The 55881-nt window shown below is 68.1% G+C and carries 53 protein-coding genes and 1 tRNA gene (1 of these 54 running past the window's edge); 33 read left to right on the plus strand and 21 right to left on the minus strand.

The annotated features are described in order from the left end of the window. Window positions 1-161: 161 nt before the first annotated feature. Genes ACFWMR_RS08225 through ACFWMR_RS08245 form a run of 5 tightly spaced genes read left to right on the plus strand, consistent with a single transcriptional unit; the run spans window position 162 to window position 5818 of the window. Window positions 162-1088: an ABC transporter permease gene (locus ACFWMR_RS08225; RefSeq protein ID WP_093937854.1), complete on the plus strand. Its 927-nt coding sequence runs from the start codon at window positions 162-164 to the stop codon at window positions 1086-1088. Beyond that, window positions 1081-2034 (plus strand): ABC transporter permease, encoded by a 954-nt coding sequence (locus ACFWMR_RS08230; RefSeq protein ID WP_005155786.1) that lies wholly within the window; start codon window positions 1081-1083, stop codon window positions 2032-2034. The genes ACFWMR_RS08225 and ACFWMR_RS08230 overlap by 8 nt, the downstream gene beginning before the upstream one ends. A 6-nt stretch (window positions 2035-2040) precedes the next feature. Continuing rightward, entirely contained in the window at window positions 2041-3033 is a 993-nt protein-coding gene (locus ACFWMR_RS08235; RefSeq protein WP_378377890.1) for an ABC transporter ATP-binding protein, read from the plus strand. Further along, window positions 3026-4024, plus strand: a complete 999-nt coding sequence (locus ACFWMR_RS08240) for an ABC transporter ATP-binding protein (RefSeq protein ID WP_378377891.1) — start codon at window positions 3026-3028, stop codon at window positions 4022-4024. The genes ACFWMR_RS08235 and ACFWMR_RS08240 overlap by 8 nt, the downstream gene beginning before the upstream one ends. 48 nt (window positions 4025-4072) lie before the next feature. Next, window positions 4073-5818: a S8 family peptidase gene (locus ACFWMR_RS08245; RefSeq protein ID WP_378377892.1), complete on the plus strand. Its 1746-nt coding sequence runs from the start codon at window positions 4073-4075 to the stop codon at window positions 5816-5818. A gap of 83 nt (window positions 5819-5901) precedes the next feature. On the opposite strand, the gene ACFWMR_RS08250 is transcribed toward ACFWMR_RS08245, so the two are convergent. Then, the gene (locus ACFWMR_RS08250) at window positions 5902-6654 is read right to left on the minus strand and encodes a hypothetical protein (protein ID WP_378377893.1); all 753 of its coding nucleotides are present in this window, start codon (window positions 6652-6654) and stop codon (window positions 5902-5904) included. Between the two features lie 340 nt (window positions 6655-6994). Further along, window positions 6995-8500, minus strand: coding sequence for a S10 family peptidase (locus tag ACFWMR_RS08255; protein WP_378377894.1), 1506 nt, complete (start codon window positions 8498-8500; stop codon window positions 6995-6997). A 28-nt stretch (window positions 8501-8528) separates the two neighbouring features. On the opposite strand from ACFWMR_RS08255, the gene nfi reads away from it, so the two are divergent. The 7 genes from nfi to ACFWMR_RS08295 all read left to right on the plus strand — a co-directional run bounded on the left by nfi (window position 8529) and on the right by ACFWMR_RS08295 (window position 13838). Further along, window positions 8529-9209 carry a deoxyribonuclease V gene (gene nfi / locus ACFWMR_RS08260; RefSeq protein WP_378377895.1) on the plus strand — a complete coding sequence of 227 codons (681 nt, stop codon included), beginning with the start codon at window positions 8529-8531 and terminating at the stop codon, window positions 9207-9209. Next, entirely contained in the window at window positions 9206-9898 is a 693-nt protein-coding gene (locus ACFWMR_RS08265; protein WP_378279739.1) for a uracil-DNA glycosylase, read from the plus strand. Before nfi ends, ACFWMR_RS08265 begins: the two co-directional genes overlap by 4 nt. A gap of 84 nt (window positions 9899-9982) precedes the next feature. Beyond that, window positions 9983-11311, plus strand: coding sequence for an NAD(P)/FAD-dependent oxidoreductase (locus ACFWMR_RS08270; RefSeq protein WP_005155795.1), 1329 nt, complete (start codon window positions 9983-9985; stop codon window positions 11309-11311). Between the two features lie 77 nt (window positions 11312-11388). After that, entirely contained in the window at window positions 11389-11889 is a 501-nt protein-coding gene (locus tag ACFWMR_RS08275) for an SLATT domain-containing protein (protein WP_378377896.1), read from the plus strand. A gap of 38 nt (window positions 11890-11927) precedes the next feature. Continuing rightward, window positions 11928-12004, plus strand: a tRNA-Leu gene (locus ACFWMR_RS08280). A 60-nt stretch (window positions 12005-12064) separates the two neighbouring features. Then, complete coding sequence (locus ACFWMR_RS08290; protein WP_449224317.1) at window positions 12065-13312, plus strand: sulfite oxidase; 1248 nt, start codon at window positions 12065-12067, stop codon at window positions 13310-13312. A 1-nt stretch (window position 13313) separates the two neighbouring features. Beyond that, window positions 13314-13838 (plus strand): winged helix-turn-helix domain-containing protein, encoded by a 525-nt coding sequence (locus tag ACFWMR_RS08295; protein ID WP_378377898.1) that lies wholly within the window; start codon window positions 13314-13316, stop codon window positions 13836-13838. On the opposite strand, the gene ACFWMR_RS08300 is transcribed toward ACFWMR_RS08295, so the two are convergent. Beyond that, window positions 13825-15018: a type I restriction endonuclease gene (locus tag ACFWMR_RS08300; protein ID WP_378377899.1), complete on the minus strand. Its 1194-nt coding sequence runs from the start codon at window positions 15016-15018 to the stop codon at window positions 13825-13827. The genes ACFWMR_RS08295 and ACFWMR_RS08300 overlap by 14 nt on opposite strands. 262 nt (window positions 15019-15280) lie before the next feature. Here ACFWMR_RS08300 and ACFWMR_RS08305 point away from each other — a divergent pair, with 262 nt between their 5' ends. Next, window positions 15281-16117 carry an alpha/beta fold hydrolase gene (locus ACFWMR_RS08305; protein WP_378274277.1) on the plus strand — a complete coding sequence of 279 codons (837 nt, stop codon included), beginning with the start codon at window positions 15281-15283 and terminating at the stop codon, window positions 16115-16117. A 45-nt stretch (window positions 16118-16162) separates the two neighbouring features. Then, on the plus strand, window positions 16163-16747 hold the full coding sequence (locus ACFWMR_RS08310; protein ID WP_378377900.1) for a DUF7010 family protein: 585 nt from the start codon (window positions 16163-16165) through the stop codon (window positions 16745-16747). Here ACFWMR_RS08310 and ACFWMR_RS08315 read toward each other — a convergent pair. Together ACFWMR_RS08315 and ACFWMR_RS08320 are read right to left on the minus strand one after the other, a co-directional pair. Further along, window positions 16720-17367 carry a response regulator gene (locus tag ACFWMR_RS08315; protein ID WP_378377935.1) on the minus strand — a complete coding sequence of 216 codons (648 nt, stop codon included), beginning with the start codon at window positions 17365-17367 and terminating at the stop codon, window positions 16720-16722. The genes ACFWMR_RS08310 and ACFWMR_RS08315 overlap by 28 nt on opposite strands. A 30-nt stretch (window positions 17368-17397) precedes the next feature. Further along, window positions 17398-18597, minus strand: coding sequence for a sensor histidine kinase (locus ACFWMR_RS08320; protein ID WP_208636085.1), 1200 nt, complete (start codon window positions 18595-18597; stop codon window positions 17398-17400). A 221-nt stretch (window positions 18598-18818) separates the two neighbouring features. Between ACFWMR_RS08320 and ACFWMR_RS08325 the strand changes: the two genes are divergently transcribed. Continuing rightward, entirely contained in the window at window positions 18819-19370 is a 552-nt protein-coding gene (locus ACFWMR_RS08325) for a DUF4190 domain-containing protein (RefSeq protein WP_378377936.1), read from the plus strand. 133 nt (window positions 19371-19503) lie between these two features. Here the strand turns inward: ACFWMR_RS08325 and ACFWMR_RS08330 are convergent, their stop codons facing one another. Further along, window positions 19504-19944: a heavy metal-responsive transcriptional regulator gene (locus ACFWMR_RS08330; RefSeq protein WP_378274279.1), complete on the minus strand. Its 441-nt coding sequence runs from the start codon at window positions 19942-19944 to the stop codon at window positions 19504-19506. Window positions 19945-20072: 128 nt separating this feature from the next. Between ACFWMR_RS08330 and ACFWMR_RS08335 the strand changes: the two genes are divergently transcribed. Together ACFWMR_RS08335 and ACFWMR_RS08340 are read left to right on the plus strand one after the other, a co-directional pair. After that, the gene (locus ACFWMR_RS08335) at window positions 20073-20870 is read left to right on the plus strand and encodes a TIGR03084 family metal-binding protein (protein WP_378377901.1); all 798 of its coding nucleotides are present in this window, start codon (window positions 20073-20075) and stop codon (window positions 20868-20870) included. A gap of 99 nt (window positions 20871-20969) precedes the next feature. Beyond that, on the plus strand, window positions 20970-21611 hold the full coding sequence (locus ACFWMR_RS08340; protein WP_378377902.1) for a histidine phosphatase family protein: 642 nt from the start codon (window positions 20970-20972) through the stop codon (window positions 21609-21611). On the opposite strand, the gene ACFWMR_RS08345 is transcribed toward ACFWMR_RS08340, so the two are convergent. The 4 genes from ACFWMR_RS08345 to ACFWMR_RS08360 all read right to left on the minus strand — a co-directional run bounded on the left by ACFWMR_RS08345 (window position 21608) and on the right by ACFWMR_RS08360 (window position 25994). Further along, on the minus strand, window positions 21608-22813 hold the full coding sequence (locus tag ACFWMR_RS08345) for a cytochrome P450 (protein WP_378377903.1): 1206 nt from the start codon (window positions 22811-22813) through the stop codon (window positions 21608-21610). The two genes, ACFWMR_RS08340 and ACFWMR_RS08345, sit on opposite strands and share 4 nt — an antisense overlap. Before the next feature lie 37 nt (window positions 22814-22850). Then, a complete protein-coding gene (locus ACFWMR_RS08350; RefSeq protein ID WP_378377904.1) occupies window positions 22851-23555 on the minus strand; it encodes a TetR/AcrR family transcriptional regulator in 705 nt (234 codons plus the stop codon). Between the two features lie 108 nt (window positions 23556-23663). Next, a complete protein-coding gene (locus ACFWMR_RS08355) occupies window positions 23664-24602 on the minus strand; it encodes an alpha/beta hydrolase family esterase (protein WP_378377905.1) in 939 nt (312 codons plus the stop codon). Between the two features lie 150 nt (window positions 24603-24752). Continuing rightward, complete coding sequence (locus tag ACFWMR_RS08360; RefSeq protein WP_378377906.1) at window positions 24753-25994, minus strand: glycoside hydrolase family 3 N-terminal domain-containing protein; 1242 nt, start codon at window positions 25992-25994, stop codon at window positions 24753-24755. A gap of 243 nt (window positions 25995-26237) precedes the next feature. On the opposite strand from ACFWMR_RS08360, the gene ACFWMR_RS08365 reads away from it, so the two are divergent. From ACFWMR_RS08365 to ACFWMR_RS08375, 3 genes are read left to right on the plus strand one after another with little or no spacing between them, the layout of a single operon-like run. After that, window positions 26238-26588, plus strand: a complete 351-nt coding sequence (locus tag ACFWMR_RS08365; protein ID WP_093937875.1) for an ArsR/SmtB family transcription factor — start codon at window positions 26238-26240, stop codon at window positions 26586-26588. Window positions 26589-26617: 29 nt separating this feature from the next. Then, complete coding sequence (locus tag ACFWMR_RS08370) at window positions 26618-27103, plus strand: SRPBCC family protein (RefSeq protein WP_378377907.1); 486 nt, start codon at window positions 26618-26620, stop codon at window positions 27101-27103. A gap of 5 nt (window positions 27104-27108) precedes the next feature. Beyond that, a complete protein-coding gene (locus tag ACFWMR_RS08375; RefSeq protein ID WP_378377908.1) occupies window positions 27109-27684 on the plus strand; it encodes a TIGR03086 family metal-binding protein in 576 nt (191 codons plus the stop codon). 6 nt (window positions 27685-27690) lie between these two features. On the opposite strand, the gene ACFWMR_RS08380 is transcribed toward ACFWMR_RS08375, so the two are convergent. Next, on the minus strand, window positions 27691-28173 hold the full coding sequence (locus tag ACFWMR_RS08380; RefSeq protein ID WP_378377909.1) for a MerR family transcriptional regulator: 483 nt from the start codon (window positions 28171-28173) through the stop codon (window positions 27691-27693). Here ACFWMR_RS08380 and ACFWMR_RS08385 point away from each other — a divergent pair. Then, the gene (locus tag ACFWMR_RS08385) at window positions 28172-29266 is read left to right on the plus strand and encodes an alkene reductase (protein ID WP_378377910.1); all 1095 of its coding nucleotides are present in this window, start codon (window positions 28172-28174) and stop codon (window positions 29264-29266) included. The two genes, ACFWMR_RS08380 and ACFWMR_RS08385, sit on opposite strands and share 2 nt — an antisense overlap. Before the next feature lie 28 nt (window positions 29267-29294). Beyond that, the gene (locus tag ACFWMR_RS08390; RefSeq protein WP_378377911.1) at window positions 29295-30620 is read left to right on the plus strand and encodes an amidase; all 1326 of its coding nucleotides are present in this window, start codon (window positions 29295-29297) and stop codon (window positions 30618-30620) included. Between the two features lie 85 nt (window positions 30621-30705). On the opposite strand, the gene ACFWMR_RS08395 is transcribed toward ACFWMR_RS08390, so the two are convergent. From ACFWMR_RS08395 to ACFWMR_RS08410, 4 genes are all read right to left on the minus strand, one after another. Then, the gene (locus ACFWMR_RS08395; RefSeq protein WP_093937880.1) at window positions 30706-31845 is read right to left on the minus strand and encodes a cell division protein DivIVA; all 1140 of its coding nucleotides are present in this window, start codon (window positions 31843-31845) and stop codon (window positions 30706-30708) included. A gap of 118 nt (window positions 31846-31963) precedes the next feature. Further along, on the minus strand, window positions 31964-33955 hold the full coding sequence (locus ACFWMR_RS08400; protein WP_378377912.1) for an SDR family oxidoreductase: 1992 nt from the start codon (window positions 33953-33955) through the stop codon (window positions 31964-31966). 100 nt (window positions 33956-34055) lie between these two features. Continuing rightward, window positions 34056-34739, minus strand: a complete 684-nt coding sequence (locus ACFWMR_RS08405; protein WP_378377913.1) for a class F sortase — start codon at window positions 34737-34739, stop codon at window positions 34056-34058. Window positions 34740-34752: 13 nt separating this feature from the next. Beyond that, entirely contained in the window at window positions 34753-36222 is a 1470-nt protein-coding gene (locus tag ACFWMR_RS08410) for a SpaA isopeptide-forming pilin-related protein (RefSeq protein ID WP_378377914.1), read from the minus strand. Between the two features lie 313 nt (window positions 36223-36535). Between ACFWMR_RS08410 and ACFWMR_RS08415 the strand changes: the two genes are divergently transcribed. The 5 genes from ACFWMR_RS08415 (at window position 36536) to ACFWMR_RS08435 (ending at window position 41930) form a co-directional block, all read left to right on the plus strand. Further along, on the plus strand, window positions 36536-37372 hold the full coding sequence (locus ACFWMR_RS08415; RefSeq protein ID WP_378377915.1) for a Bax inhibitor-1/YccA family protein: 837 nt from the start codon (window positions 36536-36538) through the stop codon (window positions 37370-37372). Between the two features lie 73 nt (window positions 37373-37445). Then, complete coding sequence (locus ACFWMR_RS08420; RefSeq protein ID WP_378377916.1) at window positions 37446-37979, plus strand: LppU/SCO3897 family protein; 534 nt, start codon at window positions 37446-37448, stop codon at window positions 37977-37979. Between the two features lie 144 nt (window positions 37980-38123). Continuing rightward, window positions 38124-38684, plus strand: a complete 561-nt coding sequence (locus tag ACFWMR_RS08425; RefSeq protein ID WP_378377917.1) for an LppU/SCO3897 family protein — start codon at window positions 38124-38126, stop codon at window positions 38682-38684. A 221-nt stretch (window positions 38685-38905) separates the two neighbouring features. Next, on the plus strand, window positions 38906-40174 hold the full coding sequence (locus tag ACFWMR_RS08430; RefSeq protein ID WP_093937913.1) for a YeeE/YedE family protein: 1269 nt from the start codon (window positions 38906-38908) through the stop codon (window positions 40172-40174). A 223-nt stretch (window positions 40175-40397) separates the two neighbouring features. Beyond that, entirely contained in the window at window positions 40398-41930 is a 1533-nt protein-coding gene (locus tag ACFWMR_RS08435) for a DHA2 family efflux MFS transporter permease subunit (RefSeq protein WP_093937887.1), read from the plus strand. A gap of 95 nt (window positions 41931-42025) precedes the next feature. On the opposite strand, the gene ACFWMR_RS08440 is transcribed toward ACFWMR_RS08435, so the two are convergent. Beyond that, window positions 42026-43246, minus strand: a complete 1221-nt coding sequence (locus ACFWMR_RS08440; RefSeq protein ID WP_093937888.1) for an acetyl-CoA C-acetyltransferase — start codon at window positions 43244-43246, stop codon at window positions 42026-42028. A gap of 181 nt (window positions 43247-43427) precedes the next feature. On the opposite strand from ACFWMR_RS08440, the gene ACFWMR_RS08445 reads away from it, so the two are divergent. The 6 genes from ACFWMR_RS08445 (at window position 43428) to ACFWMR_RS08470 (ending at window position 49499) form a co-directional block, all read left to right on the plus strand. After that, window positions 43428-44798 (plus strand): cystathionine beta-synthase, encoded by a 1371-nt coding sequence (locus tag ACFWMR_RS08445; protein ID WP_378377918.1) that lies wholly within the window; start codon window positions 43428-43430, stop codon window positions 44796-44798. 233 nt (window positions 44799-45031) lie between these two features. Continuing rightward, window positions 45032-46423, plus strand: a complete 1392-nt coding sequence (locus ACFWMR_RS08450; RefSeq protein ID WP_378377919.1) for a hypothetical protein — start codon at window positions 45032-45034, stop codon at window positions 46421-46423. 152 nt (window positions 46424-46575) lie between these two features. Beyond that, entirely contained in the window at window positions 46576-47133 is a 558-nt protein-coding gene (locus tag ACFWMR_RS08455) for a hypothetical protein (protein ID WP_093937891.1), read from the plus strand. Window positions 47134-47168: 35 nt separating this feature from the next. Further along, on the plus strand, window positions 47169-47639 hold the full coding sequence (locus ACFWMR_RS08460; RefSeq protein WP_167406357.1) for a hypothetical protein: 471 nt from the start codon (window positions 47169-47171) through the stop codon (window positions 47637-47639). 42 nt (window positions 47640-47681) lie between these two features. After that, window positions 47682-48290, plus strand: a complete 609-nt coding sequence (locus ACFWMR_RS08465) for a hypothetical protein (RefSeq protein WP_378377920.1) — start codon at window positions 47682-47684, stop codon at window positions 48288-48290. Window positions 48291-48341: 51 nt separating this feature from the next. Beyond that, the gene (locus ACFWMR_RS08470; protein ID WP_093937894.1) at window positions 48342-49499 is read left to right on the plus strand and encodes a cystathionine gamma-synthase; all 1158 of its coding nucleotides are present in this window, start codon (window positions 48342-48344) and stop codon (window positions 49497-49499) included. Window positions 49500-49628: 129 nt separating this feature from the next. Here the strand turns inward: ACFWMR_RS08470 and ACFWMR_RS08475 are convergent, their stop codons facing one another. The 5 genes from ACFWMR_RS08475 to ACFWMR_RS08495 all read right to left on the minus strand — a co-directional run. After that, window positions 49629-49907: a hypothetical protein gene (locus tag ACFWMR_RS08475; RefSeq protein WP_378277044.1), complete on the minus strand. Its 279-nt coding sequence runs from the start codon at window positions 49905-49907 to the stop codon at window positions 49629-49631. 130 nt (window positions 49908-50037) lie between these two features. After that, entirely contained in the window at window positions 50038-50904 is an 867-nt protein-coding gene (locus ACFWMR_RS08480; protein ID WP_378377921.1) for a ferredoxin, read from the minus strand. 20 nt (window positions 50905-50924) lie between these two features. After that, window positions 50925-51368: a hypothetical protein gene (locus tag ACFWMR_RS08485; RefSeq protein WP_378377922.1), complete on the minus strand. Its 444-nt coding sequence runs from the start codon at window positions 51366-51368 to the stop codon at window positions 50925-50927. Continuing rightward, window positions 51368-51814 carry a hypothetical protein gene (locus ACFWMR_RS08490; RefSeq protein WP_244199941.1) on the minus strand — a complete coding sequence of 149 codons (447 nt, stop codon included), beginning with the start codon at window positions 51812-51814 and terminating at the stop codon, window positions 51368-51370. The genes ACFWMR_RS08485 and ACFWMR_RS08490 overlap by 1 nt, the downstream gene beginning before the upstream one ends. Next, window positions 51798-55881: the 3' portion of a hypothetical protein gene (locus tag ACFWMR_RS08495; protein WP_378377923.1), read on the minus strand. 881 nt of this gene lie beyond the right edge of the window; the window shows 4084 of its 4965 coding nt (coding positions 882-4965); its start codon lies beyond the right edge, outside the window — the gene reads right to left on this strand; its stop codon occupies window positions 51798-51800. Before ACFWMR_RS08495 ends, ACFWMR_RS08490 begins: the two co-directional genes overlap by 17 nt.

Here is a 55881-nt window from a genome sequence, read left to right on the forward strand (position 1 = left end):
TTTTTTTTTCCTCATCTTATTCTCTCTTGGGTTTTTTTTGTACTATTTCTTTCTTGGGTGGGGGGCTTTTTTTACGGGGGGGGGCGGGCGGGCGGGGGGCCCCCCCCCCCCCCCCGGCCGGACCCCGGCTCCCACCACGCGATCCCCAGGACGGCACGCCCATGCCCCAGTACATCCTCCGACGCCTACTTCAACTCATCCCGGTCTTCTTCGGCACCACGTTCCTCATCTACGCCCTCGTGTGGGCGGTGCCCGGTGACCCGTTCGCCGGCAAATGCGGTCAGGTCGCCTGTCCGCCCGCCTACATCGAGATGATGACCGACAAGTTCAACCTCGACGATTCGATCTTCGTCCAGTACTTCAAGTACCTCGGCAACCTGTTCACCGGCGACTGGGGCGAGACCTTCAACGGTGTCTCGGTCGGCGAGCTGATCGGGAACGCCTATCCCGTGACCGTCCGGCTCGCCCTCATCGCGGTGGCCATCGAAGCGATCATCGGCCTGTCCGCGGGCATCCTGACCGGCCTGCGCGGCAAGGGTTTCCTCGACAACCTCGTGCTGATGTCCACCACGTTCCTGATCTCGATCCCGGTGTTCGTCACCGCGATCGTGCTCCAGATCGTCCTCGGTTCGGAACTGGGACTCATCGACGCGAGCGTCTCCGAGGACGCCACGATCGGCGAACTGATCGTGCCCGGCATCGCGCTCGGCAGTCTGTCCATGGCCTACATCGCCCGGTTGACCAGAACGAGCATCGCCGAGAACCGGCACGCCGACTACGTCCGCACGGCCGTCGCGAAAGGACAACCGCGCAGCCGGGTCGTCGGGGTGCACCTGCTCCGGAACTCGGTGATCCCGGTGCTGACCTTCATCGGCACCGACATCGGCGCGCTCATGGGCGGGGCCATCGTCACCGAAGGCGTGTTCAACATCAACGGCATCGGCGGGCTCATCTTCCGCGGTATCCAGAACCGGGAGGGCGCCACCGTCACCGGCGTCGTCGTCCTGCTGGTGATGGTCTACCTGCTGGTGAGTCTCATCGTCGACCTGCTCTATGCCGTTCTCGACCCGAGGATCCGTTATGACTGACCCCAACGTGGCAGGCGGCGTGTCCTCCGTGGACGTCGCGAGCGCCGGAGTCGCCGACGATTCCGCGGTGGCGCACAAACCGCGCAGTCTCGGCGGCGACGCCTGGCGGATGCTGCGCAAGCGGCCGTCGTTCATCATCTCCGCCGTCATCATCGCGCTCGTCGTGCTCATCGCGATCGCGCCCGACCTGTTCAGTTCCCGGCCCGCCGGGTTCAGCGATCTGCTCCACGCCAACGAAGGACCGTCCGCGGACGCCTGGTTCGGTTACGACAACCAGGGTTACGACGTCTACGCGCGGACCATCCACGGCGCACGGGCGTCGTTGCTGGTCGGTGTCTTCGCGACGGTGCTGACGATCCTGATCGGCTCGGTGGTCGGGATCGTCGCCGGGTACTACGGCCGTCTCGTCGACAGCCTGTTCTCGCGGGTGGGCGACATCTTCGCGGCGCTGCCGTTCGTGCTCGGCGCGATCGTCATCCTGACCACGTTCAACGCCCCCGGCTCGAACCCCGGCGCGGTCACGATCATCGTGCAGGTGGTCGTCTCGATCGCGGCGCTGAGCTGGCCGGTGGCGATGCGCATCATGCGGTCGGCGACGTTGGTGGCCAAGCAACTCGACTATGTCAAGGCCGCGCGCGGACTCGGCGCGAGCACGCCGCGCATCGTGTTCCGGCACCTGTTGCCCAACACGGTCGCGCCGGTGCTGGTCTACGGCACCATCGCGCTCGGCGCGTTCATCGGCGCGGAGGCGACGCTGGCGTACCTCGGCGTCGGCGTGCGTCCGCCGGTCGTCTCGTGGGGAGTGATGATCAGCGACGCGCGGGACTACTTCCGGGTGAACCCGCACATGCTGTTGTTCCCGGCCGGTTTCGTCACCATCACCGTGCTCGCGTTCGTCATGCTCGGTGACGGGATCCGCGACGCGCTCGACCCGAAGGCCCGGTGAGCGGCTGTGTCCGACGAATTGCTGCTAGAGGTGGAAGACCTCCACGTCGAATTCCGGACCCCGGACGGTGTCGCGACCGTGCTGAACGGGGTCGACTACTCCGTGCACGCCGGGGAAACCCTCGCTGTGCTGGGAGAATCGGGTTCGGGCAAGAGCGTGACCGCGCAGACGGTGATGGGCATCCTCGACAGCCCGCCCGCCGTCGTCACCGGCGGCGCCGTCCGCTACCGCGGCGAGGATCTGCTCACCGCCACCGAAGAACGGCGTCGTGAGGTGCGGGGCGGGGAGATCGCGATGATCTTCCAGGACGCGCTTTCCGCGCTGAACCCCGTTTTCACCGTGGGCTTCCAGATCGAAGAGCAGTTGCGGGTCCGGCTCGGGATGTCCAAAAAGGACGCTCGCAAGCGGGCGATCGAACTGCTCGACATCGTGCGCATCCCCGCTGCCGCCCGCCGGGTCCGCGAGTACCCGCACCAGTTCTCGGGCGGGATGCGGCAGCGCGCGATGATCGCCATGTCGCTCGCGCTCGACCCCGATCTGCTGATCGCGGACGAGCCGACGACGGCGCTCGACGTCACGGTGCAGGCCCAGATCATGGACCTGCTGGCGGAGATCCAGGCCGAACGGCGGATGGGCCTGATCCTGATCACCCACGACCTGGCGGTGGTCGCCGAGGTCGCCGACCGGATCGCCGTGATGTACGCGGGCCGGATCGTCGAACAGGCCGACGTCGCCGAGTTGTTCCGCTCGCCGGGGCATCCCTACACCGAGGCGCTGATGGCCTCGCTGCCGCGGCTCGACCTCAAAGGACAGACGCTGGAGACCATCAAAGGCCTGCCGCCGAGCCTGCTGAACGTTCCGCCCGGTTGCCCGTTCCATCCGCGGTGCCCGCGGGCGGAAAGCCGGTGCGAGACCGAACGGCCCGCTCTGCACACCCTCGGTTTCGGCCGGGTCAGCGCCTGCCACTTCGCCGACGAGGTGGTGAGCGGCCGTGTCTGAGCCCATCCTGCGGGTCGAGAACCTGGTGAAGTACTTCCCGGTGCGGGCAGGGGTCCTGTTCAAGCGCACGATCGGTCACGTGAAGGCCGTCGACGGCGTTTCCTTCGATCTCATGCCGGGGGAAACCCTCGGCGTGGTGGGGGAATCCGGCTGCGGCAAGTCCACGCTGGCCCAGGTGCTGATGCGCCTGGAGGAACCCACGGGCGGGCTCGCGACCTTCGAAGGCCGTGATATCTTCGCCTTGCGGGGAGCCGAACTCAGGAAGCTGCGGCGCGAGATCCAGATCGTGCTGCAGGATCCGTACACCTCGCTGAACCCGAGGATGACGGTCGGCGACATCATCGGCGAGCCGTTCGAGATCCACACCGAGGTGGCGCCGAAGGGATCGCGGGCGGCGAAGGTGCGGGAGCTGCTCGACGTCGTCGGGCTGAATCCCGAGCACATCAACCGCTATCCGCACCAGTTCTCCGGCGGGCAGCGTCAGCGCATCGGGATCGCGCGGGCGCTGGCGTTGCGGCCGAAGGTCATCATCTGCGACGAGCCGGTTTCCGCGCTGGACGTTTCGATCCAGGCGCAGGTGATGAACCTGCTCGGCGAACTGCAAAAGGAATTCGGTCTTTCCTACGTTTTCATCGCACACGACCTGTCCGTTGTCCGTCACCTTTCCACGCGGGTCGCGGTGATGTATCTCGGCAAGATCGTGGAAATGGGGACGGAAGAGGAGATCTACGAACACCCGTCGCATCCGTACACGCAGGCGCTGCTCTCCGCGGTTCCGGTCGCTGATCCGGCGTTGCGCGGGCAGCGGCAGGTGATCCGCCTGGAAGGCGACGTGCCCAGCCCGCTGGATCCTCCGTCCGGCTGCCGGTTCCGCACCCGGTGCTGGAAGGCGCAGGACATCTGCGCTGATCAGGAACCCGAATTGATCACCCGATCCGGCGGGCATTTGTCCGCCTGTCATTTCGCGGAGGAGAAAACGGTCGTCCCCTGACTTTCGTAGGGACTTCGTTGATAAGCGGAGAACGCTGACGTAGCTTTCATGAATCGTTTCTTCAGGAGGCAGGAAGTGAAAAGACCCAGATCTCTCGTGATCGCGCTCGCGGTACCGCTGTTCGGTGCGATCGTCGCTACTCCGGTCGCGTCCGCGCAGCCGGCGCTTTCCGGCGCGGCGACCGAATTCTCGGTTCTGGCCCGTGAAGGGCAAAGCGTCGCGTCGGTGGAACGGGCGATCCGCGCCGCCGGTGGCACCGTCGTGACCAGCAACGCCGCGGTCGGCCTGATCACCGCGACCGCGCCGGCCAACGGTTTCGCCGAGCGGGTCTCCGCGGACCGCTCGGTCTTCGGTGCGGCCAAGGCGAAGCCGATCGGCACCGCGCCGAAGGAAGGCAAGGCGAAGGTCAAGCCGAACGTCGTCGAGAAGGAGAGCCGCGGCGCCGCGTCGGCCAAGAAGCCGGCGCAGCCGAAGGCCGTCGGCATGGACCCGCTCGACGATCAGCTCTGGGGCCTCCAGTCCGTCCGTTCGGACCTTTCGCGCACCAAGCAGCCGGGCGACAAGCGGGTGAAGGTCGGCATCATCGACACGGGTGTCGACGCGAGCCATCCGGACATCGCGCCGAACTTCGATCTCGCCGCGTCGCGGAACTTCACGAAGGACATCGTCTCCGACGTCAACGGCGCCGTCGTCGACGGGCCGTGTGAATTCCGCGGCTGCAAGGACCCGGCGGACCACGACGACAACGGGCACGGCACGCACGTCGCCGGAACCATCGGCGCCGCCGCGAACGGCTTCGGCGTCTCGGGCGTCGCGCCGAACGTGACCCTGGTGAACATCCGCGCCGGGCAGGACTCGGGCTTCTTCTTCCTGCAGCCGACGGTGGACGCGATCACCTACGCGGGTGACGCCGGTGTCGACGTCGTCAACATGTCCTTCTTCACGGACCCGTGGCTGTACAACTGCGCCGCGAACCCCGCGGACACCCCGGCGCAGCAGGCGGAACAGCGCACCATCATCGAGGCGACCACCCGCGCGCTGAACTACGCGCACCGCAAGGGCGTCACGCAGGTCGTCTCGCTGGGCAACCAGCACAGCGACCTCGCCGCCCCGCAGCCGGACGCGTCGAGCCCGGGCTACCCGTCGAACAGCACCCACCCGCGGCAGATCGACAACAGCTGCCTCTCGCTGCCCATCGAAGGCCCGCACACGATCGGCGTCTCGTCCTTCGGTCCTTCGCAGGCGAAGGCGGACTACTCGAACTACGGCGTCGAGCAGATCTCGGTCTCCGCACCCGGCGGATACTTCCGTGACTACTTCGGCACCCCGTGGTACCGCACGGTCGAGAACCAGATCCTCTCGACCTACCCGCGCAACGTCGGTGTCGCGGAAGGCAACATCGACGCGGCCGGGAACATCACGCCCGCCGGTGTCACCGCCGGGGTCCAGAAGGCGACCGCCGCCGATGGCCGCGTCGGCTACTACCAGTGGCTGCAGGGGACGTCGATGGCGTCGCCGCACGCGACCGGTGTCGCCGCGCTCATCGTTTCGCAGTACGGCAAGGGTTCGCGCGACTTCGGGATGAGCCCGGACGCCGTGCAGCGGGTGCTCGAGGGCACGGCTTCGGACATCGCCTGCCCGACGCCGCGGACCGTCGACTACCTGAAGGAAGGCCGGGACGCGTCGTTCACCGCGACCTGCACCGGTGACGCTTCGTTCAACGGCTTCTACGGCCATGGAGCCGTCGACGCCTGGTCGGCCGTCACTCGCGGCTCGGAGTTCCTGCGAGGCTGATCACTCGGTCCTGAGAGTGCAATGAAGGGGCCTTTCATAGCAAATTTTGCTATGAAAGGCCCCTTCATTGCACTAGGTGGTGCTCAAGCCGCTCGCTCCTCCCGAGCGACGATAATGGTGGGCCGCGGCCTTCGTCTCGCCGCTGCCGCAGCGGCACGAAGCTCTCCAACGACCTTTTCGGGTTCGTCGCGCAGCCTGGCGGGAAGCGTCTGGACTACAACGATCCCAGCTGCCGCGTAGCGATTGTTGCGATGAAGCGTCCTTCTGAAGTCGTCCCTGCCGAAATGGAACGAGTACGAATCGATCTCCCAGGCCATGGCCAGTTCATCGCACCATGAGTCGGGTTTGCCGATGTAGTTTCCGTGAACGTCGTAGATCTTGACGTTCCGCTCGGCCGAGGGAAGACCGGCGCGTTGCCAGATCGAGAGTGCCGAGGCTTCAGGTACGGAGACGACATCGGCTTCGAGTTCGCGAAGCACGGCGCGGGGCAGCGCAGTCCCACGCTTGCTACCCGACTCCAACTCGGCTTGTAGCTCGTTCAGCGTGCAGAGTCCGCATTCAATGGCCTCGAGCATCAGAGCACGCACCGGGTCGACCTCGCGTAAGCGTCGGAGCCCGTCGAGTACCGCACGAGGTGGCTCCGCGAGCGGTACTCGGCTCAGCACGCGGCGTCCGGGAATGTGAATCGTCCTCTCGACGATCACGAACTTGGCGCTTCTGATGTGATGGAGCTGAGGAATGAGAACATGGACGGCATCTCCGGAAGGGATTTGACGTAGCCCATAACGACGTGCCGCCTCGAACCCGGTGATGACGCCGTGGCCGCTCGTGTGCATCAACGCGGCTTCGACGCGTTGTCTTGCTGTCGGCCTGGTCCGGGACAGGAGAACGATGCCTGGAAGCAGGTGAGTCCATCTGCCTCCAGGTTGGCATCTTCGATACGAGGTACTTTGCGAAACCCCGAGTTCTTCCAGGGTCGCTACGCGGATGACACCCTCCTGGCTGTACTGCCGGAGGTATGAATCGGTGAGTGGGTTCTTGGATAGATACATGGCGGACATGGTGATCCGCGGGACCGACAGAACTCAGGGTGCCCATGCAATGAAGGGGCCTTTCATAGCAAAATTTGCTATGAAAGGCCCCTTCATTGCACTACAGGGTGAAGCCGAGAGGGTGCTACTTCCCTGAAGCGGCCTTGACGAACTTCGCCAGGTCCTTCGCCTGCCGCACCCGCGACTCCTCGTGCACGTACATCATGTGCCCCGCCGGGTAGTAAGCCGTATCGATGTTGTCCCGCAGCTCCTCAGGAATCTGCAGCCGCGCCAACACGTGCTCCGAAGCGAAGTACGGCGTAGCGCCATCGTAGTGGCCGAAGGCGACATGCACCCGAAGGTGCGGATTCGCCCGCATGGCGGAAGCGAGAGAGTCCACAGAGGACACCGAGCGGCCCTCGAAGTCGGAGTACGACCAGGCCTTGAAGACGTCCGTCGAAAGGATCTCGTACGGCAGATCGTTCTCGTATCCCAGTTCGGCGCGCACGTAGTGGTTGAGCCCACCCGTGTAGGCGCCGATGATCCGCGAGATCGACGGGTCGTCGCTCATGTGCTCGCGGCCGCCGTCGGGTTCCCAGGTGGTGAACCGGCCGTCCATCCGGCCGACGGTGAGACCCTTGTCCCGCAACAGCTCGGTGAAGTAGCGGACGTGCTCGATCCGCAGATTGACTCGGTCCACATAGGACTCGCTCAGGCCGGTCAGGGAAGCGAGGGTCGCCACCGCCTCCGCCCGATCCTGTGTGGACAGACGGGCGCCACGCGCGAGGGCCCAGGGGAGCTCCTTGGCCGCGAAGTCCTCGGCGTCCGCGAGGACGTCGTCGAGCGGACGGTCGCCGTGCAGGCCGTGGTAGTGCGCGATCGCCGCGTACGTCGGCACGTAGAGCGAGTACGGCAGGTCGTTGCCCTCGGTGAACCGCAGGGTGCCCAGGTCCAGCACCGACGAGATCAGCAGGAGGCCGTTCAGGTACATCCCATGGCGTTCCTGCAGGTGCGACGCCAGCCCGGCCGCGCGGAGCGTGCCGTAAGACTCGCCGGCGAGGAACTTCGGTGAGAGCCAGCGCTTCTCCCGCGACACCCACAGCCGGATGACCTCACCGATGGACTCGATGTCGGCGGTGAACCCGTGGTACTCCTTGGCCTTCTCGCCGTCCACGGCACGCGAGTAGCCGGTCGACACCGGGTCGATGAACACCAGGTCGCTGTGCGCGAGCAGGGTTTCCTGGTTGTCGGTCAGCCCGTAGGGCGGCGCGACCGGGTCGTCGACGTCGCCGGACAGCACACGGCGCGGGCCGAGCAGGCCCATGTGCAGCCAGACGCTCGCCGAGCCGGGGCCGCCGTTGAAAGCGAAGGTGACCGGGCGCGTGCCGGGTTCCGCGTCGTCGAGCGTGTAGGCGGTCACGAACACCTCGGCCTTGGCCTGGTGGCCCTCGGACTTCCCGTCGGTGACGACCTCCTTCCGCAGCACGATCCGCCCGGTCCGGGCGGTGTAGGCGAGCTTGCGCCGCTTGAGCGTCAGCGTGTGCTTCGTGGCGACCAGGTCGTCGGTCGGTTCGGCCTTGGTTTCCACCGACGGGGTGTCCTTGTCGTCGGCGGCCGTCACGGTGTTCGATTCGGGATTGGTGTCCGGCATACCCCCAACTTACTGGCAGTCTGTACCGGTGGACATCGTCACGGCGCATGATCGCCCGAACACGCCCCGCCAGGCGATCGAGATCCAGGAAACCCTGCGAGGCCTGGTCGATCTCGAAGATCGCTGTCCACAAGAGATCACCACGGTCACCGGTCTGGACGTCGCCTACGACGAGGACAGCGGCCTCATCGCCGCCGCCGCGGTCACGCTCGAAACCTCCGGATTCCGTGTCGTGGAAAAACGAACCGTCGTTTCCGAGGTCTCGTTCCCGTACGAACCGGGTCTTTTCGCCTTCCGCGAGCTGCCCCCGCTGCTCGACGCCCTCCGCGCGCTCGATCACGTCCCGGATCTCCTGGTCTGCGACGGGCACGGGCTGGCTCACCCGCGCAGATTCGGGCTGGCGTGCCACGTCGGGGTCGTGACCGGCCTGCCGTCCGTCGGAGTGGGCAAGACCCGGTTCATCGGCGAGCACGACGAGCCCGGCGCGGAACGCGGTTCGCGGGCACCGCTGCTGGACGACGGCGAGGTCGTCGGCGCCGTCCTGCGCACCCAGGACGGCGTGAAGCCCGTCTACGTCTCCGTCGGTCACAAGATCTCCCTGGACAACGCCTGCCGCCAGGTGCTGCGGCTGTGCCCGGACTTCCGGCAGCCGGAGACGACCCGGCACGCCGATCGCCTCTGCCGCGACGCGTTGAAGGAGGCGCTATGAAGTTCCGTTCTCTCGCCGAACTCGACGCCGAGGTCGTCGGCTGCCGCGCCTGCCCGAGGCTGGTCGCGTGGCGCGAGGAGATCGCCGTGGTCAAACGCGCGGCTTTCGCCGGCGAGACCTATTGGGCCCGGCCGGTGCCCGGATTCGGCCCGCCGGACGCGTCGCTGGCCATCGTCGGCCTGGCTCCGTCGGCACACGGCGCGAACCGGACCGGCCGGATGTTCACCGGCGACCCCTCCGGCGACGTCCTGTTCAAGGCACTTCACCGGGTCGGTGTCGCCTCACAGCCGACGGCGACCCGGATAGGTGACGGGCTCGAGCTGCGGGGGACCAGGATGGTCTCCCCGGTGAGATGCGCGCCACCCGCCAACAAGCCCACACCTGAGGAGCGGGACACCTGCCGATCCTGGCTGGCCGAAGAGCTCACGTTGCTCAAACCGACACTCAAGGCCGTCTTCGTGCTCGGCGCGTTCGGCTGGCAAGCGCTCTTGCCGGTGCTCGCGGAGGCGGGCTGGCCGGTGCCCACGCCACGCCCGAAATTCGGCCACGGAGCCGAGGTAGAACTCGGCGACCTGCGTCTTTTCGGCTGCTACCACGTGTCGCAGCGCAATGTCCAGACCGGCAGGCTGACGCTTGACATGGTGTGCGACGTCCTGGCCTCCGCGACCTCGGCGGCGGGCCTGAACTGAATCGGTGCGGAAACCGTGGCGACGCTGGTCACAGCGGGATGGGGTACACGAGCGATCTCAGCTGATGGGTGCGACTATAGAAATATGGCTGGTGTTAAGTCGGAACCGACACGGATCCTCGTCCTCGGTGGTGGGTACGTCGGGCTCTACACGGCGTACGGGCTCCAAAAGATGCTCCGGGCCAACGAAGCGTCCGTGACGGTCGTTGATCCGCAGCCGCACATGACCTATGCCCCCTTCCTGCCCGAGGCGGCGGCCGGTGCGATCGAACCGCGGCACGTGGTCGTGCCGCTGAGGCGCGTGCTCAAGCGCTGCCACGTGCTCACCGCGCGCGTGACGAAAATCGAGCACGAGCGCAAGGCCGTCACGGTCGAGGCCGCCGACGGGCACGTCGAGCAGCTGAACTACGACGTCCTCGTGGTCGCCCTCGGGGCCGTGGCGCGCATCCTGCCGATCCCGGGCCTGGTCGAGGAAGGCATCGCCTTCAAGACCATCGGCGAGGCGATCTACCTGCGCAACCACGTCATGACGAAGCTGGACGAGGCCGCCAGCACGCTCGACCCCGAGCAGCGCAAGCGCCTGCTGACGTTCACCGTCGTCGGTGGCGGGTTCGCCGGTATCGAGGCGCTCGCCGAGCTCGAGGACATGACCCGGTTCGCGGTGGAGAACTACTACCCGAACCTCAAGGTCGAGGACATCCGCTGGGTGCTCGTCGAGGCGGCCGGGCGGATCCTCCCCGAGGTGCGCGAGACGCTCGGTGTGTACACCGTCGAGCAGCTCGAGAAGCGCGGCATCGAAGTCTATTTGTCGACAGCGGCGAAGTCGTTCGAGAACGGCCACGTCGTGCTCTCGGACGGCACCGAGTTCGACACCGACACGATCATTTGGACCGCCGGTGTGAAGGCGAACCCGGTGCTCGCCAGCTCGGACCTGCCGCTGGACAAGCGCGGCCGCGTCGAGGCCACCGCCGCGATGCAGGTCGTCGGGCACCCCGACGTCTGGACCGCCGGTGACAACGCCGCCGTGCCGGACCTCTCGCGGACCGAGCAGGACCCGACCGCGACCTGCCCGCCGAACGCGCAGCACGCCGTTCGCCAGGCGCGCCTGCTGTCGAAGAACATCATCAAGGTGATCCGCGGCGGCAAGCCGAAGGACTACTACCACAAGAACCTGGGTGCGGTGGCCAGCCTCGGTCTGCACAAGGGTGTCGCCGACGCGCTGAACCTGAAGATCAAGGGCTTCCCGGCCTGGCTCTTCCACCGCGCGTACCACCTCAAGGCGATGCCGACGTGGAACCGCAAGATCCGCATCCTGTTCGACTGGATGCTCGGTGGCCTGTTCCGGCGCGAGGTCATCTCGCTCGGCCAGATCAACAACCCGCGCGAGGAGTTCGACAGGCTGTCGAAGTCCTGAGGCGGTAGCTCCGTGAAGGCCTCCTTCCCTACCTTGAGCGTAGGGAAGGAGGCCTTCACGGCGTCTAGGGTGTTTCGGTGCAGGCATTCCGGAAGCTGAAGCCGCCCATCCAATCCGCCCTGCCCCGGCCGGGACTGACCCCGCTCGAACTGGCCCACGATCTCGTGGAGCGGATCGAACAGGGGACGAAGTACGCGCGGATCCGCAAACGCCGGTTCCGCGCGCGGTCGGTCATCCTGCGGATCCTGGCGCTGATGTTGTCCGCGACCTCGACGGTCATCCTCGGCTTGCAGAACTTGAACCCGTGGACGGGGACGGCGTTCGCGCTGGTCGCAGTCGTGACCGTGGTGAACGTGCTCGAACCCTTCTTCGCGTGGCGCTCGCTGTGGGTGCTGATGGAAGAGGGCCAGTACAAGTTCTACCGGCTGCGTGACGAACTGACCTACTACATCGCTTCGACGCCGCCGGAGGAACTGGACCAGGCCGTGCTGCGCGAGAGGTTCGACCAGTACCAGGCGATCTGGGACCTTGTCGGCAACAGCTGGCTGAAGTATCGCCAAGCCGACAAGGCGAACTAGGTCATCACCGGTCGAGGGCATCGCCTAGGCTGACCCGTGCCCCGGTAGCCCAACTGGCAGAGGCAGTCGACTTAAAATCGACACAGTGCGGGTTCGATCCCCGTCCGGGGCACCACATGTTCCGCTCTGTGGACGTGCTGGTCCGGGTGGACGGCCGCTGCCGACAATGACCGGCATGACCGACGAAGCCACCTATGACCGCACCCGGCTCGCGCAGTGGCGTGCGGGTGAGGCGCGAGCCGACGGGATATCGCGGCGCGGGATGCTTCGGCTGGCCGCCGGTGGCTCGCTCGCGCTGACGGCGCTCGGAACTTTCCCGGCCGGGACGGCGTCGGCCGCGACAGCGATCGTGAAGCCGCTGCCGCCGGAGATCTTCGAGGTCTACGGCACCAACGCGGAGACGCGCTGGGAGGCGTTGAGCGGGCAGGGATACCTGACACCGGTCGAGCGGTTCTTCGTGCGGAACCACACCGCCACCCCGTCGATCGACCTCGGAACCTGGCGTTTGAAGCTGTTCGGAACCGGGTTGCGCGGTGCGCCGACAGCGGACAGGCCCGTCGAGTTCACCTATCACGATCTACGCCGATTGCCTGCGGAGACGATCACCTCCGCCATCGAATGCGCGGGCAACGGCCGGAGCTACTTCACCAGCCAACAAGGGCAGACGGTGTCCGGCACGGCCTGGAAGCTCGGCGCGATCGGGGTCGCGCGCTGGCGCGGTGTCCGGCTGTCCACGGTGCTGGCCAAGGCGGGACTGACCCGGCACGCGGTGGACGTCCTGCCCGAGGGCCTGGACGCCGACTACGTCACCGGCGGGGTCAACCTGGGGAAGGTACGGCGCCCGCTGCCGATCGCGAAAGCGTTTCAGGACGTCTTGCTGGCTTACGAGATGAACGGTCGCCCGCTCCCGCCGGACCACGGCCATCCGGTCCGGCTCGTCGTGCCGTCCTGGATCGGGATCTCGTCGATCAAATGGCTCGGACGGATCGAAGTCTCGGAGACGCCGCTGGTGTCGCCGTGGAACACGCAGTACTACCGGCTGCTCGGCCCGGACTATCCGGCGGAGGGCACGGTCGTGACCCGGCAGGTGGTCAAGAGCGCGTTCGAGCTGCCTTGGAACGCCGAGTTCGCGGCCGGTGGCAGGCACGTGCTGCGCGGCCGGTCGTGGTCGGGCAACGGCCGGATCCGACGGGTCGAAGTCGACGCGGGAGACGGCTGGCGGCAGGCGAAGTTCGTGGGCGCGGCAGCGGATCGCGGCTGGCAGCGCTGGGAAATCCCTTGGCGCGCCGGTGTTCCCGGCGCCCGCACCCTGCGGGCGCGGGCCACGGACATCACCGGGGTCACCCAGCCTGACGTCACTCCGCACAACACCCAGGGCTACCTGTTCGATGCCGTCGTCCGGCATCCGGTCAGGGTGGTGTGAGATGACCCAGTCGGTCGCGGTGAGCGGGGAGCCGACCGTCGAGCTGACCCTGGCGTTACGGGTGAGCACCGACTCAGAGCACGCCGCCGCGATCGCCGCGCGCCTGCTCGAGTCCTTTGAGGACACCGTCGGGGTGACGCTGACGGCGCGGACTTTCCAGGCAGGTGAAGCGAATTCCGGTCAGGTCGTCGAACTCGCCGGCCGACGCCGCCGGCTCGGCGAGTCCGCGCCGCCACTGCGGATCGAGCCGGATTCGCGGCGAGTGCTGCTGCGCGGCGAGGTGCTGGAGTTCACCAGGCTGGAGTTCGACCTCCTGCTGTTCCTGAGCCGGAATCCGGACCGGGTCTTCGACCGCGTCACGTTGATGGCGCAGGTGTGGGGGCTGTCCGGCGGCAACGGCCGGACCGTGGACGTCCACATCCGGAAGATCCGGGGGAAGCTGGAGCCCGCGCTGACGCCGATCACGACGGTGCGCGGGGTCGGCTACCGGTTCGACGGGACGGCCGAGGTGTTCATCGCGGACTGAGTGACGTGCCCGCGAAGTTCGGCCCTGCGGCTTCGGCCGCCTTGGTCTCGGGTGAAACCGACGAGTTGTAACGAGCCACGGTCTTCCGAAGCTGAGCGGCGTGCTGGTAGATATCCTCGACTGTCTCGATGGGGATACGTGTCTCGACCTTGTTTTCGTCGAACACGCCTAGGTACTTCTTCGCGCGGTTGAACCACAGCCGGGCGATGGGCTTGCGGTTGTTGTCGTCCAGCAGCACGCCGAAATAGGTCTTCGTGTCGCGCGCGACGATCCTCGCGGCCGGGACTTCTCCGCAGACGATGGCGCGCACGATCCGATACCCCTCGAGTTCTTCTTCGGTCGTGACCACATCGCCGTTGCTGTCACGCGGCAGGGTTTCCTCGGGCGCTGCGGGCGAGCCTTCGGCGGGAACACCCTGCTCGGGAAGGTCGGACGGACCGGTGGAAACACTGACGAACGAGTCAGGGCCGCCCAGCGCGTTCTTCAACCGGTCGTTGACCTGCTCGTTGAGAAACTGGCGCGCCGCTTTGTCCACGAGCGGAGCGAACTGGTCGCGAACCCGTTGGGTGAAGGACCCTTCGTAGACCCGGCCCGCCAGGAACTTCACCCACTCGTCTTCGGGTGTCTTGAACTGGGTCGCCAGGATGCGTTTGATCTGGCCGATGTACTTGAGCTCCTCGGCCGCGTTGATGACCGAATCCAAGTTGAAGGACTCTTTGCTCAGCTTCGCGAGCTCAGGAATAAGGGTGTCGTCGATATCCGAGAAGTCCAGTACCAGGAAGGGCTTCGCGTCCATCCGGTTCGGCGCGTCCAGGTCGGTGTAGAACTGGTACGTCTCGCCGTTGGTGAGAATGGCGATTCTCGCGTTCGTGACGGCGAAATACCGGAAGAGCTGGGATGCGTGCTCGATGCGCAGCGGATCATTGATCTTCTTGGCTTCGACCAGAACCTGCACTTGTCCATCGTGCACGATGGCGTAGTCAATCTTCTCGCCCTTTTTGGTTCCGACATCGGCCGTGAATTCGGGGATCACCTCGGCGGGATTGAATACGTCGTACCCGAGGACTGTGCTGATGAAGGGCATCACGAAAGCGTTTTTGGTGGCTTCTTCCGTCTGGATGTCAGCCTTGTGCTTCCGGATCTTCAGAGCCAAAGCCTGTGCGCGCTCTGCGATCTCCATAGTGATGTCCTCCGTACGGCATGTTTTCTCGGCGGGCAGCAGCCACACCGTCCCCAGAAGCTCTCGCTGTGTTGCGGGAGCTAGGTCGTCCACGACGACTCTCGCGTTACAGCCCGTGACCTGATCGCGACATCGAATGCGGTCAGCTGACTGCTGGTGAACCCTGGAAGGAACGCTGACTGTAGGCGGTGCTCCTCGCGAACTGAGTGATCGTCCACTCGAGATCATCCTCGGGCAAAGCCGGGATGTCAGGATACGAACCGTGACTCCCACCTACGTCTTCGTTCACGGCTCCAGCAGCAACTCGTTCACCTGGAACCCGCTGCAACGCGAACTCGCCCTGCTCGGCCACCGCACGCTGGCCGTCGACCTTCCCGGACACGGGTTCGAAGCCGGGTTCCACGCGGCTTACCAGGCTCCTCAGGACCTGGGAGCGCTGGCCACGGCGCCGTCGAACCAGGCCGGTGTCACCTCCGCCGAAGTCGTCGAGCGGGTGGTGGACGTCGTGCGCAAGGCCGCCGCGCACGGGCCGGTCATCCTGGTCGGGCACAGCCGCGGCGGGGTCCCGCTCACCGGGGCGGGCAACGCCGTCCCGGACCTGATCGACCGGCTCGTCTACATCTCCGCGTGGTGCTGCGTCGACGCGACACTGGGCGAGTACATGCAGGCGCCCGAGAACGCGAGCAGTGCGCTCAACGACGTCGGCGGTGTCGTCCTCGCCGACCCCGCCGCGCTCGGCGCGCTCCGGATGAACTGGCGCACCGCTGATCCCGCGCTGCTGGCCGCGTTGAAGACCGCGATCCTCGACGACGGCACCGACCAGGAGTTCTTCGCCTACCTCAACACCCTCGAACCGGACGAGAGTCTCGACGTAGGCACCGAACGCGCCGAGGCCGCCACCTGGGGCCGCATTCCGCGCACCTACATCAGGCTCACGGGAGACCGGTCTATCCCGCTCGCGCTCCAGGACCGCTTCATCAAAGAGGCGGACGCGCTCACCCCGGAGAACCCGACCGACGTGCGTTCGCTCGAGAGCAGCCACGTCCGCTTCCTCATGCACCCGCGGGAGGCGGCCACCATCCTCGCCGGGCTCGCGTAGTCCCCGGGTACTGTTCCGCCGGGGGGAGGAGGAGACCCGGAAGCGATGACAGACGGACAGTTCACCAAGGGGCACTTGATCACGTTGCTGATCAGTTCCGCGATCGGAGTGGGATTCGGGGCCGCCTGGTGGTTCTTCGGTGCCTCCTCCGTCTCCGGCGGCTCGACGGCGCTGGTCGTCGTGGGTGTCGCCGCGGTGCTGGCGCTGGTGGCCTGGCTCGTGCTGACAGCCCGCCGAGGTGCCGGGCTGCCCGCGGGCGGCGGCCGGGAGGAAAGCCCGTTCGGCAAGCAGTACGGGATCGCCGTGCTGCTCATGCTGGTCGGGATCTTCGCCGGGGCGCGAGTGCTCTCGGCGGTCTTCGACCTTCCGGAAGCCGTGCCCGCGTGGGTGCTCTTCGTGGTCGGCCTGCACTTCCTGCCGTTCGCGAAGTTGTTCGGCTCGCGGCGTTTTCTGGTGCTGAGCGCCTTGCTGTGCGTCGTGGCCGTGCTGGCCGCCGTGCTCGCGGTCGCGGGCTGGACGGCGGCCTGGCAGCTCGTGCCGGGCTTCGGCGGTGCCGTCGTGCTCTGGGCGACTGTCGTCGCCGGGTTGCTCGGGACGGACCGTCAGGGAGCGACCAGCCCCGCTTCGTAGGCGAAAATCGTCAGCTGGACCCGGTTGGTCGCGTCGAGTTTCGCGAAGATCCGGGTGATATGGGTCTTCACCGTCGCTTCGCTCAGATGCAGTTCCGCGCCGATCTCGGCGTTGGTCCAGCCCTGGGCGACGGCGGTGATGATCTCCCGTTCCCGTTCGGTCAGGGTGCTCAGCCCGGCCCGTGCCCGATGCCGCCGCGGGCTCACCCGGGACGCGACGAAATGCCCGATGAGTTTCCGCGTCGTCCGCGGCGACAACATCGCCTCACCCGCCGCGACGACGCGCACCGCGTCGATGATCTCCTGCGGCGAGCCCTCCTTCAGCAGGAACCCGCTGGCGCCCGCGCCGAGCGCGTCGAAGACGTACTCGTCGAGGTCGTAGGTGGTCAGCACGAGGACCTTCGGCGGATTGGGCAGGGAGGTGACGGCCGCGGTCGCGGTGAGGCCGTTCATCCGCCGCATCCTGATGTCCATCAGCACGATGTCGGGAGCGTGCATGGTCACCTTCGGCACGGCCTCGTCCCCGTCGCCCGCTTCCGCGACGACCCGGATGTCGTCCGTGCTGGACAGGATCATCGACAGACCGGTTCGCACGAGCGGGTCGTCGTCGACGAGCAGCACTCGCAGTGGGCGCTGGTTCACCCGGACAGGTTAGTGGTGTCCCCACGGTAGCCAAGCCCGGACGGCGAATGTGCGTTCTTCGGTGGGGCCGGTGCTGACGTTTCCGCCGATCAGGGTGACGCGTTCGCCGATTCCGGTCAGCCCGGTTCCCCCGCCTGGCGGCTTCCCCGCGGTGGGCGTCGCGGGCAGCGGATTGACGACTTCGACGGTCAGCCCGTTGCCCGGCCCGCCGCGGACCGAAACCTCGGCCGCCGCGCCCGGCGCGTGTTTCAGGATGTTGGTCATCGACTCCTGGACGATCCGGTACGCGGTCGTGCCGAGCAGCACCGGGGCACCGCCCGCGTCGTCGAGCAGGATCGTCACGTTGACCCCCAGCCCGGCCCGGCGGGCGTTGGCGACCAGTTCGGGGATGTCCGCCAACGTCGGTTGCGGCGGTTCGGGGTGGGTGCCGTTCTCGCCGTTTTCGCCGAAGCCCTGGCCGTCGCGGAGGACACCGATGACCTGCCGCAGGTCTTCCAAGGACTGGCGCGCGGTCGTCCGGACGGTCTTCGCCGCTTCCGTCGTCGCGGGTCCCTTGCTGACCTCGAGCGCGCCGGCTTGCAAGGACAGCAGGGAAAGCCGGTGCCCGAGGACGTCGTGCATCTCGCGCGCGATCCGGGTGCGTTCCGCCCGGCGGGTCATTTCGGCGCGGAGTTCCTCCTCCTTGGCCTCACGGATCGCGAGCGTGTCCTGCATCCCGCGGACCACCCCGACGGTGAGCGGCACGGCCGTCATCACGACGGCGACCGTCAGCGTCCCCATCAGTTGCACGGCGGAGAACTGCTTGCCGACGATCTGCCCCGCGACGGTCACGTCGGGATGGCGGTTGGCGTCGCCGAACAACGCCCACGCCGTGGCGACGTAGACGAGCGCGGAACCGATCCACAAGAGACTGTCGCGCCGGCGCGCGGCCAAGGCGGCGAGGGCGACCAGCGCGGCCAGCGCGTCGGACCGGAAACAAAGCGGTGGCACGAGCGCGATGCCGAGGACGAGTTCCGGCCATTTGTGCCGCCAGCAGAGCATGACGGCCGCCGCGATCCCGGTGAAGAACCCGAGTGTCGACCACCAGGTCGGATCGAACGATTTCGTCGCCGGAAGGTAACCCTGGGCGCTGAAGACGAAAATGCTGCTGATCACGCACGCCGCGACCGCCACCACGGTGAGCACCACCCCGAGCACACGTCTTGCCATGCGCCGAGCGTACGCAAGCGGGCCAGGTCGTCCGCATCAGCGGAACCGATTCTTCGAAGAACGCGAATTACGACTTTCGTCGTAACGGGTTCACGCGCCGAGGACGACGCGGAGGCCTCGCGATCGCTGATTGTATGCCGCGTCGTTCATCCCTTTGGAAAGGAAAACCCGTGACCCAGCAAACCCCCTACACGCCGGCCCTGCAAGCCCCCGGCGGCCCGATGCCACCCCGTAACGGCATCGGCGTCACGGGCTTCGTCCTCGGCCTGGTGGGGCTGGTCTTCTCCCCGATCCCGCTCATCGGCGTCATCGCCTGGCCGTTGGTGATCCTCGGCCTGATCTTCTCGATCATCGGGCTGATCCGCGTCAAGAACGGAAAAGCCTCGAACAAGGGGCTCTCCATCACCGGTATCGCGTTGTCCGCGCTCGGGCTCGTGGTCTGCGTGGTGTGGATCTTCGTGTTCAACGCGGCCGTCAACGAGGTCAACAACGAGCTCAACCGCACCGCGAAGGTGTCCTACGAGATCACCGGCGACGCCACGAACGTCGAGGTCATCTACGGCGAGGTGCTGAACCCCCTCACCGAAACGGTTCCGGCGCTGCCCTGGAACAAGGAAGTCGAGAACAAGGGCGTCTACAAGGGCGGGACGCTCACGGTCACGACGGGCGAGACCGGCGGATCCGTCACCTGCAAGATCACCGTCGACGGCGCGATGGTCTCCACCAAGACCGCTTCCGGGGAATTCGCCACGGCCGCCTGCACCGGAGTGTGACGGCGGGACGGTGAAAGGCCTCCTCCGCCATTCTCGGGGTGGCGGGGAGGCCTTCGCGACCCGGCGGGCGCGGCCCGCTCCCGCCGAAGCGGGTCAGCAGCAGCCAGTCCCGCAGCAGTCACAGTCACACATGTCATCCACCTCCTTCCCCGGGGGCACGGTCGGGTGGGCACCAGGTGCCGGGAAGCGGATCGGCGCAGTCCTCGCCGGACATCCCGGACAGCAGAGAAGTGAGCTCGGCGCGCAATTCGCCGAGTCGCGCCATTTCCGCGTCGATCTCGGCGAGATGGCGTTCCATCATGGTTTCGGCGGGTTCGCACGGGCACACCCCGGTGTCGCGCACGCTCAGCAGGTCGGCGATCTCCGCCAATGTCAGCCCGAGCCGTTGGGTGCCGCGGATGAATCGCAGCCTTTCGATGACATCCTCGTCGTAGCGCCGGTGCGCCCCGCTCGTCCGCGCGGGGACGGGCAGGAGGCCGATGCGCTCGTAGTAGCGCACGGTGTCCGGCCGGACCCCGGCGCGCGAGGTCACCTGGGACATCGTCAACGCCGTCGTCGCCGCTTCGATTCGCATTTCCCGAGCGTAGAACTTGGACCCGGCTCCAGAATCAAGTCCGAATCCGACGGGACTCGCGAGGAGAAGACGACGGGCCGGCGCGTCCGCATCATTCGAGAGGGTGGAAACGGCGAGAGGACGGCACGGTGACTGACTTCCGGTACGTGATCAGGGACCTCACCACGGAGGGCGAACAGGTCGACGCCCTGGTGGCCGACCTGGACGACGCGGGTTGGAATCTGCCCACGCCCGCGGCCGGCTGGTCGATCAAGCACCAGATCGCTCATCTCTCCTTCATCTTCAAGATCGCCGGGTTGTCCGCGGCCGAGCCGCGGAAGTTCGCCGAACTCGCGAAGACGTCGATGGCGCGCGGTTTCGACGCCGCCGTCAACGCGGCCCTCGACGACTACCTCGGTGACCCCAACGAGGTTCTGCTGAGCCGATGGCGCGCCGAGCGCGACGCCGGTATCAAGGCGCTCGCGGCGGTCCCGGCGGACCAGGTCGTGCCGTGGCTGGTCAACCCGCTGCCGCCGGCCATCCTCGCCTGCGCCGGGATGATGGAACTGTTCGCCCACGGCCAGGACGTCGCCGACGCGCTGGGCGTGCGGCCGGAGCGGACCGACCGGTTCGCGTATCTCGTCGGTTTCGCGGTCCGCGTGCGGGACTTCGGATACGAGGCGCGGGGCCTGACCCCGCCGGAGCAGGAGTTCCGCTTCGAGATCACGTCGCCCTCCGGTCAGCTGTGGACGTTCGGGCCCGAGGACTCACGGCAGCGGGTCACCGGCAGCGCGGAGGACTTCTGCCTCCTGGTCACGCGGCGCCGTCACCGCGACGACGTCGACGTCCGTGCCGAAGGCGCGCTCGCGGACCACTGGCTGGACATCGCGCAGGCGTACCGCGGTCCCGCGGGAGAGGGTCGCGCGCCGGGGCAGTTCGACAGCTGAGAACCGCGTCGCTTCCGTGACGAATCAGGGCATCCTGGAAGTCGCGATCAACTCCGCCCGGTGCGATCGTCGAGGGCACACGGGGTCTAGGAGGCGATCGTGGCACGGGTGTGGCTGATCAGGCACGGGGAAAGCGAGAGCAACGCGGGCCTTCCCGGCGGCGAGCCGGGGGCGTCGGCACTGACCGGACTGGGCAGACGGCAAGCCATCGAAGTCGCGGGAGCACTGGCCGAACCACCCCGGTTGATCGTGACGTCGCCGTTCCTGAGGGCGAGGCAGACCGCCGAGCCGACGATCGAGCGGTATCCCGGCGCGGATCGTGAGGAGTGGCCTGTCCAGGAGTTCACCTTTCTCGGCGAACTCCATGGACAGGTCACCACCACCGCGATCCGTAAGCCGTATACGGAGGCCTACTGGGAGCGGGCCGATCCACACCACGCGGTGAACGGCGCGGAATCCTTCGCCGGTCTCTTCACCCGGACCCAGGAATTCCTGACCCGGCTGGGAGAACGGGAGCCCGGGCCGATCGCCGTCTTCACGCACGGGCTCTTCATCCGTGCGGTCATGTGGTCGCTGCTGACCGGGATCACCATCCCGGACAGCGAGGCCATGCGCGGTTTCCGCACGTTCGCCGACACCTACCTCGTGCCGAACGGCAACATCACCGAACTTCGGTACACGCCCGGGAAACGGATTCCGCGAGTGGTGGTCCCGCTCGCCTCCCGGTTCGCCGGCCGTTAGGGCTTCAGCAGCAGCTGGAGCTCGTTCACCCCGGTCATGTGCGGGCTGGGGATGAACGACGGCGGCACGGCCGGATCGGTGCGCAGATCAGGGAACCGGTCCAGCAGGATGTTGAGCGCCGTCTTGCCTTCCAGCCTGGCGAGCGGGGCGCCGATGCAGAAATGGATCCCGCGGCCGAAGGCCAGATGTGGGTTGTGCTTCCTAGCCGGGTCGAACGTGCCCGGATCCGTGAAGGTGCGCGGATCCCGGTTCGCCGCCGCGACCCAGGTGAACAGCATGCTGTCCGCCGGGATCTTCTGTCCGCCCAGTTCGACCTCGGTCGTCGTGGCGCGGGCGACGAGTGCGAACGGGCTGAGGAAACGCAGTGATTCCTCGATGGTGGCAGGTAGCAGCGAACGGTCCTCGCGGACGCGCCGGTACTCGTCCGGATGGGAATCCAGGCAGAGCACGGTGTTCCCGAGCAGCATCGTGGTGGTGATGTGCCCGGCCAGCAGCAGCACGTTCGCGAAATTGACGACTTCGTTCTGCGTGAGTTTCGTGCCGTCGACCTCGGCCTCGACGAGCTTGGTCAGCAGGTCCTCACGCGGGTTCTTCCGTCGATCCTCGACGTGTTCGCCCAGATAGCCGACGAGGTTGTTCAGCTGTTCCTGCGTCTCCTCGGCGGCCTTCCTGTCCTCCTCGGTCTGCTCGGTCAGCGACCGTTGCTGGCTGTTCCGCAGCAACGTGTCGACCCATTCCTTGAACAGGTCGCGGTCGCTCGCCGGGATGCCGAGCAGTTCCGCGATGACGATCACCGGCAGCGGATATGCCAGGTGTGTCACCAATTCCATCGAGTCCGCGCCGTCGACGGCGTCGAGGAGTTCGTTCGTCAGCGTGGCGATCCGCGGTTCGAGGTCCGCGACGACCTTCGGCGTGAAGGCGTGGCTGACCAGCGTACGCAGCTTCTTGTGGTCCGGCGGATCCATCTGGAGCAAGTTGCCCTCGATGAACTGATCCTTTTTCGGCGACATCTCTTTGGGGATCAGGCGGGCGGTGTCGGAGGAGAACACCTTGGGATCACTCAAGGTTTGCAGTGCTTCGGCGTGACCGTAGACATTCCACGCGCCCGTCGCGGGTTCGAAACCGACCGGGTCGGCCGGGAATTCACCTCGAAGCCAGAACTGGGCTTCGTGGACGCCCCAGTTTTCGGCGATCGTGGTCATGGCTTGCCCCCTTCTTCTCGTGGTGGAGGAGCCCGGATCAGCCGGGCTCCCCGATACCGTCCTTTCGGTAGATCCAGGCGCCATAGGACGAGATCAGATCCCGGAACGCTTCGATCACTTCGGCCGCGGCGTCGGCCAGATTCGCCGTGGACGGTGGCTCCGGCGGCTCGAAGGCCGTCCGGATGATGTGCGCGAGAGCGTCGGCCTTCTCCTCGGGTGTGAGGCCGGTGCCGTCGCCGGTGAAGCTGTCCATCAGGTAGAACCCCAACGCCGAGGCGCGCAGGGAAAAGAGCAGATTCGGGATGTCGTCGCGCAGCAGACCCCGGTCGGTCATCGTCTTCAGATACCGCTCGGTGACGACGGCGTCCTGATCCTGCAAGGGATGTCGCTTCAACCGGCCCATCAGTTCGGTGTTGCCGGTGATGAGCGCGCCGAGCAACGGATTGCGCTGGGTGAACAGGAACGCGGCCCGCTGGAACCGATGCGGGACCACTTCCGCCGGATCCTTCTCCAGCCGATCGAGAAGATTCGCGGCGGCCCGGAGGGATTCGCGCAGGAGCAACGCGTGGAAAAGGGTTTCCTTGGTGGGCCAATGCAGGTAGATCGTGCCTTTCCCGATGCCCGCCTGACTCGCGATGTCCTCGATGGTCACCTTGCGATAACCCAGCCGCGACAGCAGGACGCCGGCCGCGTCGAGGATGCGATCGGCGCGGCCGGCGGTGCGGTCCGGACGTTCTGCCACGTGCGCTCCCAGTCTCTGACTTCATGACCAGATTTGCTCATCTGGTCATCCGGTCAAGTTCGACGGTAGCGCCGGAGTGGTGGGTCCGGCAAGGAAATCGACGGGTTTTTAACGCAGACGGTGGGCGAGCAGGAAGTTCCAGATGACCGGCGTCGCGTTGATGACGGTCGGGGTGGCGGAGTCGTTGTTCGGCGCCGTGCTCGGCCAGACGTGCCCGGCGCCTTCGACCCGGTAGTGCTGGAGCGAGCAACCGAGCCAGCGCTGGACGGTGACGTCGGTCTTCGGCGAGTACTCGATCGGGCGAGAGAAGCAGCCGTTCCGGTCCGCCCACGCGGCGAGCCAGTCCGGCAGCGTCGGCAAGCCCTTCGCGGGATTCCCGGTGTAGGGGATCGTCTTGTCGGCCGTTCCGTGGAAGTCGAGAATCGGAGCGGGGCGCGACGGGTGGCACTCGCCGCCTTGCGGATAGAACGCGCCGGCGACCGGGGCGAACGCCGCGATCCGGCCCGGCATCCGGCAGGCGAGAACGCCGACGAAACCGCCGCCGTTCGACTTGCCCGTCGCGTAGATCCGGCGGGAGTCGACGCACAGTTCCCGCTGGAGCGCGTTCAGCAGATCGCTGGTGAAGAGCACGTCGTCGGCGGCCGCCGAATACGGCGCGCCCGTCCACGCGGACTCGCCGTCGGTACCGACAAGTCCTTGCGGATAGACGGAAATCGCGTCATACGCGGAAAACCCGGATAGTTCCTCCTGATACTTCGACGTCCGCTTGTGGCCGTGGAACGACAACACCAACGGGTACGGCCGTGCGGGTTGGTAGCGCGCTGGAACGTGCACGGTGTACTCGCGGACCAGGCCGCCGGAGGTCAAAGTCCGCAGCGTCGTCGTCCCGGCGGGAACCGGGGACGGACGGTGACAGCCGGTGGTCCGCACCGGATGGTCGATCGACGACGGCGCGGCCGACGCCATCGGTACGGTGAGCAGGCTCAGTCCGGCAGTGGCGGCTGTCGCCAGGGCGAGACGGCGCAGGAACTTCGTGGGACCAGGCACGCGATCCTCCTTGATCGGGCGGCGGGGCGGTGATCAGGGTCACCCTCGGCTCGAGCCTGGTCAGCATTGTGTTCATTGAGTTTTCGGACCGCTTCTCCTGCCACCCCGCCGGGCGGCCCGTCCGGCCGCCTCGCCGGGGCTCGCCGCCGGTCAGCCGCAAGCCTGTTTCGCCGCGAGCACCCGGGCCAGGGCCTCATCGACCCGGGCGGCCGGGAGATCGCCGGACGCAAGCGCTTGCTCCAGCGTGTTCAGCACCGTGCCGACGTTGCCTCCGGAGGACCACAGCGCCTGATCCGCTCCTGCCTGCAAGGCCTTGAGTACCGCCGTCGGCAGCGGGTACTGCGACGTGATCGCCTTCATCGCCCCGAGATCGTCCGTGATCACCGGGCCGTCGAACGCGTAGTCCTTCCGCAGCAGCCGGTACGCCGGCGCCGACAGGGTCGACGGCGTACCGCCGGTCAGATCGGGCACGTCCAGATGGCCGACCATGACACCGACCTCGCCGTACTCGCCGAGGTCGCGGTACGGCACCAGGTCGACCTTCCGCAGCGATGCCAGCGGCGGCGTCCGCACCAGTCCCTTGTGGGAGTCCCCGGTGGCGTGCCCGTGGCCGGGGAAATGCTTCAGCACCGGCTGCACCCCGGCGTCCCGCAGTCCCTGTGCGAACGCCAGGACGTACTTGCGCGCGACCTCGGGGTCCGCGCTGAACGACCGGTCACCGACGATGTCGCGATCCGGCTGGTCGGTGATGTCGGCGTCGGGCGCGTAGTCCACGGTGACGCCGCGAGCCCGCATCTGCCGACCTCGGTCGGCGGCCTTCGCCCGCACCTGGGCTGGCGTCATGGTCTTGGCCATCTTCCGGGCACTGGGCATTTCGCCGTCGAGGGCGTCGATCCGCTGGACGCGGCCGCCTTCCTCGTCGATCGCCACCGACACGGGCACCTTCGCGGCCTTCTGTACTTCGTCCAGCGCGCGGTTCTGCAGCAGGGCCGTCTCGTTGCCGCCGAGGAAGATCCCGCCGACCTGCTGATCGCGCACCAGCTTCACCGCCGCTTGCGGATCGCCGGCGTTCACGCCGACCACCACGAGCTGGGCCAGTCGCTGCCGGGGGCTCATCCCGGCGATGACGGCCTCGCAACCCGGATCAGGGGACTGCTCCGCCCTCGGTGACGGCGAGGGCGCGGGTGTGCCGGAGCCGGACGGGCTCGAAGCGGTGCCGAGTCGTGGTGGGGGTGTGGTCCCCGCGGGCTGCGCCGATCCGCCTTCTTCGGTCGTCGTGCCGCATTGCACGCTGGTGAGCAGTACGGTGGCCACCCCCAGGATGACGGTCAACCATCGCTTCGTCGTCTTCGGTCGCCCGGAGTTCATCGGCTCGTTTCGTTCGTCGTCCATGCCGATATCGACGGTAACCCCAGTTGCCCTTTAGTACGCGATCGCGTGCCCTTTCGCGCGTGCCTGCACCGGGCCCACCTCCTTCCTCTTTCGTGTTCCCGCTGGTCGGACTTGACAGGCCGACCCGATGCGATCTACATTACCACATGGTTATGGAACCGCAAGGTTATCCACGGCGTCGACGGGTGCCGCTGGAGCAGGACGTGAGAACTCGAACTCGTGAGAACTGAAAGGCGGGCGACCGTGACACAGGATCTGCTCGACGTCACCTTCGCCGCGCTCGCCGACCCCACCCGTCGCGCGATCCTCGCGCGGCTCGCGCACGGCGAGGCCACTGTGACGGAGCTGGCCGAGCCGTTCGCGATGAGCCAGCCCGCCATCTCCAAGCATCTGAAGGTGCTGGAGCGGGCCGGGCTGGTGGCGAGGGGACGTGATGCCCAGCGTCGTCCCTGCCGGCTGGTGGCCGAGCCGCTGAAAGACGCCACCGAATGGCTCGGCGGATACCGCCGCTACTGGGACGGGGCCTTCTCGAAGCTGGACGCCGTCCTCGAAGGAGAACTGCGACACCCGGAGAGTCAGGGCGAGACCGACTGACCACCGCACGATCGGAAAGGAGCACCACGATGGGACGCAGTCTCAGCGTGACGAAATCCGGCGATCTCGAGATCGTCATGACGAGGTCCTTCGACGCGCCGAGGACGCTGGTGTTCGACGCGTGGACCAAACCGGAGCTGATACGCCGCTGGTTCGGTCCGCACGGCTGCGAAGTCGTCGAGTGCGAGATCGACCTGCGGGTCGGCGGCAGATGGCGATACCGGCTGCTTCACGACGGTGGGAGGGAGATGGTGCTACAGGGCGTCTACCAGGAGATCAGCCGTCCGGAAAGGCTCGTTTCCCTCGAGACGAACGAGGACTGCGAGGCCTCGGAAGGCGATGCCTTGGCGACTCTGACCTTGACCGAGCACGGCGGAGTCACCACCTTGACCCAGGTGGTGCGGTACGGCTCGAAAAGGATCCGGGACGCCGTGCTCGAATCCGGGATGGAGCGGGGAGTCGGCGAGGGCTTCGACAGGCTGGCCGAGGTCGTGGCCGTCCCGGCGAGGGCGTGAGCCAGATGAACGCCATCGCGAACCGCTATCGCGTCCGGGCCGACGCCTTCGAGCGCAAGGTCGCCGCCGTCGAAGCCGGGCAATGGGAGAGCAAGTCGCCGTGCGCGGAGTGGAACGCCAGGGATGTCGTCGGGCACATCGTCGACATGCACGGCGCGATGCTGCGCCCTTTCGGACGTGATCTGGGGCCCGCGCCTTCGGCCGAGGAAGATCCGCTCGGCGCCTTCCGGGCGGCTCGGGCCGAGGTCGAAGCCGTCCTCGCCGATCCGGTGCTCGCGGCCACGGAACACGAGACACCGGCGGGGAAGATGACCGCCGAACAGCACATCGACCAGGTCGTCAGTGCCGACATGGTCGTCCATGGCTGGGACCTGGCCCGTGCCACCGGTCAGGACGACACGATCGATCCGGACGAGGTCGCCCGGATGTGGCCCGGCGCCCAGGCGATCCCCGAGCAGATGAGGATCCCCGGTGCTTTCGGGCCCGGCGTCGTCGTCTTCGGTCCCGAGGTGAAGGTGCCCGACGACGCGCCCTTGCAGGACAGGCTGCTCGGGCTGCTGGGCCGAAACCCGAACGCCTGATCCGCGTCAGACGTGGATCCCTCGGTGCCGCCGGGCGGGCCGGGAAGGAACCGGTACTTCGGCGGTATCGGTCCCCTTGGCCGCGGCCAGGACACGCTCCAGAACCGACAGAGAGGTGGTGAGCAAAGCGATCTGGTTCTGGATCCGAGTCTTGGCGATCTCCAGTTCGCCGGTCATCCCCGGCGAAGGCACCAAGTGGGTGTGGTCCCCGGAAACACAGGGAAGGAGTTCCGCGATCTTGCCGCTGCACAACCCGGCCGAATAGAAGAGCTGGATCTGCAGAACCCGGGCTATGTCGTCTTCGGTGAAGGTCCGGTAGCCGTTGCCGCGTCGATCGGGACGCAGCAGGCCTTCCGTCTCGTAGTACCGCAACGAACGGACGCTCACCCCTGTCCGCTCCGCCAGTTCGCCGATCCGCATGAGTCCACAGTAGCCGCGGAAACCGAGGTTGACCGTGACGCCGGTGTCAGGGTTTAGCTTCGCGTCCATGAGGTTGCTCGAAGCATTCCGCGGCACCGCGATCCAGCTGCCGAACCGCATCGCGATGGCCCCGATGACCAGGGGACGTGCCGATGACACGACAGGTGTGCCACATCCGATGACGGCCGAGTACTACGCGCAACGCGCGAGCGCCGGTTTGATCGTGAGCGAAGGTGTCTGGATCGACCAGGCCGGCAAGAGCGGCCCCGGGATCCCAGGGCTGGTGACAGCGCAGCATGCCGAGGCATGGCGTCAGGTGACGGAGGCCGTGCACGAGAAAGGCGGCCGCATCTTCGCACAGCTCTGGCACGCGGGCCGGGTCGCCCATCCCGGCGTGACGGGCCGGACGCCGGTGGCGCCATCGGCGGTCCGGCAGGCCGGGAGGATCTTCTCGGCCGAAGGCTGGACGGACACGGTCGAGCCCCGCGCCCTCGGCGAGGAAGAGATCGGCGAGGGCGTCCAGGACTTCGCCAGGGCGGCACGCCGGGCTGTCGAGGCGGGATTCGACGGCGTGGAACTCCACGGTGCCAACGGGTACCTGATCCAGCAGTTCCTCGCCGGCAACACCAACCGCAGAGAGGACAGGTACGGCGGCTCCGTCGCCGCGCGGCTCGCGTTCCCGCTCGAGGTGGTGGCGGCCGTGGTCGAACAGGTCGGCGCGGCCAAGGTCGCTCTGCGGATTTCGCCGGGCAATCCGGAGAACGACATCGTGGAAGACGATGGAAAGGAGGTGTACTCACGACTGCTCGCGGAACTACGCCGGTACGAGCTCGCGTACCTGCATGTCATCGACACTCCCGACACTGAAGCGCTGTCCTACCTGCGGCCGTTGTGGCCTGGGACCCTCGTGGCGAACCTGCGTTCCGAGGAGCCGACGTCCCGGGAGGAGGGTGAGCTCCTGATCGGCTCCGGGCTGGCCGACGTGGTCGCCTTCGGCAGGTTGTTCATCGCGAACCCGGACCTGCCTACCCGATTCGCGCTCGATGCCCCGCTCGCCCGAGCGGACCACGACGTCTACTACGGCGCTCGGCTCGACGGCTACACCGACTTCCCGGCGTTCGACCCGGACCCGGCGAAGTTCGCCTGTTCGGCGCGCAGCTGATCTTCGCCGCCCGATCTACAGTGCGGGGATGGTCAAGACGGCAGTGGAAATCGCGGCGGCTGTGCGCGCCAAGGAACTTGACCCGGTCGAGGTGACGCGTGAGGCGTTGGCCCGGATCGCGGCGGCGGACGGAGTGGTCGGTGCGTTCCGCCGGGTCAGGGCCGAGGAGGCGCTCGCCGAGGCCGCCGCCGTCGCCGAACGCGCGGACTTGGCCGACCTGCCGTTGGCCGGTGTGCCGGTCGCGGTCAAGGACGTCGCGCCGGTCGAGGGCGAGTATGCCTCGTGGGGGTCGCGCGCGGGTTCGTCGACGGTGTCCACAGAGGACGGTGAGATAGCCCGGCGGCTGCGCGCGGCCGGCGCGGTGATCGTCGGCCTGACCCGGGTACCGGAACTGTGCATCTGGCCGTCGAGCGACGATCCGGACGGGACGGCGCGTAACCCCCGCAACCCGTCCTACGCGGCGGGTGGTTCGTCGGGCGGGAGTGCCGCGGCCGTCGCGGCCGGGCTGGTGCCCATCGCGCACGGAACGGACGGCTTGGGCTCGATCCGGCTGCCGTCCGCGATGTGCGGCATCGTCGGGCTCAAACCCGGCAAGGGCGTGGTCCGCGTACCGGGGGAGGACGGCTGGTTCGGCCTGTCCACGCACGGTCCGATGACGACCACCGTGGCCGACGCGGCCGTGCTGATGTCGGTCCTCGCCGAACAGCCCGGCCTGGCGGACCTCACCGACCCGAAGCGGTCTCGTATCGCCCTGTCCACCCAGGTCCCGTTGACGAGGGCGCCCTTGCCGCGCGCTTTCAGCCGGGCCGTCGCGCGGGCGGGCGAGCTGTTCAGCGCGGCTGGGCACACCGTCGCGCCCGGAACACCCCGGTACAACGCCGGTGCGATCGGTGGCCTTCTCGCGCGCTGGGTGGCGGGCCCGGCCGAACAAGCGGCGGAGTTCGACCTCGCCGCACTTCAGCCCCGCACACGTACGCACGTCCGGCTCGGGCGGCTGATGGCCAAACGGGTCCGGGGAAGCACCCGAGAGCGCTGGCTGGAGCGCGCCGAAGAGTTCTTCGCCGACCACGACGTCCTGGTCACACCCGTGATCGCGACCCTCCCGCTCAAGGCCCGCAGGTGGCACGAAAGCCGGTGGATCGCCAACGTGCTGCCGTCGGTGCGCGTGGCAGGTTTCGCCGGTCTGTGGAATCTCGCGGGCTATCCGGCGATGTCGGTGCCTGTCGGCGTGCACCCTTCGGGCATCCCCGCCTGCGTCCAGCTCGTCGCCGCGCCCGGCGGGGAAGCGCTCCTCCTCGGCCTCGCCGCCCAGCTCGAAACGGCCAATCCCTGGCCCCGCACCACCGTCTCCTGACCCGCGTCGAAAAGAGAGCAAGGGACCTTTGCTATCGCTCTCCAAAAGAGAGTGACAGCAAAGGTCCCTTGCTACTTCGCGCTGGTCAGGAGCCGGTTTTGGCCGGTGAGGGCTTCTGTCCGTTGGCCTTGGGGCCGTTCTGCTCGCTCTGTCCGTTCTTCGGCGCAGCGGCGGCAGGCGCCGAAGAAGCGGGCTTGGCGGGAGCGGGCTTGGCAGGCGTCGAAGCGGGCGCCTGAGCCGGAGCGGCGGCCTTCGACGCGGGCGCTTCGGCGGGCTTGCTCGCGGGCTTCGTCTCCTCGGCCTTGCTGTCACCGCCGACGAGCTTCGAAGCGTGCGGGATCACCGACTCCTCGGGCAGCGCCGCGAGCATCGCTTCGCTTCCCTTCAGGACCTCGTCGGCTTGCAGCAGGCTCTTGCGGGCCTGCTCGCGAATCTCCGCCAGCCGCTCGACCTTCCGCTGGGCGGCTGTCGTGCGCTGAGCGGCGGTCGTCGTGGCCTCGTCGAGCCGGCGCTTGGCCTCGCTCGTCGCCTCGTCGATGCGGCGCTTGGCCTCCGCGGTGGCCTCCGCGATCCGGCGTTCGGCCTGGTTCTTGCTGGCCGTCTGCTGGTCGGCGATGTGCTTCTCGTGCGAAGCGCGCTGGGCCGAAATCGTCGCATCGAACTCGCGCTCGATCTTCCGGCGCTTGCGTTCGGCCTCGTTGTCCAGCAGTTCCCGGCGCTGGGCGGCCTCGACGGTCAGCCGCTGGACCTCGGCCCGGGTCTCGGCGAGCGCGGACTCGTGCTCCGAATGCAGCGCGTCCGCCTGCTTGTCCAGCTCGGCGACGAGCCGCGTGTAGCGCTCACGGAGCTTCTTCGAGGCTTCGCTCGACGACGCCCAGTGCTTCTCGGCCGCGACTTCGGCACGCTTGGTGACCTCTTCCGCGCGCGCCTGCGCGAGCGTGACTGTGCGCTGCATCCGCTCGTCGAGGTCTTCGAGCCGCTCCGGTGGCTTCTTCAGTTCCTCGATCCTGGCGTTCAGCTTCGCCACCTCGTGGCGCACGGTTTCGAGTTCGCGCGTGGCCGAGGTCGCCTGCGCGATCGCGGCGTCGCGGTCGGTGATCACGCGATGCAGCTGGGCTTCGAGATGATCCAGATACTGGCGCACTTCGTTCCGGTCGAAGCCATGCCAGGCCTGGGTGTACTCGCGCCGCAGGGGCAACAGGCCGTTGTCTCGCTCGGGAACCATGGCCACGACGGTACCTGCGTACCCGGCGTCGCCGTGGCCAGGCTTGGTGATTCACCGACGTGTGTCGGCTCTCAGCTGCGTTCCCTCACCTGAACGGCCGCCACCCGTGTGCGCAGTGTCACCAATGGAAGCCGCGGCTGAGCCGGGCGAGGGCCATCGCCGCCCGGGACAGATGCTGCTCACCCTTGCCGATTTTGAGTCCGCCGCCACCACCCGCGGCCGCGGAATCCGGGAACACGCGGAATCCTTGGTAGGCCACGGCATCCGTGAGGCCCGGGGTGAGCGTGTACGCGAGCCCGATCGCCTGCCCGGCGGGCGTGCCGATGTGCTTCGGGCGCTCCTTCAGCGCCTTCATCACCATGTCCGCGGCCTGATCCGGGGATTTCGTCGGGAACGCGTCGTAGATCTTCGTCGGCCGGATCATCGGTGTGCGCACGAGTGGCATGTGGATGGTCGTAAAGGTGATTCCGTCACCGTGGGTTTCGGTCGCGGCGATCCGGGAGAAATAGTCCAAAGCCGCCTTCGACGCCGCGTACGCCGAAAAGCGCGGCGCGATTCCCTGCACGCCGATCGACGAGACGTTGACGACATGCCCGAATTTGCGCTCGGACATATGCGGCAGGACCGCGAGGATCAGCCGCACCGCGCCGAAGTAGTTGATCGCCATCGCGCGTTCGTAGTCGTGGAACCGGTCGTACGACAGTTTGATCGACCGCCGGATCGACCGGCCGGCGTTGTTCACGAGCATGTCGATCCGGCCGTGCTCGGCGAGCATGGCGTCGACGGCCTTGTGCACCGATTCCTCGTCGGTCAGGTCGGCCGGGTACACCGACGCCGTGCCGCCCGCGGCGATGATCTCGTCCCGCACCTCTTCGAGCTCGTGCTGCCGCCGCGCCACCAGCAGCGGCACCCCGCCCGCGGCCGCGACCTTGATCGCGGTCGCCCGTCCGATGCCCGAGGACGCGCCGGTGATGATCACGCGACGGCCGTCCAGCTCGCCGCGCGGGCCGTGCTTGCGGGCGCGGAACGGGTCCAGGTGCTCACGCCAGTAGCGCCACAGTGTGGGCGCGTAGTCCTCGATCCGCGGCACCTCGACGCCCGAGCCGATGAGGGCCTTGCGCGTCGACGCCGACGAGAACACCGACGGGAACGCCATCGTCTCCAGCAGCACCGGCGGGATGCCGAGCCGCTCCATCACGGCGTCGCGCGCGATCGTGAAGCCGGGGATGTGCTCGCTCAGCTTCACCAGGTTGACGATGCCCTTGGACACGCGTTCGTTGAGCTGGACGGAGATCGTCGGCGCGCCCGCCGCTTTCGCGAAGGCGTTGTAGACCGAGACGACCGGCTGAGGCTCGGGGTTGACCAGGTGGAACGCGCGTCCGTCGAGGCCCTTGGTGGTGATCAGGGCGTTCAGCGACTCGGCGACGTAGTCGACTGGGACGACGTTGGTGTCGCCGAGGTCGGGGCCGACGATCGGCACGTCGGGCAGCCCGGCCAGCCTGCTGATCGCGGGGAACAGGTAGTACGGGCCGTCGATCTTGTCCATCTCGCCGGTTTCGGAGTTCCCGACGACGACCGCGGGCCGGTACACCCGCCACGGCACGTCGTGCTGCTCGCGCACGAGGCGCTCGGCCTCGAACTTCGTGCGGTGGTACGGCGTGACGAGCCGCTGGCCGACGTCGAACATCTCCTCGGTGAATATGCCCTCGTGGTCACCGGCGACGGCGACCGAGGACACGTGGTGCAGGCAGCCCGCGTTCAGGTCGGCGGCGAGCGCGATCACCTGCGCGGTGCCTTCGACGTTGGCCTTGATGCTGGCTTCGTCGTCGGCGGTGAGGTCGTAGAGGGCGGCGAGGTGCACGACGTGATCGACACCGCGCAGCTTCTCCCGGTCTTCTTCGCCGACGCCGAGCAGCGGCTCGCCGAGATCACCGGTGACGAGGGTGACGCGCTCCGGATGCGGCCAGGCGTTCACGAGTTTCGCGAGTTTGTCCCGTGAGGACGCTCGGACGACGAGTGCGACCTTGTCGACGTCCTCCCTGGCGAGCAGCAGCCGGGTGAACTGGCGCCCGATCAGTCCGGTCGCTCCGGTCACCAGAAAAGTCGCCATCCGCCTCACCCTTCACCGTGCTCGCCCGCGTCCACAGGCATTGTGCTGCATCATCACGGTGAGGACCACCGTCGCGTCCCGTGAAGTTACTCACGGGTAACTAGGCGGGGTCGGCGATGACGACCCGGTTCTCGGCGTAGCCGGTCTCTCCGCCGACCCAGCGGCCGCCGCAGGTGACGAGGACTATCCGATGTGGACCGGACTGGCCGAACAGCTCGTCCGCCCGCTGCGGCAGTTCGTTCTTCTTCAGCGTGATCAACTGGGAAACCTTGTACTGCCAGGACTTCCCGGCCTTGTCGACCACGGTGACGGTGCCGCCGATCCGCTCGGTCCACAGTTCCGCGAACGGACCTGTCGCACCCTTCCAGTTCACGTGCCCGGCGAAGACGCTCGCCCCGGTCGCCGAACTCAGCTCGGCGCCCCACCAGGTCACCTCGCCGAGGTTCTCCGGCACCGGAAGCTCCGCGCCCGGCCCGAGCTCCTTGCGGATCAGCTTCGCGCCCCCGCCGGCGGGCAGCCGGATCGTCCCCGGCCCCTGCGGTTTCGGGGCCTCGGGTTCCTTCGATGGCGGCGGAGCCGAGGGCGGTGTCGTAGGGACGATTTCCGGCGGAGGCGGCACCTCCTGCTGGGCGGGCGCCGCCGGGGCACCGCCCGCGACGGAAACGGAGACGGCCTGAGCCGTCCCCGTCACCACGGTCGTCGGCGGCCAGATGAGCAAGGCCGCGACGAGGTCCGCGCACAGAACCGTGACGGCTCCCAGCGCGAACCCGCGTCGTACTGACATTCCCGAAACCTCTTTAGCGTCGCGAGGACCGCCGCGCGGCCACGCCCACCATCACCGAACCGAGCAGCGCGAGCGCGCCGACGCAGAGGATCCCGGCGGTCGACGCCGTGTTCTCGACGGTGCCCTGCATCATCGCCACCGGCCGGTCACCGGCGGGGATGGTGCGCGGTACCTCGTTGGGCGTGTTGGCGACCTTGAGCGCCAGCGTCTCACCCGGCTTGACCTCACCGCAGGCGGACGGCGGATTCTTCGGGTCGAACGCGTTGGTGTAGCCCGGCGGCGCGTTGACCTCGACCACGCAGATCTCCTGCGGGGTCCGCAGGTTCTCGACGGTGACCGTCCCGTTCTCACCCTCGGTGGTGACGACGGCGGGCTTGCCGTCGGCGCCGTTGAGCGGCTTGCCGTCCTGGCCGAGAGCGGCGGCTGTCTTGTCCTTGGCGGTGATCCGCAGCGCGGCGCCCGCGATGCCCTTGCCGGTCTTCGCGTCGACCTTGGTCACCTGGACCTTGCCCGGCTTCGAGACGACCGCGACACCCTGTGCCTTCAGTTCCTTCTCGCCACCGGTCGAGACGACCTTCTGCACCCCGGTCTCGACCGGGAACTGCACGTAAGGCCGGTCCGCGGGTGCCGAAAGGGCGCTGGACAGCTTCGGCTGGTCACCGGTCGGCGTGACCTTGACCGTGACGGTGCCGTCCTCGCCCGTCTTCACCGTGGTGGCTTTCTCGGCCTTGGCGTTCGAGGTCGACGCGGCCTTCGTGGTCTCGCCGTCCTCGACGGTCGCGTTCGACGGCGTGAGCCGCACGGGCACCCCGGAGACGCCCTTGCCCTTGGCGTTCTTGACGCTGATCGTCCACTCGCCCGCGGTGCCGATGTGCTGGTCTTCCTTCGGCGGCGCGATCGCGGTGGTCCACGGACCCCGGTTGGCCTCGGCGTCCTTGGTCAGCTTCTCGACGGCCGCGGCGGCGTCGGAATGCTGCGCCTGCAGCTTGTCGAGGTGGCTTTTGACGTCGTAGCCGATCTTCTCCGGAGGAAGGTTCGGCTTGAGGTCCTCGTCGGAGCGCGGCTTCGAAGTCCACGAGTGCAGCAGGTGCGCGAGCGCCGCGGCTTCGGCGTTGTCCTTGGTGCCGCCGTAGCGCAGCAGCAGGTAGGAGATGTTGGCGGCGGTGTCCTCGGGAAGCTTCGCGCCCCACTTGTCGAGGAGTTCGTCACCGGGCTGGTACTTCTCGTTCGTGTCCGGCGCCTTCAGCTGGAAGGAGACGCAGAACACGTGCTTGCCGTTGACGACGTAAGAGCCGAGCCAGTCCCGTTCTCTGGGCTTGCTGTCGACGGTCTGGCCGGGCGTGACCTGGTAGCCGACGCCCTCCTCCTTGGCCGCCGAAGCAGGTGTCGCCGCGACGGTGGCGGACAGCGCGCCGAGCAGGCACGTCGCGATCAGGCTGGTCAAGGCGCGCGAACGCACGCTCGGGCGTGTGGTCCACCCCATGGTGTGTTGACTCCTTTGGCCGTGCTCCGCCCCGACGCATTTACGTTGACGCAGGTCACACGATCGATAGGTTCCCCGACACGCCTTCGGTGAGTATCCGAACACGCAACGTGCAGGGTGTCCTGTGAGCAGCGGTTTTGGCAATAGGTCATCAGGTGGGGTATCGGTGAACGGTCGTGATCTCCGCCGCATACGGTGTGGGGGATGGGCTCCGGGTCGAATGTGAGTAAAGTCGTCTTTACTTCGACGGGAACCGGGCGGCCCCCGCGGTCGTTGAACCCGATGCAGGTGCCAGTAGATCCAGGAGGATCAGGTGCGATCCAGTAGCAACCCGGCGTTCCGGAACCTGCCGCGTGGCGCGGCGCAGTACGGACCCAACGTAGGCTTCAACCAACCCCAGGGCGGCGTGCCCGGCTACGGCCCTCCGCAGACCTCCGCCGGTGCCGACGACCGTCCGATGACCGTCGACGACGTCGTCATCAAGACGGCGCTGAGCCTCGGCACCGCGCTGGTGACCGGTGTGCTCACCGCGATCTGGGCCATCAGCCAGATCTCGACCTCGGCTTCGGGCAAGATCACCGCCATCCCGGGCGCCGTGATCGGCGCGCTCGTCGGCGGCATGATCGTCGGCCTCGTGATCTCGCTCGTCATCATCTTCAAGCAGAAGCCGAGCGGCCCGCTCACGCTCGCGTACTCGGCTGCCGAGGGTGTCTTCCTCGGTGCGATCAGCGGTCTGTTCGAACTGCTCTACCCGGGCATCGCGATCCAGGCGATCATCGGTACCGCGGGTGTGTTCATCGCGATGCTGGTCGTCTACAAGACCGGGGCGGTCAAGGTCACCCCGAAGCTGACCAAGTGGATCATCGGCGCCGTCGTCGGTGTCGCGATCCTGATGCTGGTCAACCTCATCACCAGCTTCTTCGGCTTCAACCCGCTGCGTGACGGCGGGCCGATCGCGATCATCTTCAGCCTCGTGGTGATCGGTGTCGCGGCGTTCAGCTTCCTGCTCGACTTCGACCAGGCCGACCGGATGATCCGCGAAGGCATGCCGTCGAAGTGGGCGTGGTTCGCCGCCTTCGGCCTGATGACCACGCTGGTCTGGCTGTACCTCGAGATCCTGCGACTGCTGTCGTATTTCCAAAACGATTGACGCGGGTTCTCCACGGAAGGGCGCCCCGCGCGATGGGGGCGCCCTTTTCCGTTCCCGTGAATACTCTGACCCCATGACCGAGCACAGTGGCGAATCCGCCAGGCCGAGGCGATCCAAGTGGTTCTGGGTGGGCATCCTGGTGCCGGTCGCGATCGTGGTGCTCAGCGCGTCGTCGTGGATCGTCGGGTACCTCTCGAACACCGACGACGTCCAGGTGGGCGACTGCTACGCGATCACCACGTTCGGCGACGTCGACGCCGATCCGGCCAAGGCGGACTGCGGTTCGAACGAGGCCAACGCGAAGGCCGGGGCGAAAGTCGACGCCGGCGGCGCGTGCCCGGCGGGCGAGTACGACCAGCTCGTCGTCGACAAGACGTTCGCGTCGTACAAGCTCTGCATGATGATCAACGCGAAGCAGGGCGACTGCCTCGAGAACTTCCTGGCCGACAGCGTGGCTTATCAAAAGGTCGCCTGCTCGGAGCCGACGAAGGACGCGGAGGTCGTGAAGGTCGTCGACAGTGTCGCGACCTGTGATGACACCGAGGCGACCCATCTCAAGAGCTACTCGACGCCGCCTTCGACGGTCTGCGTCAAGAGCACCAAATAGCGACCTCGACCAGGGGTTTTCACCCGTTTGGAGGGTCGGTTTATGGGGTTGATCACGTTCAGTGTTTGATACCGGGGTTCTCATTCCTCTTCACACCTGTGAGGTTTCTCGGTGACCACTTCCCAGCCGGCCCCTGGGGGCCAAATGCCGGTTGGACAGCCCGACGCTTTCGGTCCGCCGCCCGGCGGTCAGCCGACGGCGCCCAAGCGCTCCAAGATCGGTTGGCTGCGCTTCGCCATTCCGGTGCTCGTCGTCGTGATCGGCGGCGGCCTGTTCCTCTTCAACCACTTCACCGGGACGGGCAGTGCCCAGGCCGGCGACTGCTTGAGCGTGACCGAGTTCTCGCGGAAGGCCGACGACCCGAAGAAGATCGATTGCGGGGCGCCGGAGGCGAACGTCAAGATCGGCGCCCGCGTGGCCGGCGACGAGTCCTGCCCGGAGGGTGACTACGACACCATCTCGATGACCGGCCGGATGTCGTACAAGCTGTGCATGGTCATCAACGTCAAGCAGGGCGACTGTCTCAAGGGCTTCATCTCGGACACCGCCGGCTACCAGAAGGTGTCCTGCACCGACCCCGCCAAGGACGCGGAGGTGGTGAAGGTCGCCGGTGTCGCGGACAAGGCGTCCTGTGAGGGCACCGAAGCCACGAAGGTGGCGACGTACTCGACGCCGCCGACGACGCTCTGCTTCAAGACGGCGTAGCCAGCCTGAGTTCAAGCGCGTGAAGGCCCCCTTCCCCCTGCTCAGCCGAGGGAAGGGGGCCTTCACGCGTATCGGGGGAGCAAGGGACCTTTGGTATCGCCGCCGCCATCCGGCCGTGTGCGAGCCGCCGTTCGTCGCACAGTGTGGGACGGGCTGCGACCGGACGGTCACCGGTCCTAACGTTGCTCGTCCCCAACCCGCCGATCGATCTGGAGTCCCTGGTGGCGACGACGGAAACCCAAGCCGGTGAGAAGAAGCTCCTCGACTTCCCGACCTCCTGCGCCGCCCCGGTCCCGCGACCGGAGGAGCCGGTCAAGATCGTTCCGCTCGCGGTCGCGGGTGCCCTCGCGGTCGGACTGACCTGGTACGTCTGGGCGGCGCACGGGGCGAAGTTCGGTGTCCTGCTCGTCCTCGGCCTGCTGCTCGGCCTCGCGCTTTTCCACTCCCGATTCGGGTTCACCTCGGCCTGGCGCCAGCTGATCGCGGTCGGAAACGGTCAGGGCCTGCGGGCGCACACGCTGCTGCTCGGCACGGCCGCGACGTTGATCGCGCTGATCGTCGGCACGGGATCAGGCCTCTTCGGCAGCAAACCGAACCCGACCGCGGGCGGGCTGGGGCTCGCGCTGTTCGTCGGCGCGACGATCTTCGCCATCGGTATGCAGCTGGGCGGCGCGTGCGCTTCGGGAACGTTGTTCGCGGTCGGTTCCGGGCAGTCGACGATCGTGCTGACCCTCGGCGGGTTCATCACCGGCTCCGTCCTCTACACGTGGGCGTATCCGCTGCTTTCGGGCTGGCCCGAGTTCAAGGGGATCCTGCTCGCCGACCACGTCGGCTGGTTCGGTTCGTGGGCGATCACCATCGCCGTCCTCGCCGCGATCGTGCTGGGCACCCGGTTCGTGCAGAAGCGCCGTAACCCGCCGCCGGTCGACGTCGTCCCGACCGCGCGCGGTTTCGCCCGGATCTACCGCGGCTCCTGGCCGATCCTCGTCGGCGCCGTCGTCCTCGGGGTACTCGCGGGCGCGGTGTTCCTGGTGTCCGGCGGGATCTGGGGCGTCACGAGCGCTTTCAGCCTGTGGGGCGCCAAGATCCTTCAGGTGTTCGGCCTGCACCCCGAAACCTGGGAGTTCTGGCGGCTCAAGGCGAACGCGGCTTCGCTGGCCGGGCCGATCTGGAAGGACAAGAACAGCCTCACCGACATCGGCATCATGATCGGCGCGGGGGTCGCGGCCGCGGCGGCGGGCGCGTGGAAGATCCACAGCTCGATCCCGTGGCGGACGGCTCTCGCCGCCGTGCTCGGCGGGATCCTGATGGGTGTCGGCGCGCGGATGGCGGGCGGCTGCAACATCGGCGCCTACCTCGGCGGTATCTCGGTCGGCAGCCTGCACGGCTGGCTGTGGGGTGTCTTCGCGCTCGGCGGCACCTGGATCGGGCTCAAGCTGCGGCCGCTGTTCGGGCTCGGCAACCCGGCCCCGACGGACAGCGTCTGCTGATCACTCTTTGTGACATCCCGTATGCGGGCTTGCCCTTTCGGCCCGCGTACGGGGAAAAAGTTGGCATGTAAAACCTGTGTTCGGCTACCCTCGGCTACATGCCTGAGCTTGCGCATTAATGCACAAGCTCGGTTGGGGAAGGCCCGGCGCGTGCCGGGCGTCGACTTCGTAGTCGCGACCACGGGGGTTGTCGCGTCCACTGAACATCAGGGACGGATTCTTCATGTCAACGCAAAGCCCGGCCGCACCGGGCGGCGACAAACTCGACGCGGGCGTGCTCAAGGTCGCCGGCGTCGTCATCCTCGGCGCGATCATGGCGATCCTCGACACGACCGTCGTCAACGTCGCGCTCCAGAAACTGACCATCGAGTTCCAGACGTCGTTCGACACCATCCAGTGGATCGCGACCGGTTACATGCTGGCGCTGGCCACGGTCATCCCGGTCACCGGCTGGGCATCCGACCGGTTCGGCACCAAGCGGCTCTACATGACCGCGATCGGGCTGTTCCTGATCGGATCGATGCTCGCCGGAATGGCCTGGGACGTCGAATCGCTGATCATCTTCCGGGTCCTGCAAGGCTTCGGCGGCGGCATGCTGATGCCCGCCGGAATGACGATCCTGACCAGGGCCGCCGGACCGCACCGGATCGGGCGCGTGATGGGCGTGCTCGGGGTGCCGATGCTGCTCGGCCCGATCGGCGGCCCGATCCTCGGCGGCTGGCTGGTCGACGCGGTGAGCTGGCGCTGGATCTTCTACATCAACGTGCCGATCGGCCTGATCACCATGGCGATGGCCTGGCGCCTGCTGCCGAAGGACCGGCCGGAGCCCAGCGAGCGGTTCGACTTCATCGGCATGCTGATGGTGTCGCCGGGCCTGGCGGCGCTGATCTTCGGCGTTTCGAACATCCCGGCCGCGGGCGGTGTCGGCGCTGTCGACGTCTGGCTGCCCGCGCTGGCCGGGATCGCGTTGCTGGTGGCGTTCGTGGTCCGGGCGAACCGCGTCGCGAACCCGCTGCTCGACCTGAAGTTGTTCAAGAACCGGTCGTTCACCGTCGCGATGGTGACGATGACCTTCTTCTGCGTCGCGTTCTTCGGCGCGATGCTGCTCCTGCCGACGTATTTCGTGCTGGCGCGTGGTGAATCGGCGATGAACGCCGGTCTTCTGCTCGCCCCGCAGGGTGTCGGCGCGATGCTGACCATGCCGATCGCGGGCCGGTTCGCGGACAAGATCGGCGCGCGGAAGATCGTGCTGCCCGGTCTCGTGCTGATGCTCGCCGGGCTGATCGCCTTCACCCAGCTCACCGCGACGACGCCCTACTGGCTGCTGCTTTCGGCGCTGTTCGTGATGGGGCTCGGCATGGGCGCGACGATGATGCCGATCACCTCGGCCGCGCTGCAGACGCTCAAGCCGCAGGACATGGCGAAGGCGTCGACAGCGACGAACATCCTGCAGCAGACCGCGGGGGCGATCGGCGCCGCGGTGCTGTCGATCATCCTGGCGGCGTTGCTGGCCGGGAAGTTCGGCGTGCCGACCGCGCAGGGGCAGCTGGCCGCGACCGCCGCGGTGATGAACCCGGCGACGCACGAGGCGGCTTCGGGGCTGACCGCGGACTCGTTCTCGACGACGTTCCTGTGGTCGATGATCCTGCTCGCGCTGTGCCTGATCCCGGCGGCGTTCCTGCCGAAGACCAAGCCGGCGCTGCCGGAAGGCGTCGACGGTGAGGTCGCCGCGGCCCCGCCGATCATGACCCACTAGGGCCGGGGAAGAAGCAAGGGACCTTTGCTCACGTCAGTTAGCGTGCTAACGAACGTGAGCAAAGGTCCCTTGCTCTCTTTTCGCAGTTCAGGAGGTCAGGAGAGGCGCTCCAGCACCATCGCCATGCCCTGGCCGCCGCCGACGCACATCGTCTCGAGGCCGAACTGCTTGTCGTGGTGCCGCAGCGAGTTGATCAGCGTGGACGTGATCCGCGCGCCGGTCATGCCGAACGGGTGGCCGACAGCGATCGCGCCGCCGTTGACGTTCAGCTTGTCGAGGTCGATCCCGAGGTCCTTGTACGACGGGATGACCTGCGCGGCGAACGCTTCGTTGATCTCGACGAGGTCGATGTCGCCGATCGACATCCCGGCGCGCGCGAGGGCCCGCTTCGACGCTTCGACCGGGCCGTAGCCCATGATCTCCGGCGACAGCCCGGAAACACCGGTCGAGACGACGCGGGCCAGCGGCGTGAGGCCGAGTTCCTTCGCCTTGGTGTCGGACATGACGATCAGCGCCGCGGCACCGTCGTTGAGCGCGCAGCAGTTGCCCGCGGTGATCCGGCCGTCGGGGCGGAAGACCGGCTTGAGGCCGGAGACGCCTTCGAGGGTGACACCGGCGCGCGGGCCGTCGTCCTTCGAGACCACGGTGCCGTCCGGCAGGGTCACCGGGGTGATGTCGTTGGCCCAGAAGCCGTCCGCGATCGCCTTCTCGGCGAGGTTCTGCGAACGGACGCCGAACTCGTCCATCTCCTCACGGGACACGTTCTTCAACCGCGCCAGGTTCTCGGCGGTCTGGCCCATCGCGATGTAGACGTCGGGAAGCACGCCGTTCTCGCGCGGGTCGGTCCAGCTGTCGGCGCCCTCGGCCGCCACCTGCGCGGTGCGGGCCTCGGCATCGGCGAACAGCGGGTTGTGCGTGTTCGGCCAGGAGTCCGAGCTGCCGTTGGCGAAGCGCGAAACGGTCTCGACACCGGCGGAGATGAACACGTCGCCTTCGCCGGCCTTGATCGCGTGCAGCGCCATGCGGGTGGTTTGGAGGCTGGAGGAGCAGTACCGCGTGATCGTGCAGCCGGGCAGGTGGTCGTAGCCGAGTTCGACGGCGACCGCGCGGCCCATGTTGAAGCCCTGCTCGCCACCGGGGAGACCACAGCCCAGCATGAGGTCTTCGATCTGCGTCGGGTCGAGCTCGGGGACCTTGTCGAGCGCGGCGCGGACCATCTGCGCGGTGAGATCGTCCGGGCGGATGCTCACCAGCGATCCCTTGCCGGCGCGGCCGATCGGGGATCGGGCGGTGGACACGATGACGGCTTCGGGCATGGAACGACACTCCCTTGTTCTCGATCCAGACACGCGCTAAGCGGTTGCTCACCTCGCATCCTCCACCGGAGGGAGGTGCGGGTCAAAGGCGAACGCGATCCACGCCACTCTTTCCGACGTGACCCGTGGCCCCGGCCGGTTGAGTGGACATATCGCGACCTGCGGCGTTTAGGCTGTCAGCGTGGAATACGTCGAGCACATCGTGGACCTCGTGGGCAACACCCCTCTGGTCAAGCTGAACGCACTGGCCGAGGGGCTGCAGCCGCTCATCCTGGCCAAGGTCGAGTACGTCAACCCCGGCGGCAGCGTCAAGGACCGCATCGCGCTGCGGATGATCGAAGCCGCGGAGCGCTCCGGCGAGCTGAAGCCCGGCGGCACCATCGTCGAACCGACCTCCGGCAACACCGGTGTCGGGCTCGCCATGGTGGCGCAGCGCAAGGGATACAAGTGCGTGTTCGTCTGCCCGGACAAGGTCAGCGAGGACAAGCGCAACGTGCTCAAGGCCTACGGCGCCCGTGTCGTGGTCTGCCCGACGGCGGTGGCGCCGGAGCACCCGGACTCCTACTACAACGTCTCCGACCGCCTCGTGCGCGAGATCGAGGGCGCCTGGAAGCCGAACCAGTACGCCAACCCGGAGAACCCGGCCAGCCACTACCACTCGACCGGCCCGGAACTCTGGCGCCAGACCGAGGGCAAGATCACGCATTTCGTCGCGGGCGTCGGCACGGGCGGCACCATCTCGGGCACCGGCAAGTACCTCAAGGAGGTCAGCGACGGCCGCGTCCAGGTCGTCGGCGCGGACCCCGAGGGCTCGGTGTACTCCGGCGGGACCGGGCGGCCGTACCTGGTCGAGGGCGTCGGCGAGGACTTCTGGCCGGAGACCTACGACCGGGACGTCGCCGACCAGATCATCGCGGTGTCGGACGCGCACTCCTTCGACATCACCCGCCGCCTCGCGCTCGAAGAAGGACTGCTCGTCGGCGGCTCGTGCGGTATGGCCGTCGCCGCCGCGCTCAAGCTCGCCGAGGGCCTCGGCCCGGACGACGTCGTCGTCGTGCTCCTGCCCGACGGCGGCCGCGGCTACCTCACCAAGGTGTTCAACGACAGCTGGATGTCCTCGTACGGCTTCCTGCCGCCGGACTCCAGCGGCGCGACCGTCGGCGACGTCCTGATGAAGAAGAGCGGCTCGCTGCCCAGCCTGGTGCACAGTCACCCGAACGAGACCGTCGCCGAAGCGGTGGCGATCCTCTCCGAGTTCGGCGTCAGCCAGATGCCCGTCGTCTCCGCGGAACCGCCGGTCATGGCGGCCGAGGTCGTCGGCGCGGTCAACGAGCGCGATCTGCTCGAAGCGCTCTTCACCGGCAAGGCGCAGCTGGCCGACAGGCTCGAACAGCACATGTCGCCGCCGCTGCCGACCATCGGCGCCGGCGAACAGGTGAGTTCGGCGATGAACGCGCTCTCGGGCGCGGACGGCGCGTTGGTGCTGGTCGACGGCAAGCCGGCGGGGGTCGTCACCCGGCACGACCTGCTCGCGTTTCTCGCGGGACGGTAAAGAGGTATTTCATCGGATGGTCGGGCCGGGGCGTTACGAGCGGCCCACCCGGCTATCCGATAGCGTGTCGGTTGAGTTGAACTTTTATGTCCTCGTCAAGGGGGTTCAAGACCCAAATGAGTGCTCCGCAGCCACCGAATCAGCCTTGGGGTGGCGCCCAGCCACCGCAGGGACCCCCGAGTGGCCCTCAGCCGCAGCAAGACAACCCGTTCGGTTCCCCGGAACCGACCCAGGTGGTGCAGCCCGGCCAGCCGCCGGCCCAGCCCGACTACGGGCAACCGCAGTACGGGCAGCAGCCCACCTATGAGCAGCCCCAGGGTGGCGGGTTCGGCGACACGCCGGAGCCCACGCAGGTCGTGCAGCCGGTCCAGCCGGGTTCCGGCGACGCGAACGCGACGCAGGTCGTGCAGCCGGTGAGCTCGGGCGGGGAGACCCCCGCCAGCGAGTCCACCCAGCTCGTGCCGCCTGGTTCGCAGCCGCCCGCCATCCCGTACGCCCCGCCGCCGAGCGCGGCCGACAACCCCGCCGCCGGTGCCTACGGCGCGCAGGGTGGCGGTTTCGGTCAGCAGCAGGGCTTCGGCGGTCCCCCGCAGGGTGGGTTCGACCCGTCGCAGGGCCAGCCGCAGCCCGGTTTCGGCCAGCCGCAGCAGGGCTTCGGCGGACCGCCCCAGGGCGGATTCGGCCAGCAGCCCGGTTTCGGCGGACCGCAGGGCTACAGCCCCGCTCCCGCCGGTGGTGGCGGCGGGAACCCGCTGTTCGGTTTCATCGCCGGTGGCCTCGTCGGCCTTCTCGGTCTTCTCGCGCTGATCTTCAGCTTCGTCTACTTCGGCGACGCGAGCGAGTACTCCGAAGGCATCGACGCCCAGTCATCCAAGCTCGGCGAAGAGGCTGTCAACAAGCTTCTCGACCAGTTCGGCCTGGCTTCGCCCGGCACCGTCTGGCTCTACGTGATCCTGCTTCTGGTCGCTTCGCTCATCGCGACGGCGGCCGGTGCCGGCCTCGCCCTGGCGGGCAAGCTCCCGGCCTCGATCAAGAAGATCGTGCCGATCGCGGTCACCGCGGGCGGCGCGCTGCTGCTCCTCTTCGGCATCCTGCTCCTGGGCGCCACCACCGCGTCGGGCGACCGCGTCCCGAGCGGCGCCAGCATCGGGATCGGCTTGCCGCACCTGATCTTCGGCATCCTGATCGTGATCGTGGGCGTGGTGGGTCTCATCCCGGCGACCGCGCAGTTCGTCGGTCTCGGCGGTGGCGGTTCGGTGCTCGGCGCGCCGCAGAGCGGCCAGCCCGGCGGTTTCGGCGGCCCGCCGCAGGGTGGCTTCGGCCAGCCGGGGCAGCCCGGTCCGTACGGTCAGCCGCAGCCTGGTCCCTACGGCCAGCCCGGCCAGCCTGGCCCGCCTTCGGGTGGTTTCCCGCAGCAGGGCCAGCCCGGCGGTTTCGGGCAGCAGCCCGGACAGGCCGGTCCGCCCAGCGGTGGTTTCGGGCAGCCGGGTCAGCCGCCGCAGGGTGGCTTCGGCCAGCCGCAGCAGCCCGGTGGTTTCGGGCAGCAGCCCGGACAGCAGGGTCCGCCCAGCGGCGGATTCGGCCAGCCGGGTCAGCAGCCCGGTCAGCCCCCGCAGCAGTGGTGATTCGCCACCACTGAACGGTTTCTCCCGGAACGCCCCCGGCCCGTCGGCCGGGGGCGTTCTGTTTTCGCGGATGTCTTCGGATTCACCTGCCGCGGCCAGGTTCACCGGGCTAGGGTGAGCGCCGTTAACCCAGACCGGCCGATGGGGGCGACGTGAGCGGTCCGTACGGATATCCCGGACAGCCCGGCCCTCCCGGATTCGGCTATCACCCGCCGCAAGCCCGGCCGAACGGGGCGACGGCGATCATCGCGGGGTTCCTCGGGCTGATCGCCGCGGGTACCTCGGGGTACCTCCCGGTCTACTTCTTCCTCGAGCTGCCACCGGGGTTCAGCATCGGTGACATGCCCGGTCTCGTGCTGACCGCGCTGGGGCTGTACCTGCTGGCCGCGCTGCTCCTGTTGATCGGGGCGCTGTCGGCGTTCTTCCGCTCGGTCGCCGGCGCGGTGCTGCTGACGCTCGGTTCGCTGATGGTGATCGCCGCAGTCCTGCTGGAACCGTTGGCGTTCAACGCTTCCTACGGTCTGTACTTCCGCCTGCAGTTCGAGTTCGAGTCGTTCGCCGCCATCGCGCGGGTGGCCCTGTTCGTGGTCGCCCCGTTCACGCTGATCTTCGCGGTCATCCCGCCGACGCTGAAGTACCTGCGCTGGCGGCCGACGCCGGCGCAGCCCTACCGGCCGCGGAATCAGCTTCCCCAGCCACGCGGTTGGTGAGATCGTGGATCCTTCAACTCGGCTTGGGGGAGTTCATGAGTACTGATCAGTCTTCGGGGACCGCCATCGGCGCGGCCGTCCTCGCCTTCCTGTGCGGCATGCGGTACCTGTCCGAAGCGGGAGCCTTCGTCATGCAGCTCGCGGTTTTCGAACCGGAGCCGCGGTATTTCGTGGGGGTCGCCTGGAACGGGTTGCTCGTGGCCACCCTGTTCCTGGGCGGCGTCCTGCTGCTCATGCGGAAGTTCCTCGGCCGCACCCTCGTGGTCGTCGGGGCGGCGCTCGCGCTGGCGGCCTCCGTCCTCGCGAACGGCGACATCCGGCCCTATTTCTTCGCCGAGGTGGACGGGGAACCGTTGATCACGAGCGACTTCGCCACCTTCCTGTTGTTCGGGATGGCCGTCGCCGCCTTGGTGCTCTCGGTGGTCCGGTCGACTTCGGATTGGCTCGAAGGACGGCGGGGCCCCGAGGAAGAGCCTTCGAAGCAGGATCGGCTTCCCGGCTGGTAGCCGGGCTGACAGGATGAGCCGAAGAGTTCGACAGGGGGAGCGATGACGTTTCAGCAGTACCCGCCGCAGGGTGGATATCCGCCACCCGGTGCTTATCCGCCGCCGGGAACGGCACGGCGACCGAGCGGTGCCACCGGGATGATCGCCGGGATCTTCGGGATCCTCGGTGGGCTCTGGTTCCTCGCCGGAGTCGCCTTCCACGTCATCGAGCTCGTCGATTTCACCGTCGATTTCCTCGTCATCGGCGCGGTGCTCGACTTCGTCACCGCGGCCTTGCTCCTGAGCGGCGGGATCCTGCTGCTTCTGGGCAAAGGCGCCGGACGGATACTCACCGTGATCGGAGCCGGGATCGCGCTCGTCTGCGTGGCACTGGCCTTTGTGTTCCGGGCGACCGGCTCGTTCTTTTTCTTCTCCTACAGCGGGGTACTCCTGCACTTCGGTTTCGGCTGGCTTCTCATCCTGGTGCTGATACCGGCGATCCCGACCCTCGTGCTCGCGCTGCTCCCACCGACGGGGCGCTGGATCGCGGCCAAGAAGCAGCCCGCGACCGCCATGCCGTCGAACTTCGGATATCCGCCCGGGTATCCACCAGCCGGACCTCCTCCGGTTCCCGGTCCCCAGCAGCAGGCCCCGCCACCCGGCCAGTGGTGAGTTCGATCCCAGACGATGGGATCTCGAGGGTGTGGTCGTACCCTGGACTGTATGGCCGACGACTACTCTCTGCTGGGCTTCGAGACACGCGCGATCCACGCCGGGCAGACCCCTGACCCCCGGACCGGCGCGGTCATCGTGCCGATCTACCAGACCTCGACTTATGCGCAGGACGGCGTCGGCGGAACGCGCGAAGGCGACTACGAGTACTCCCGCACCGCCAACCCCACGCGCACCGCGCTGGAGGTCGCGCTCGCGGCGCTCGAAGGAGCCCGGCACGGTCTGGCCTACGCGTCCGGGATGGCGGCCAGTGACGTCCTGCTGCGGGCGACCCTGCGGCCCGGTGACCACCTCGTGCTCGGCAACGACGCGTACGGCGGCACCTTCCGGCTGATCGACAAGGTGCTCAGCCTGTGGGGCGTCGAGCACACGGTCGCCGACCTGGGGAACATCGCCGAGGTCCGCGCCGCGATCCGGCCGGAGACGAAGCTGATCTGGTGCGAGTCGCCGACGAACCCGATGCTGGGGATCGCCGACATCGCCGCGCTGGCCGAGGTCGCGCACGGCGCCGGCGCCCGCCTGGTCGTCGACAACACCTTCGCCACCCCGTACTTGCAGAACCCGCTTTCGCTGGGTGCCGACGTCGTCCTGCACTCGACGACCAAGTACCTCGGCGGGCACTCCGACGTCGTCGGCGGCGCGATCCTGACGAACGAGGACGAGCTCCGCGAGCAGCTGTTCTACCTGCGCAACGCGGCGGGCGCGGTGCCCGGCCCGTTCGACGCGTGGCTGACCCTGCGCGGGATCAAGACGCTCGCGCTGCGGATGGAGCGGCACAGCGACAACGCCGAGCTGATCGCCCGGATGCTGCTGAAGCACCCGAAGGTCGAGCGCGTCTACTACCCCGGCCTGCCGGAGCACCCCGGCCACGAAGTCGCGTCGAAGCAGATGCGGCGGTTCGGCGGGATGATCTCGTTCACCCACGTTGACGGTGAGCAGGCCGCGCTCGAGGTCGCGTCGAAGACGAAGCTGTTCATCCTCGCCGAGTCGCTGGGCGGGATCGAATCGCTCATCGAGCACCCGGGCCGGATGACCCACGCGAGCACCGCCGGGTCGACCCTGGAGGTGCCGGACAACCTGCTGCGCCTGTCCGTCGGCATCGAGGACGGCAGCGACCTGGTCGACGATCTGGCCAAGGCCCTGGGCTGACCGCCGCCGGGCCCAGGGCGGAAGCAAGGGACCTTTGCTCACGTTGGTTAGCACGCTAACGAACGTGAGCAAGGGTCCCTTGCTCTGTTCGCGCTGGTCAGCGCGGTGTGGTGGGAGGAAATGCCCCGGTTACGGGCGGAAGTTGCCGGGTGTCGCGCCGCTCTTCGCGTCCGCCTCGTGCGAGGTCCCTTGCGGTGCGGCGGGCAGTTCGGCGCCGTCCACGCAGCCGCCGACGAGTTCGATGTGGTTGTCGTGCCGGATGTACTGGCCCGGGTCCACGCAGCCGGCGCGATCGACCGTGTACACGGCGGCGCCGGTCAGCAGGGCGGCCGAAGTGAGCGCCAGCACGACCGGGAGCAACCCGGCGGAGCGGGTCGTCCGGACCCTGCCGATGTTCCCCCGTGCCATGTGTGCTCCCTGGTCGCCTTCGCCGCCGACGTCAAGAGTACCCGGATGGCGAAGTTGTCACGTGACGTATCCGCCCGGTGGCATGATCCGGACGCCGAGCGGTCCGGATCATCGGCCGGATCGATGAGTCCTAAGTGGACGATTGTCCCGTGATGGCGGCGACCGCGAGTTCGCGTTCGGGCTCGCCGACCTCGGGCAAGGTGAAGCGCGACGCCCGGATGTGACCGAGCAGTTCGGGATCGGGGGCCACGTCGTGCTCGCGCAGGTAGTAGGCGACCGCGCCCGGCCAGTACCAGCGGCCGTCCGTCCGGAAGTTCAACGGCACCAACGGTTCCCGGTCGGGATCGAACGCGTCGGCGTCGTAGCTCCGCGACGCCAGCACGACCGGAGCGCCGTCGAGGTACTCCAGCACGCGGTCCCGTTCGGCCGGGGACAACGGCTCACGGTTCACCACCGGACGGCCCGACTCGTCGAGAGCGTCGTAGACGCGTGGTGAGCGCAAGTCCTCCGGGGTCTCGGCGGCGGGGGTGGCCACCGGCGCCCCGGCGGGCGGAGCGACGTCGAGACCGATGCGCTGCCGCAGCCACGGCGGGATGTTCTGCTCCGCCCGCGGGAAGAACCGGAGTTCGTCCTGGAACCCGATCGGCGGCGGCGCCTGCCGCCACGGCGGCTCGACGTCGGCGAGGAAGTCGGTGCTGAGCACGGTCGCCGAGCCGTAGACCAGGATGGCGCTCAGCCAGGTGCCCCGGCCGGGCTGGTACATCCCCGCCCGCAGGTTCCCGAGCAGCTGCACCGCTTCCGGACTCGGCTGGACCGGGCGCGGCAGCCCGTCCTGACCGGTGACGAGCAGGTCGGCCTCGACGTGCCTGCCCGCCGCCCGGTACTCGACGCGCATCTGCCGCCAGCCGGGCGGCAGCGGCGTCGCGAGGGCATGGCCGATCTGCCAGACGAGCTGCTGTTGCTGCTGCTGGTTCAACGGCGCCTGTGGCCGGCTCATGTCCCCTCACTCACCGATGATCAGTCCGCCTGGCCGGCGGCACGTCGCTGAAGCCACTCCGCGCGCTCGCCGGTTCGCGGGTAGCGCTCCAGTTCCTGGGCGAAGAACCGGGCGGGTGGGACGTGATCCCAAGCGGGTTCGCCGTCCCAGTCGTACTCCGTGGAGTACCCGCCTGGGTGCACCATGTGGTACCGGACAGAGGTCCAAGCTCCCTCGCCCGGTTGCGCCATGCTGTCCCGCAGGTCCACGAAGAAGTCCGCGACCCCTGACGGCGGCGTCCACGGCGTGCTCGTGCCCATCACGGTCAGCACGTTGGCGGAGATCTCGACGTAGTCGCCCACGGAACGGAAGACGAGGAACAGCTGCTCGTAATCCGACGGTACGGAATGCACCATCCAGGTGGTGAACTCCTTGAACAGCTGATTGGCCTGTGCCGCGCTCGTGGGCACAACGGGCATGGGCATCAGTTCCGCTCCTTGTCTTCCGCCGCCGCGAGCTTCTCGCCGAGCCAAGCCGGGATGTGGTCAGGATCCCTGGGGAACATCTTCAGGTCTTCGACGTAGTGTTCCGGCTCCATCGGCGGAGTGAGCACCGGTTCGTAGTCGTTGTTGTAGTTGTAGAAGATCGCCCCCGGCGGGTTCATCGAGATCCGGGCGGAGAACCAGGTGCCGCGGCCGCGCTGGTACAGCAGCGTGCGCAGCTTCGCCAGGATCACGTTCAGCTCGTGCGGCGGCGCGATCTCCGGCCGGGAACCGTCGTCCATGATCACGGTGAGGCCGAGGTCCTGCGCCGGTACCGTCATCGCGCTGACCAGGTCGATGCGCCGCCAGCCTTCCACGGGGACGAGATTCAGCAGCGCGGTGCCGAGCTGCTGGATCAGGTCCTCGTGACTCTCACCCCCGGAAGTCACGGGGCCAGAGTGGGTCGTTGTGGTCATTGGGGAAGCTCCTGACGATTACCGAGATCCGGCCTTCGGCGTCCGGACCGTAGGCACGGTATTGGCGGGTGTGCGAGTCGTTGACGCCGGGATCCCGGAGCTCGAAGACATCTTCGTTCTCCAACGTACCGGCGAGGCCGCTGTCGTCCCGATCCCGCTCCATCTGGTACCAGCTGTCCTTGGGGTCGTAGATCCCTTCGACCTCCTTGGCGCCCGCGTTGCTGTTGTCCACGCGACCTTGCGTGCCTTGGTTGTTCCCTTCGCCGGAGCCGCCGACGGACGTGCCGCGGTGATGGCCGCCGTCGTCGATGTTCTTCCCCGACGCGTCCTTCCCGCCTTCCGCGCCGACCGTGGACTGCGCCGTGCCGTCGCGCCGGATATTGCTGGCGCCACCGGGATCCGGCGGTGCGGAGGTCACCACCGAGTTGCCCCGCTCGTCGGTGCGGTGGATCTCGCCCGGTGAACGACGGTGCAACGGGTTGCCGTCCTTGTCGTGCATTTCCAGGCCGTGATCGACGCGGATGGTCGCGTTGGGCGGCGGATAGTTCAGATCCGGGTTGAACGGCTGCCCGGTGTGCAGGTGGGTGATCTTGCCGTCCGGCCCGGTCTGGAACGAGCCGTATGGCAGGCCGTCCTTGTCCACCACGTGGATGCGCGTGTTGGGCGGCAGGTTGTCGCGGCCCGCGATCGGATCCTTGGCGGCGATCTTGTCGCTGATCGCCTTTCGCTCGGCGTCGCTGATCGCGTCCGGGTCGCCGTCGACGAATCCGCGCGGATCCTTGCTTCCCGGCGGCGGCTGATGCGAGTAGGTCAGCTCGCGATCGGGAGCGGGCCAGGAATCCTGGACCTTGCTGGCGTTCTTGGTGCCGTAATGACCGTCCTGGGTGATGTCCGCGCCCTCGGCGGCCCCCACCTCGGAGTTCGTCCGGCCGCGTTGACCACTGGTGGTGTCGACGTGGGTGATGCGCCCCGTGTCGTCGGTGTAGAAGTCGCCTCGCGGATGCCCGTACTCGTCGGTCGGCTGGTGCACGCTGTTCGGCTTGAGCGTGGGATTGCCGTCCGCGTCGAGCTTCGGGCTGCCGTCCTCGTTGGCGTGGAGGCGGTTGAAGGGCTGGTCCTGCCGGACCGCGTTCGGGTGCGGGACCGAATCGCCCTGCGGTGACGGCGGGTTGAACTCCTGGCCGTGTTCCGGCCGCCCGTCCGGCCCGACGTGGTACTCCTCGTGAAGCGGCCCCCGGTCGATCCGGTAGTTGCTGTCGGGCAGCGGTTCCCGGAGTTCGGGGTTCGGCCGGTCCGGTGTGCTTTCGGGGGTTTCGACCCACCTGACCTTGCGGTCGCCGTCGGTCTGGAAGCTGCCGCGGGGGTTCCCGTCGGCGTCCGTGACGTGGTAGCGGGTGTTCGGTTCGAGGTCGGTGCGCCGGCTGAACGCGTCGTTCGCGCCGGGCGCCCGCGGGTCGTCGGCCTCGATCCGCACCTGGTCACGGGGCTTCGGCGGCGACTCGATGTGGTCGATCCTGGTCACGTCCTGGCGGCCGTGCTGGGTCTTCACATCGGTGTGCGTCACCGTCCGGACGTTGCCGTCCGCGTCGGTCGGGAAGGTGTCGTTCCGATGGCCGACCTGCACGCGGTAGTCGGAGTTCGGCGCCGGGCGCATGATCTCCGGGTTGCCGGGGCCGTTCAGTTTGTTCGGCGCGACGGCGTCGACGTGCGTGACGTTGCCGTTCGCGTCGGTGTAGACCCGGCTGCGCACGTTGCCGTCCGCGTCGGTGACGTCGTACCGGGTGTTCGCGTCGAGCTTGCGCGGAGGCGTCGTCGGGTCGAAGAACGACTGGTCGCCGCCCAGCTGGACGGGGCGCGCGGGCGGGGTGAAGTCGGGCTCTTCCCAGCGCCCCTCGATCTGGTGCTGGGGGTTGTGGTCGTCGCCCTGGCCGCGGTCGCGGGCGCTGTCGGCGTCCACGTCGTGCTTGTCCGCGTGCGAGGTGTCCGGGGTGAAGCCGTCGTCGCTCGCCCGGCGGGCGGTGCCGTCGGGGCTGTGGACGTCCCATTCGCCGTTCGGCGGGATCTTGGGCCGGGGGCGGCCGTCGGGGCCGATCTCGTAGTCGGACGAGAAGACGCGCCCGTTCGAGTCGGTCCACGCCGGTTTGCTCGGCGCCATGACCTCGGTGTCGAGTTCCCGCGACAGACGGCGCGCGAAGTCGTTCGAGCCCGCGTCACAGCCGATCAGCCGGATCGGGCGGCCGTCGTAGTCCCCGTTGCGGCGCAGGATGTCCGCGAATTCCTCCGGGGTGTAGGTGCGGTTGCCGATGCGGGCGTGCCCATCCGGGGTGACGTGCACGTCGACGGTGTAGCGGCCGTCCGGATCCGGCTGGACCCGGTGCGGGAGGTCGCCCATGTCCGGGTCGCCGCGGTGGTACGAGCTGCCCGCGGGGGTGCCCTCGGAGTGCCGCTGGTTGACCTCGTCCGGCGTCAGCGGACGATCCGGCTCGCCGTCGGGACCCCGGTCGTGCGGTGAACCGTCGGGGTGGCCGTTCGGGTCCTGACGCGGACCGTGCCCGTCGGGGCCGTGACCGTCCGGCGAATGCGGCGGCCCGGAGTGGCCGCCGGGGCCTCGGCCGCCCGGCCCCGTGTTGCCGGGACCGCTGTTGCCGGGCCGGTTGCCGGGGCCGTGCGTGCCCGGTGAACCGGGCGTGCCGGTGTGCGGCTGTACGCCGGGGCCGAAGTCGTTGCCGCGCGCGACCGGCTGCGGCTGATGCGGCTGGTTCGGCCGTCCACCCGGGCCTGTCTGACCTGGGCCGCGGCTGGGGCCGGTGTGGGTGTCGGGAGTACGCGGACCGTGCGGGTCTGGCGTGCGCGGCGAACCGGGCGTGCCCGTCCAGCCGCCGCCCGGCGGCCTGCCGCCGGGCGAACCCGGGGTGCCGCCGGGGGCGCCACCCGGACCGCCTTGCGGCGGCATGCCGCCTGCCATCGGCTGACCCTGGGGCGGGACACCGGGCGAACCGTCGCCGCCGGCACCGCCACGCTGCGACGGAAGGTGGGACGGGCCGGCGTCGCCGACACGCGGTGCCGTGGGCGCGGTGCCGCTGGTCGTCGTGCCGCTGTCGGTCGGCCTGGTGGGGCTGCCGTTGTCGCCGGTGTGGTGGCCGGGCGACGGGTCGGAGCGCGGGGTGGGCGAACCGCCGCCGTCACCGCCGTGCGTCCGGGGCGCGCCGCCGCCGTCGCCGGTGTGGCTCGGCGAACCGCCGCTGTCCGCGCGGGTGTGCGGTGCGGGGGAACCGGCGTCCGGCGTGTGGCTGGGGGAGCCGCCGGTGTCGGCTCGCGTGTGCGGTGTCGACGAGCTGCCGTCGGGTGTGTGGCTCGGGGAGCCGCCGCTGTCCGTGCGGGTGTGCGGTGCGGGGGAGCCCCCGTCGGGTGTGTGGCTGGGGGAGGCGCCGGTGTCGGCGCGGGTGTGCGGTGTCGACGAGCTGGCATCGGGTGTGTGGCTGGGGGATCCGCTGCTGTCCGTGCGGGTGTGCGGTGCCGGGGAACCGCCGTCGGGTGTGCGGCTCGGCGAACCGCCGGTGTCCGCGCGGTTCGGGCTCGGTGAGCCGCCGTCGGGCGTGCGGTTCGGGGTGCCGGAATCGCCGGGAGAACCACCGTCGGACCGGGTGTGCGGGGCCGACGTGTCGGACCGGGCGGCACTGGGAGAGCCGCCACCGCCGTCGGGCGTGCCGCCGAGTCCGTTGTCCGAAGTGGACGGTCCGTCGCCATCCCCGGTGCGACCGGGTGATCCGCCGTCGGAGCGGGACTGCGAGCCGCCGCCGTCCCTTGTGGACGAAGAACCGCCGCCGTCACCGCCACGGGTGGCACTCGACGGGGAGTCTCCGCCGGAATCGCCTTGGCGCGATCCGCCGGAGTCGCCGTTCGACCCGGAATCGCCGGAACCACCCGAGTCGCCGTCGGAGCCGTTCGAGCCGTTGGAACCGTCGCCCGACCCGCTGCCGGAACCGTCGCCGTCCGGACCGTCCCCGGAACCGGATCCGGTGCCGCCACCGTCGGGCCCG

This window comes from Amycolatopsis thailandensis, from assembly GCF_042723255.1.
Classification (GTDB): domain Bacteria; phylum Actinomycetota; class Actinomycetes; order Mycobacteriales; family Pseudonocardiaceae; genus Amycolatopsis; species Amycolatopsis thailandensis.

Bases quoted from the DNA above. Each gene is read 5' to 3' on its own strand.
- ACFWMR_RS08410 (WP_378377914.1), bottom strand. From the start codon at position 36,222: ATGGGGTGGACCACACGCCCGAGCGTGCGTTCGCGCGCCTTGACCAGC.
- ACFWMR_RS08325 (WP_378377936.1), top strand. From the start codon at position 18,819: ATGCCACCCCGTAACGGCATCGGCGTCACGGGCTTCGTCCTCGGCCTG.
- ACFWMR_RS08425 (WP_378377917.1), top strand. From the start codon at position 38,124: ATGCCGGTTGGACAGCCCGACGCTTTCGGTCCGCCGCCCGGCGGTCAG.
- ACFWMR_RS08395 (WP_093937880.1), bottom strand. From the start codon at position 31,845: ATGGTTCCCGAGCGAGACAACGGCCTGTTGCCCCTGCGGCGCGAGTAC.
- ACFWMR_RS08470 (WP_093937894.1), top strand. From the start codon at position 48,342: ATGGCCGACGACTACTCTCTGCTGGGCTTCGAGACACGCGCGATCCAC.
- ACFWMR_RS08375 (WP_378377908.1), top strand. From the start codon at position 27,109: ATGAACGCCATCGCGAACCGCTATCGCGTCCGGGCCGACGCCTTCGAG.
- ACFWMR_RS08400 (WP_378377912.1), bottom strand. From the start codon at position 33,955: ATGGCGACTTTTCTGGTGACCGGAGCGACCGGACTGATCGGGCGCCAG.
- ACFWMR_RS08225 (WP_093937854.1), top strand. From the start codon at position 162: ATGCCCCAGTACATCCTCCGACGCCTACTTCAACTCATCCCGGTCTTC.
- ACFWMR_RS08300 (WP_378377899.1), bottom strand. From the start codon at position 15,018: ATGGAGATCGCAGAGCGCGCACAGGCTTTGGCTCTGAAGATCCGGAAG.
- ACFWMR_RS08385 (WP_378377910.1), top strand. From the start codon at position 28,172: ATGAGGTTGCTCGAAGCATTCCGCGGCACCGCGATCCAGCTGCCGAAC.
- ACFWMR_RS08320 (WP_208636085.1), bottom strand. From the start codon at position 18,597: ATGGCAAGACGTGTGCTCGGGGTGGTGCTCACCGTGGTGGCGGTCGCG.
- ACFWMR_RS08460 (WP_167406357.1), top strand. From the start codon at position 47,169: ATGAGTACTGATCAGTCTTCGGGGACCGCCATCGGCGCGGCCGTCCTC.
- ACFWMR_RS08380 (WP_378377909.1), bottom strand. From the start codon at position 28,173: ATGGACGCGAAGCTAAACCCTGACACCGGCGTCACGGTCAACCTCGGT.
- ACFWMR_RS08485 (WP_378377922.1), bottom strand. From the start codon at position 51,368: ATGCCCATGCCCGTTGTGCCCACGAGCGCGGCACAGGCCAATCAGCTG.
- ACFWMR_RS08435 (WP_093937887.1), top strand. From the start codon at position 40,398: ATGTCAACGCAAAGCCCGGCCGCACCGGGCGGCGACAAACTCGACGCG.
- ACFWMR_RS08245 (WP_378377892.1), top strand. From the start codon at position 4,073: ATGAATCGTTTCTTCAGGAGGCAGGAAGTGAAAAGACCCAGATCTCTC.
- ACFWMR_RS08370 (WP_378377907.1), top strand. From the start codon at position 26,618: ATGGGACGCAGTCTCAGCGTGACGAAATCCGGCGATCTCGAGATCGTC.
- ACFWMR_RS08270 (WP_005155795.1), top strand. From the start codon at position 9,983: ATGGCTGGTGTTAAGTCGGAACCGACACGGATCCTCGTCCTCGGTGGT.
- ACFWMR_RS08360 (WP_378377906.1), bottom strand. From the start codon at position 25,994: ATGGACGACGAACGAAACGAGCCGATGAACTCCGGGCGACCGAAGACG.
- ACFWMR_RS08465 (WP_378377920.1), top strand. From the start codon at position 47,682: ATGACGTTTCAGCAGTACCCGCCGCAGGGTGGATATCCGCCACCCGGT.
- ACFWMR_RS08265 (WP_378279739.1), top strand. From the start codon at position 9,206: ATGAAGTTCCGTTCTCTCGCCGAACTCGACGCCGAGGTCGTCGGCTGC.
- ACFWMR_RS08390 (WP_378377911.1), top strand. From the start codon at position 29,295: ATGGTCAAGACGGCAGTGGAAATCGCGGCGGCTGTGCGCGCCAAGGAA.
- ACFWMR_RS08420 (WP_378377916.1), top strand. From the start codon at position 37,446: ATGACCGAGCACAGTGGCGAATCCGCCAGGCCGAGGCGATCCAAGTGG.
- ACFWMR_RS08290 (WP_449224317.1), top strand. From the start codon at position 12,065: ATGACCGACGAAGCCACCTATGACCGCACCCGGCTCGCGCAGTGGCGT.
- ACFWMR_RS08405 (WP_378377913.1), bottom strand. From the start codon at position 34,739: ATGTCAGTACGACGCGGGTTCGCGCTGGGAGCCGTCACGGTTCTGTGC.
- ACFWMR_RS08440 (WP_093937888.1), bottom strand. From the start codon at position 43,246: ATGCCCGAAGCCGTCATCGTGTCCACCGCCCGATCCCCGATCGGCCGC.
- ACFWMR_RS08295 (WP_378377898.1), top strand. From the start codon at position 13,314: ATGACCCAGTCGGTCGCGGTGAGCGGGGAGCCGACCGTCGAGCTGACC.
- ACFWMR_RS08250 (WP_378377893.1), bottom strand. From the start codon at position 6,654: ATGCACACGAGCGGCCACGGCGTCATCACCGGGTTCGAGGCGGCACGT.
- ACFWMR_RS08475 (WP_378277044.1), bottom strand. From the start codon at position 49,907: ATGGCACGGGGGAACATCGGCAGGGTCCGGACGACCCGCTCCGCCGGG.
- ACFWMR_RS08230 (WP_005155786.1), top strand. From the start codon at position 1,081: ATGACTGACCCCAACGTGGCAGGCGGCGTGTCCTCCGTGGACGTCGCG.
- ACFWMR_RS08345 (WP_378377903.1), bottom strand. From the start codon at position 22,813: ATGACCACGATCGCCGAAAACTGGGGCGTCCACGAAGCCCAGTTCTGG.
- ACFWMR_RS08310 (WP_378377900.1), top strand. From the start codon at position 16,163: ATGACAGACGGACAGTTCACCAAGGGGCACTTGATCACGTTGCTGATC.
- ACFWMR_RS08330 (WP_378274279.1), bottom strand. From the start codon at position 19,944: ATGCGAATCGAAGCGGCGACGACGGCGTTGACGATGTCCCAGGTGACC.
- ACFWMR_RS08255 (WP_378377894.1), bottom strand. From the start codon at position 8,500: ATGCCGGACACCAATCCCGAATCGAACACCGTGACGGCCGCCGACGAC.
- ACFWMR_RS08480 (WP_378377921.1), bottom strand. From the start codon at position 50,904: ATGAGCCGGCCACAGGCGCCGTTGAACCAGCAGCAGCAACAGCAGCTC.